56 protein-coding genes, 1 pseudogene, 1 riboswitch and 1 other annotated feature (2 of these 59 running past the window's edge) are annotated in these 57,671 nt (G+C 45.6%); of the genes and pseudogenes, 41 read left to right on the top strand and 16 right to left on the bottom strand.

Features of this window, described 5'->3' with window-relative positions; translation table 11 throughout:
* Positions 1 to 459, bottom strand: partial view of an L-fucose/L-arabinose isomerase family protein gene (locus tag ACH59B_RS20630; protein WP_016819960.1) — the 5' end (the start) only. Its footprint begins 1,002 nt before the window's first position; 459 of the gene's 1,461 nt are visible here — the first part of the coding sequence; it begins with the start codon at positions 457 to 459; the stop codon falls past the left edge of the window.
* Positions 460 to 886: 427 nt separating this feature from the next.
* Between ACH59B_RS20630 and ACH59B_RS20625 the strand changes: the two genes are divergently transcribed.
* The 16 genes from ACH59B_RS20625 to yunB all read left to right on the top strand — a co-directional run bounded on the left by ACH59B_RS20625 (position 887) and on the right by yunB (position 19,518).
* On the top strand, positions 887 to 2,326 hold the full coding sequence (locus ACH59B_RS20625) for a 6-phospho-beta-glucosidase (RefSeq protein WP_016819961.1): 1,440 nt from the start codon (positions 887 to 889) through the stop codon (positions 2,324 to 2,326).
* Between the two features lie 275 nt (positions 2,327 to 2,601).
* Positions 2,602 to 3,432 carry a BglG family transcription antiterminator LicT gene (gene licT, locus ACH59B_RS20620; RefSeq protein ID WP_016819962.1) on the top strand — a complete coding sequence of 277 codons (831 nt, stop codon included), beginning with the start codon at positions 2,602 to 2,604 and terminating at the stop codon, positions 3,430 to 3,432.
* 252 nt (positions 3,433 to 3,684) lie between these two features.
* Positions 3,685 to 5,574 carry a beta-glucoside-specific PTS transporter subunit IIABC gene (locus ACH59B_RS20615; RefSeq protein ID WP_016819963.1) on the top strand — a complete coding sequence of 630 codons (1,890 nt, stop codon included), beginning with the start codon at positions 3,685 to 3,687 and terminating at the stop codon, positions 5,572 to 5,574.
* 219 nt (positions 5,575 to 5,793) lie between these two features.
* Positions 5,794 to 7,284: a sodium:alanine symporter family protein gene (locus tag ACH59B_RS20610; protein ID WP_025365789.1), complete on the top strand. Its 1,491-nt coding sequence runs from the start codon at positions 5,794 to 5,796 to the stop codon at positions 7,282 to 7,284.
* A gap of 151 nt (positions 7,285 to 7,435) precedes the next feature.
* On the top strand, positions 7,436 to 8,041 hold the full coding sequence (locus tag ACH59B_RS20605) for a bifunctional transcriptional activator/DNA repair enzyme AdaA (protein WP_016819965.1): 606 nt from the start codon (positions 7,436 to 7,438) through the stop codon (positions 8,039 to 8,041).
* On the top strand, positions 8,022 to 8,558 hold the full coding sequence (locus ACH59B_RS20600; RefSeq protein ID WP_031462198.1) for a methylated-DNA--[protein]-cysteine S-methyltransferase: 537 nt from the start codon (positions 8,022 to 8,024) through the stop codon (positions 8,556 to 8,558). The genes ACH59B_RS20605 and ACH59B_RS20600 overlap by 20 nt, the downstream gene beginning before the upstream one ends.
* An 11-nt stretch (positions 8,559 to 8,569) precedes the next feature.
* Positions 8,570 to 9,385, top strand: coding sequence for a radical SAM protein (locus ACH59B_RS20595; protein ID WP_330708044.1), 816 nt, complete (start codon positions 8,570 to 8,572; stop codon positions 9,383 to 9,385).
* A gap of 61 nt (positions 9,386 to 9,446) precedes the next feature.
* A complete protein-coding gene (locus ACH59B_RS20590) occupies positions 9,447 to 10,064 on the top strand; it encodes a DNA-3-methyladenine glycosylase (protein ID WP_031462196.1) in 618 nt (205 codons plus the stop codon).
* 19 nt (positions 10,065 to 10,083) lie between these two features.
* The gene (locus ACH59B_RS20585) at positions 10,084 to 10,773 is read left to right on the top strand and encodes a DNA alkylation repair protein (RefSeq protein ID WP_019688551.1); all 690 of its coding nucleotides are present in this window, start codon (positions 10,084 to 10,086) and stop codon (positions 10,771 to 10,773) included.
* A gap of 69 nt (positions 10,774 to 10,842) precedes the next feature.
* Positions 10,843 to 12,438 (top strand): response regulator, encoded by a 1,596-nt coding sequence (locus ACH59B_RS20580; protein ID WP_404302531.1) that lies wholly within the window; start codon positions 10,843 to 10,845, stop codon positions 12,436 to 12,438.
* A 23-nt stretch (positions 12,439 to 12,461) separates the two neighbouring features.
* Positions 12,462 to 14,318, top strand: coding sequence for a sensor histidine kinase (locus ACH59B_RS20575; protein ID WP_019688549.1), 1,857 nt, complete (start codon positions 12,462 to 12,464; stop codon positions 14,316 to 14,318).
* Positions 14,319 to 14,416: 98 nt separating this feature from the next.
* On the top strand, positions 14,417 to 15,781 hold the full coding sequence (locus ACH59B_RS20570; RefSeq protein WP_017427258.1) for a sugar ABC transporter substrate-binding protein: 1,365 nt from the start codon (positions 14,417 to 14,419) through the stop codon (positions 15,779 to 15,781).
* Positions 15,782 to 15,813: 32 nt separating this feature from the next.
* Positions 15,814 to 16,716 carry a carbohydrate ABC transporter permease gene (locus ACH59B_RS20565; RefSeq protein ID WP_019688548.1) on the top strand — a complete coding sequence of 301 codons (903 nt, stop codon included), beginning with the start codon at positions 15,814 to 15,816 and terminating at the stop codon, positions 16,714 to 16,716.
* Between the two features lie 2 nt (positions 16,717 to 16,718).
* A complete protein-coding gene (locus ACH59B_RS20560; protein WP_019688547.1) occupies positions 16,719 to 17,555 on the top strand; it encodes a carbohydrate ABC transporter permease in 837 nt (278 codons plus the stop codon).
* An 83-nt stretch (positions 17,556 to 17,638) separates the two neighbouring features.
* Positions 17,639 to 18,571: an aldo/keto reductase gene (locus ACH59B_RS20555; RefSeq protein ID WP_016819975.1), complete on the top strand. Its 933-nt coding sequence runs from the start codon at positions 17,639 to 17,641 to the stop codon at positions 18,569 to 18,571.
* A 197-nt stretch (positions 18,572 to 18,768) separates the two neighbouring features.
* The gene (gene yunB / locus ACH59B_RS20550) at positions 18,769 to 19,518 is read left to right on the top strand and encodes a sporulation protein YunB (RefSeq protein WP_404304007.1); all 750 of its coding nucleotides are present in this window, start codon (positions 18,769 to 18,771) and stop codon (positions 19,516 to 19,518) included.
* Positions 19,519 to 19,561: 43 nt separating this feature from the next.
* Here the strand turns inward: yunB and ACH59B_RS20545 are convergent, their stop codons facing one another.
* The gene (locus ACH59B_RS20545; RefSeq protein WP_404302527.1) at positions 19,562 to 20,668 is read right to left on the bottom strand and encodes a M23 family metallopeptidase; all 1,107 of its coding nucleotides are present in this window, start codon (positions 20,666 to 20,668) and stop codon (positions 19,562 to 19,564) included.
* Between the two features lie 243 nt (positions 20,669 to 20,911).
* Between ACH59B_RS20545 and lipA the strand changes: the two genes are divergently transcribed.
* Positions 20,912 to 21,814, top strand: a complete 903-nt coding sequence (lipA, locus tag ACH59B_RS20540; RefSeq protein WP_016819978.1) for a lipoyl synthase — start codon at positions 20,912 to 20,914, stop codon at positions 21,812 to 21,814.
* Positions 21,815 to 21,838: 24 nt separating this feature from the next.
* A complete protein-coding gene (locus ACH59B_RS20535; protein ID WP_290405089.1) occupies positions 21,839 to 22,702 on the top strand; it encodes a YutD-like domain-containing protein in 864 nt (287 codons plus the stop codon).
* Between the two features lie 138 nt (positions 22,703 to 22,840).
* Here the strand turns inward: ACH59B_RS20535 and ACH59B_RS20530 are convergent, their stop codons facing one another.
* Both ACH59B_RS20530 and ylbJ read right to left on the bottom strand, forming a co-directional pair.
* Complete coding sequence (locus ACH59B_RS20530; RefSeq protein WP_013372943.1) at positions 22,841 to 23,644, bottom strand: NAD kinase; 804 nt, start codon at positions 23,642 to 23,644, stop codon at positions 22,841 to 22,843.
* 66 nt (positions 23,645 to 23,710) lie between these two features.
* Positions 23,711 to 25,009 carry a sporulation integral membrane protein YlbJ gene (ylbJ, locus tag ACH59B_RS20525; RefSeq protein ID WP_404302524.1) on the bottom strand — a complete coding sequence of 433 codons (1,299 nt, stop codon included), beginning with the start codon at positions 25,007 to 25,009 and terminating at the stop codon, positions 23,711 to 23,713.
* 411 nt (positions 25,010 to 25,420) lie between these two features.
* Here ylbJ and ACH59B_RS20520 point away from each other — a divergent pair, with 411 nt between their 5' ends.
* Complete coding sequence (locus ACH59B_RS20520) at positions 25,421 to 25,798, top strand: globin (protein ID WP_013372940.1); 378 nt, start codon at positions 25,421 to 25,423, stop codon at positions 25,796 to 25,798.
* A gap of 21 nt (positions 25,799 to 25,819) precedes the next feature.
* A complete protein-coding gene (locus ACH59B_RS20515; RefSeq protein WP_013372939.1) occupies positions 25,820 to 26,551 on the top strand; it encodes a DUF2225 domain-containing protein in 732 nt (243 codons plus the stop codon).
* 87 nt (positions 26,552 to 26,638) lie between these two features.
* On the opposite strand, the gene ACH59B_RS20510 is transcribed toward ACH59B_RS20515, so the two are convergent.
* Positions 26,639 to 26,875, bottom strand: coding sequence for a hypothetical protein (locus ACH59B_RS20510; RefSeq protein ID WP_013372938.1), 237 nt, complete (start codon positions 26,873 to 26,875; stop codon positions 26,639 to 26,641).
* Positions 26,872 to 27,042: a YycC family protein gene (locus tag ACH59B_RS20505; RefSeq protein ID WP_016819983.1), complete on the bottom strand. Its 171-nt coding sequence runs from the start codon at positions 27,040 to 27,042 to the stop codon at positions 26,872 to 26,874. The genes ACH59B_RS20510 and ACH59B_RS20505 overlap by 4 nt, the downstream gene beginning before the upstream one ends.
* Before the next feature lie 98 nt (positions 27,043 to 27,140).
* On the opposite strand from ACH59B_RS20505, the gene ACH59B_RS20500 reads away from it, so the two are divergent.
* Both ACH59B_RS20500 and ACH59B_RS20495 read left to right on the top strand, forming a co-directional pair.
* Complete coding sequence (locus tag ACH59B_RS20500; protein ID WP_404302521.1) at positions 27,141 to 28,928, top strand: M3 family oligoendopeptidase; 1,788 nt, start codon at positions 27,141 to 27,143, stop codon at positions 28,926 to 28,928.
* Positions 28,929 to 29,186: 258 nt separating this feature from the next.
* Positions 29,187 to 29,588 (top strand): hypothetical protein, encoded by a 402-nt coding sequence (locus tag ACH59B_RS20495; RefSeq protein ID WP_017427267.1) that lies wholly within the window; start codon positions 29,187 to 29,189, stop codon positions 29,586 to 29,588.
* Between the two features lie 123 nt (positions 29,589 to 29,711).
* Here the strand turns inward: ACH59B_RS20495 and ACH59B_RS20490 are convergent, their stop codons facing one another.
* On the bottom strand, positions 29,712 to 29,948 hold the full coding sequence (locus ACH59B_RS20490; RefSeq protein WP_013372934.1) for an alpha/beta-type small acid-soluble spore protein: 237 nt from the start codon (positions 29,946 to 29,948) through the stop codon (positions 29,712 to 29,714).
* A 90-nt stretch (positions 29,949 to 30,038) separates the two neighbouring features.
* Positions 30,039 to 31,004 carry an aldose 1-epimerase gene (locus ACH59B_RS20485; RefSeq protein ID WP_017427268.1) on the bottom strand — a complete coding sequence of 322 codons (966 nt, stop codon included), beginning with the start codon at positions 31,002 to 31,004 and terminating at the stop codon, positions 30,039 to 30,041.
* Between the two features lie 141 nt (positions 31,005 to 31,145).
* Positions 31,146 to 31,403, top strand: a binding site (T-box leader).
* Between the two features lie 55 nt (positions 31,404 to 31,458).
* Between ACH59B_RS20485 and trpS the strand changes: the two genes are divergently transcribed.
* On the top strand, positions 31,459 to 32,448 hold the full coding sequence (gene trpS / locus ACH59B_RS20480) for a tryptophan--tRNA ligase (RefSeq protein ID WP_016819987.1): 990 nt from the start codon (positions 31,459 to 31,461) through the stop codon (positions 32,446 to 32,448).
* Between the two features lie 42 nt (positions 32,449 to 32,490).
* Here the strand turns inward: trpS and ACH59B_RS20475 are convergent, their stop codons facing one another.
* Positions 32,491 to 32,658 carry a hypothetical protein gene (locus ACH59B_RS20475; protein WP_016324694.1) on the bottom strand — a complete coding sequence of 56 codons (168 nt, stop codon included), beginning with the start codon at positions 32,656 to 32,658 and terminating at the stop codon, positions 32,491 to 32,493.
* A gap of 120 nt (positions 32,659 to 32,778) precedes the next feature.
* Between ACH59B_RS20475 and ACH59B_RS20470 the strand changes: the two genes are divergently transcribed.
* The gene (locus tag ACH59B_RS20470) at positions 32,779 to 33,000 is read left to right on the top strand and encodes an alpha/beta-type small acid-soluble spore protein (protein WP_013311857.1); all 222 of its coding nucleotides are present in this window, start codon (positions 32,779 to 32,781) and stop codon (positions 32,998 to 33,000) included.
* Between the two features lie 250 nt (positions 33,001 to 33,250).
* On the opposite strand, the gene ACH59B_RS20465 is transcribed toward ACH59B_RS20470, so the two are convergent.
* Positions 33,251 to 34,234 carry a metal-dependent hydrolase gene (locus ACH59B_RS20465; protein WP_290410119.1) on the bottom strand — a complete coding sequence of 328 codons (984 nt, stop codon included), beginning with the start codon at positions 34,232 to 34,234 and terminating at the stop codon, positions 33,251 to 33,253.
* Positions 34,235 to 34,437: 203 nt separating this feature from the next.
* On the opposite strand from ACH59B_RS20465, the gene cyoE reads away from it, so the two are divergent.
* Positions 34,438 to 35,382 carry a heme o synthase gene (gene cyoE / locus ACH59B_RS20460; protein ID WP_102998167.1) on the top strand — a complete coding sequence of 315 codons (945 nt, stop codon included), beginning with the start codon at positions 34,438 to 34,440 and terminating at the stop codon, positions 35,380 to 35,382.
* Positions 35,383 to 35,466: 84 nt separating this feature from the next.
* Here cyoE and ACH59B_RS20455 read toward each other — a convergent pair whose 3' ends face one another.
* The 3 genes and pseudogenes from ACH59B_RS20455 to ACH59B_RS20445 all read right to left on the bottom strand — a co-directional run bounded on the left by ACH59B_RS20455 (position 35,467) and on the right by ACH59B_RS20445 (position 37,393).
* Entirely contained in the window at positions 35,467 to 35,808 is a 342-nt protein-coding gene (locus tag ACH59B_RS20455; protein ID WP_017427271.1) for a toprim domain-containing protein, read from the bottom strand.
* A gap of 166 nt (positions 35,809 to 35,974) precedes the next feature.
* Positions 35,975 to 36,043 (bottom strand): annotated as a pseudogene (locus ACH59B_RS20450) (YjcZ family sporulation protein); the annotation flags it as partial.
* A 180-nt stretch (positions 36,044 to 36,223) separates the two neighbouring features.
* Positions 36,224 to 37,393 (bottom strand): MFS transporter, encoded by a 1,170-nt coding sequence (locus ACH59B_RS20445; RefSeq protein WP_016819992.1) that lies wholly within the window; start codon positions 37,391 to 37,393, stop codon positions 36,224 to 36,226.
* A 222-nt stretch (positions 37,394 to 37,615) separates the two neighbouring features.
* Between ACH59B_RS20445 and ACH59B_RS20440 the strand changes: the two genes are divergently transcribed.
* The 7 genes from ACH59B_RS20440 (at position 37,616) to ACH59B_RS20410 (ending at position 46,760) form a co-directional block, all read left to right on the top strand.
* On the top strand, positions 37,616 to 38,098 hold the full coding sequence (locus tag ACH59B_RS20440; protein ID WP_016819993.1) for a hypothetical protein: 483 nt from the start codon (positions 37,616 to 37,618) through the stop codon (positions 38,096 to 38,098).
* A 16-nt stretch (positions 38,099 to 38,114) separates the two neighbouring features.
* Positions 38,115 to 39,266: a transglutaminase domain-containing protein gene (locus tag ACH59B_RS20435; RefSeq protein WP_102998168.1), complete on the top strand. Its 1,152-nt coding sequence runs from the start codon at positions 38,115 to 38,117 to the stop codon at positions 39,264 to 39,266.
* A 20-nt stretch (positions 39,267 to 39,286) separates the two neighbouring features.
* Complete coding sequence (locus ACH59B_RS20430) at positions 39,287 to 41,371, top strand: peptidoglycan D,D-transpeptidase FtsI family protein (protein ID WP_404302515.1); 2,085 nt, start codon at positions 39,287 to 39,289, stop codon at positions 41,369 to 41,371.
* Positions 41,372 to 41,553: 182 nt separating this feature from the next.
* A complete protein-coding gene (locus ACH59B_RS20425) occupies positions 41,554 to 43,632 on the top strand; it encodes a peptidoglycan D,D-transpeptidase FtsI family protein (protein WP_404302513.1) in 2,079 nt (692 codons plus the stop codon).
* An 81-nt stretch (positions 43,633 to 43,713) separates the two neighbouring features.
* A complete protein-coding gene (locus tag ACH59B_RS20420) occupies positions 43,714 to 44,463 on the top strand; it encodes a Cof-type HAD-IIB family hydrolase (RefSeq protein ID WP_016819997.1) in 750 nt (249 codons plus the stop codon).
* A gap of 49 nt (positions 44,464 to 44,512) precedes the next feature.
* The gene (locus ACH59B_RS20415; protein WP_016819998.1) at positions 44,513 to 44,992 is read left to right on the top strand and encodes a DUF456 domain-containing protein; all 480 of its coding nucleotides are present in this window, start codon (positions 44,513 to 44,515) and stop codon (positions 44,990 to 44,992) included.
* Between the two features lie 133 nt (positions 44,993 to 45,125).
* Complete coding sequence (locus ACH59B_RS20410) at positions 45,126 to 46,760, top strand: polysaccharide biosynthesis protein (protein WP_016819999.1); 1,635 nt, start codon at positions 45,126 to 45,128, stop codon at positions 46,758 to 46,760.
* Between the two features lie 17 nt (positions 46,761 to 46,777).
* Here the strand turns inward: ACH59B_RS20410 and ACH59B_RS20405 are convergent, their stop codons facing one another.
* Entirely contained in the window at positions 46,778 to 48,067 is a 1,290-nt protein-coding gene (locus ACH59B_RS20405) for a DUF2515 family protein (RefSeq protein WP_016820000.1), read from the bottom strand.
* 235 nt (positions 48,068 to 48,302) lie between these two features.
* On the opposite strand from ACH59B_RS20405, the gene ACH59B_RS20400 reads away from it, so the two are divergent.
* The 8 genes from ACH59B_RS20400 to ACH59B_RS20365 all read left to right on the top strand — a co-directional run bounded on the left by ACH59B_RS20400 (position 48,303) and on the right by ACH59B_RS20365 (position 56,384).
* Positions 48,303 to 48,647, top strand: coding sequence for a thioredoxin family protein (locus tag ACH59B_RS20400; RefSeq protein WP_016820001.1), 345 nt, complete (start codon positions 48,303 to 48,305; stop codon positions 48,645 to 48,647).
* Positions 48,648 to 48,862: 215 nt separating this feature from the next.
* Complete coding sequence (locus ACH59B_RS20395) at positions 48,863 to 49,795, top strand: heme A synthase (RefSeq protein ID WP_016820002.1); 933 nt, start codon at positions 48,863 to 48,865, stop codon at positions 49,793 to 49,795.
* Between the two features lie 129 nt (positions 49,796 to 49,924).
* Positions 49,925 to 51,691 (top strand): UbiD family decarboxylase, encoded by a 1,767-nt coding sequence (locus tag ACH59B_RS20390; protein WP_016820003.1) that lies wholly within the window; start codon positions 49,925 to 49,927, stop codon positions 51,689 to 51,691.
* Between the two features lie 55 nt (positions 51,692 to 51,746).
* Positions 51,747 to 52,466, top strand: a complete 720-nt coding sequence (locus ACH59B_RS20385; RefSeq protein ID WP_016820004.1) for a Cthe_2314 family HEPN domain-containing protein — start codon at positions 51,747 to 51,749, stop codon at positions 52,464 to 52,466.
* 130 nt (positions 52,467 to 52,596) lie between these two features.
* A riboswitch (SAM riboswitch) is annotated at positions 52,597 to 52,735 on the top strand.
* A 136-nt stretch (positions 52,736 to 52,871) separates the two neighbouring features.
* Positions 52,872 to 53,894: a methionine ABC transporter ATP-binding protein gene (locus tag ACH59B_RS20380; protein WP_016820006.1), complete on the top strand. Its 1,023-nt coding sequence runs from the start codon at positions 52,872 to 52,874 to the stop codon at positions 53,892 to 53,894.
* Entirely contained in the window at positions 53,891 to 54,559 is a 669-nt protein-coding gene (locus ACH59B_RS20375) for a methionine ABC transporter permease (RefSeq protein ID WP_016820007.1), read from the top strand. Before ACH59B_RS20380 ends, ACH59B_RS20375 begins: the two co-directional genes overlap by 4 nt.
* 74 nt (positions 54,560 to 54,633) lie before the next feature.
* Entirely contained in the window at positions 54,634 to 55,476 is an 843-nt protein-coding gene (locus tag ACH59B_RS20370; RefSeq protein ID WP_016820008.1) for a MetQ/NlpA family ABC transporter substrate-binding protein, read from the top strand.
* Between the two features lie 143 nt (positions 55,477 to 55,619).
* Positions 55,620 to 56,384, top strand: a complete 765-nt coding sequence (locus tag ACH59B_RS20365) for an SDR family oxidoreductase (RefSeq protein ID WP_016820009.1) — start codon at positions 55,620 to 55,622, stop codon at positions 56,382 to 56,384.
* A gap of 91 nt (positions 56,385 to 56,475) precedes the next feature.
* On the opposite strand, the gene ACH59B_RS20360 is transcribed toward ACH59B_RS20365, so the two are convergent.
* Positions 56,476 to 56,721: a NifU family protein gene (locus ACH59B_RS20360; RefSeq protein WP_013372910.1), complete on the bottom strand. Its 246-nt coding sequence runs from the start codon at positions 56,719 to 56,721 to the stop codon at positions 56,476 to 56,478.
* Between the two features lie 88 nt (positions 56,722 to 56,809).
* On the opposite strand from ACH59B_RS20360, the gene ACH59B_RS20355 reads away from it, so the two are divergent.
* Positions 56,810 to 57,067, top strand: a complete 258-nt coding sequence (locus ACH59B_RS20355; protein WP_016820010.1) for a YuzB family protein — start codon at positions 56,810 to 56,812, stop codon at positions 57,065 to 57,067.
* A gap of 116 nt (positions 57,068 to 57,183) precedes the next feature.
* Here ACH59B_RS20355 and ACH59B_RS20350 read toward each other — a convergent pair whose 3' ends face one another.
* A protein-coding gene (locus ACH59B_RS20350; RefSeq protein ID WP_016820011.1) for an NAD(P)/FAD-dependent oxidoreductase crosses the window boundary here: on the bottom strand, positions 57,184 to 57,671 show its final stretch. Its footprint extends 580 nt past the window's final position; only the last 488 of its 1,068 coding nucleotides appear in the window; its start codon lies off the right edge, out of view — the gene reads right to left on this strand; its stop codon occupies positions 57,184 to 57,186.

Here is a 57,671-nt window from a genome sequence, read left to right as displayed (position 1 = left end):
GCCTCGTTCAAATACCGGATCGGCTACACGACTGTTTGTGATATAGGTAAAAGGGACATTAAAGCGGCGAAGCACCTTTCCGCTAGCGAACAATCCACACTGGGTGTCCCGTAATCTCATGCCGTCGGCCAACGGAGCCTCATCACGTGGACCCCACAATAGAACCGGCTTGCCAAGTGCCTTGCCCACACGGGCAACCGTATCCTCGGTACCAAAATTACAGTGGGGGAAGAAAACGGCGTCCACTTCCTCTTCCTTGAAACGTTTGATAATCAAGTCCGCATTAATATGGTCGTCATACAGCAAACCTTCCTCATTAAGCCCTTCCAAATCCACGATATCAATGTTCATTCCGAAGCTCTCGATTTGTTGGCGAATGGCAACTTTGTAGCGGAATGCATCTTCAGCACTGAAGGTGAATCGTCGAGTAGGCGCATAACCCAGTTTCAGCTTTTTCATGAATAACTCTCCTTGTACTAGAAGTAAACAAATTAAAATTTCACTAAACAAAACTAAATTGTAGTGGATAAATTATATAAATTTTTATTTTCAAAGTCATCGTATCACCTCTGTAAACCGCTGTCAATTAGCTTGTTTATAAAAAATTAGTTGTTTAGTTTAGTTATTTTGCGAAAATAAACTAAAAATTCGTATTTTGTTTAGAGTGAATAGCGTATGTATCATATCTATTAAATTTGACAGGCTCCTAAATCTTTGTTAGAGTTTCAATCAAATATGAATAACCTTTTCATGGGATGTTACCGTTAGGGCATAACCTGAATCGGCTTGTTTACACCGCAAGTGTAACCAGGCTGGTTTGGGTTTTTTTATTATTCATCTCCCTTTCTGTACACCCTTTTATCACACATTTGGAAGGAGAACGTTTATGTCCAGTTATATTTTTCCTAAAGACTTTTTATGGGGCGGTGCTCTTGCAGCCAACCAGGCCGAGGGGGCTTATTTGGAAGACGGTAAAGGATTGAGCCTGGTGGATCTGCTGCCTACCGGAGAGAAGAGAAGAAGCATAATGAAAGGGAATGTTCCTTCGCTAACCCCACTTGAAAGCGAATTCTATCCTTCCCATGAAGCCATTGACTTCTATCACCAATATCGCGAGGATATTGCACTATTTGCAGAAATGGGTTTCAAAGCACTGCGTGTTTCCATTGCCTGGGCTCGTATTTTTCCAACTGGAGAAGACGCTACTCCCAATGAGGCGGGGCTGCAATTTTACGATGATTTGTTCGATGAATTGCATAAACATGGCATTCAGCCGGTTGTGACCCTTGCTCATTTTGACGTGCCGGTAGCTCTGATCGAGAAGTACGGAAGCTGGCGCAACCGGAAACTGGTTGGTCTGTTTGAAACCTATGCCAATACCGTATTCACTCGTTACAAGGATAAAGTGAAATACTGGATGACGTTTAATGAAATCAACATGCTGCTCCACTTGCCGTTTCTCGGTGCAGGGCTTGTATTCCAAGAAGGCGAAAACGTTAAACAAATTCAGTACCAGGCTGCGCATCATCAGCTTGTTGCAAGCGCGCTGGCTGTAAAAGCATGTCACGAGATCATTCCAGATGCGAAAATTGGCTGTATGCTTGCTGCTGGAAGCTTCTATCCGTATACATGTAATCCCGAAGATGTGTATCAGGGGATGGAAAAAGACCGCGAGTCCTACTTCTTCATTGATGTACAGTCACGCGGCGAATATCCTGGTTATGCCAAACGCTTCTTCAAGGATCATGGACTAAACATCGAGATGGAATCCGGCGACGCAGCCATTTTGAAAGACCATACCGTCGACTACATCGGATTTAGCTATTATTCGAGCCGGACAACCAGCACAGACCCGGAAGTTGTCAAAAATATGACCAGTGGTAATGTATTCGGTTCCGTGGCTAATCCATATTTGGACAAATCCGAATGGGGCTGGACGATCGATCCAAAAGGATTCCGCATTACAGCCAACCAATTGCATGACCGTTACCAAAAGCCTCTTTTCGTAGTGGAAAATGGCTTTGGTGCCAATGACGTGGTTTCACCTGAAGGAGAAGTGAATGACGATTACCGAATCGACTATCTCAAGCGACATATTGCTGAAATGGGTGAGGCTCTTCAAGACGGCGTCGAAATTATCGGTTACACCAGCTGGGGACCTATTGATATTGTCAGCGCATCCTCTGGAGAAATGAAAAAACGCTATGGTTACATTTATGTAGACCGTGACAATGAAGGCAACGGTACGTTGAAACGTATTAAAAAGAAAAGCTTTGACTGGTATAAAAACGTAATTCATTCCGATGGTGAAAATCTCGGCGAATAGTCGTACGACAAGAAAATAGGATCGGACGTCCTGAATCAACGGGAATTTCCGATCCTCGTTTCTCAATTGAAAGCGTTGACAATCGTTCCTTTTCGGGCTATACTTGACGCAATTCCATCATTTTTAGGATTGTTACTGCAGAGCAGGCAAAACCTAAGCAACGAATAAGCGGATTTTACAGTCTTGTTTATTTGGCGTGCTTCGGTTTTTTTTGTTTGCAATAAAGTGGATGGAGCATGAGTGGCTCTTGCTGGCATATGGAACGGGGGATCGAGATGAATATAGCAAAGGTCATCAACAACAATGTAATTAGTGTTTACCAGACAGACGGTACTGAACTCGTAGTCATGGGTCGGGGGATTGCTTTTAAGAAAAAGCCTGGAGACACAGTAGATGAAACCAGAATTCAGAAGGTATTTGCGCTGAAAAACAAGCAGACATCCGATAACTTCAAAATGCTGCTGCGTGAGGTACCGCTGGATTTGATTGTGATTGTGGAGGAAGTCATTAATGACGCCAAGCATAATCTGAACAGAAAGCTGAACGAAAATATTTATGTTTCTCTGACCGACCATATCAATTTCGCTATTGAAAGGTACCGGGAAGGACTAGAAATCAAAAACGCGTTATTGTGGGAAATCAAGCAGCTGTACAAGGAAGAATTCGCGATTGGTCTAAGAACGCTGGAACAAATCAAACAAAAGCTCGCTATTGAACTGCCTGTGGATGAAGCGGCTTATATTGCCCTTCACATTGTGAATGCTGAAATGAATGAGGAAGTCATTACGACCATGAGCATTACGAAGTTTATCCAGCAAATTATCAATATCGCAAAATACCACTTTAAGGTTGATTTTGACGAGGATTCTCTAAGTTATTTCCGCTTTATTACGCATCTGAAATTTTTCGCTCAGCGCGTATTTAAAGGAAATCACTATGAAAATAACTATGATCATTTATATGACTTGATTAAGGAAAAGCACAAGGATGCAGCCGCTTGTACGGAGAAAATCGGAACTTTCGTTAAAAAAGAATACAATCATGAATTAACGAACGAAGAAAAGCTGTATTTGACTGTGCATATTGAACGAGTGGTGAACAGATAAGCTCTAAACTTTTTATTCGAAAAAGAATCGAAAGTATATGTTTAAATGTTTTTGTTGACAAATATGGTAGATTAAATGTATTATGTGAGTAACAGGAATTTAATAAGTTTTAACTGGGATTGTTACTGGTTATGCAGGCAAAACCTAAGTCATGAAAAATCGCGGGACTCAAGTGCCCACCATTTTTCAAGGCTTAGGTTTTTTGTGTGCCTAAATATGTAAAAAGCCCCTTAGAACATGGAGGTGTCCATCATGAGTTATGAAAAACTGGCTAAAGAAATTGTGCACCTGGTAGGCGGGGAAAAAAATGTAGTATCGCTCGTACACTGCGCCACGCGCCTGCGTTTTGTGCTAAAAGATGAGGCGAAAGCAGATAAGGCAAAGCTGGAGAAAACCGATGGAATTATTACGGTCAAGCAGAGCGGTGGCCAGTTCCAGGTTGTGGTCGGCAACAAAGTACCAGAAGTATACAATGCCATCGGCCAAGTATCCAACATTTTGAATGAAACTGGAAAAGAAGAGAACTCAACTAAAGGCAAAAAAGGATTTGGCGCTGTAATTGACGTAATTTCCAGCATTTTTGCACCATTGCTCGGAGTTATGGCGGGGTCCGGTATTTTGAAAGGTCTGCTGCTGATTGCGAGCAACCTCGGCTGGTTGGTTCCGAAAGACACTACTTATATGATTTTGTATGCTGCGGCCGACAGCTTGTTTTATTTCCTGCCGCTCTTGTTAGCGGTTACAACGGCACGGAAATTCGGAGGTAATATCTTCGTTGCTTTGACCATTGCCGGAGGGCTGCTTTACCCGACGATTGTCACGCTGAAAACAGAAGGTACAGCAACAGACTTTTTCGGTATTCCTATTGTGATGATGAGTTATTCATCAACCGTTATCCCGATTATTTTAGCCGTTATCGTCATGAGTAAGCTGGAAAAATGGTGCAATCGACTGATCCATGAGAGCGTCAAAAACTTTATTACACCTTTGATTCTACTTGTAATTATGCTTCCTCTGACTCTGATGGTTTTTGGTCCAGTTGGGGTGTATGTGGGCAATGCAATCGCTACCGCGCTCGTTGCTGCGTTCAGCTTTAGTCCGCTGCTGGCTGGAGCAATTCTTGGTGCTTGCTGGCAGTTGCTCGTTATTTTCGGTGTTCACTGGGGTCTTGTACCTGTATTTATTAATAACATTGCTGTTAACGGCAGAGACGGTATTAAGCCTGCTGCTTCGGCTTCCATCTTTGCTCAAACCGGTGCAGCGTTTGGTGTCATGCTGAAAACGAAAAATAAAAAGCTGAAAACGCTGGCAGGTTCTGCTACACTTACCGCTTTGTTCGGTATTACAGAGCCAGCGGTCTATGGGGTTACGCTGCCACTGAAGCGCCCGTTTATTGCTGGTGTTATCGGCGGTGCTGTCGGTGGTGCCATTATCGGCCAAGCGGGGACGCAAGCATTTGCCTCCGGCGCACCTGGGTTGCTGACTTTGCCGATCTTTTACGGTCCTGGCGGACAAGGCTTCCCAGGATTGATTCTAGGGATTACTGTTTCATTCTTGGTTTCGGCTATCTTGACTTATATTTTAGGCTTCGAAGATCCAGTTGAAGAGGAAGAAACCACTGACAACTCGGCTAAAGAATCGACTTCTACAGTTACCGTTTCTAACGAAGAGGTGCTAAGCCCGATTGAAGGAACGGTGGTCGCTCTGTCGGAGGTTCCCGATCCTGCGTTTGCTTCGGAAGCTATGGGTAAAGGTATCGCCATCCAGCCGACAACAGGCAGAGTCGTAGCTCCGTTCGACGGAACTATTACTGTAGCGTTCAAGAAAAAACATGCGCTTGCAGTGGTCTCGCATCACGGCGCAGAAGTTCTAATTCACGTCGGAGTAGATACGGTTAAGCTGGATGGTAAACATTTTACTTCCTATATCAAAGAAGGCGATCAAGTAAAAGCAGGAGATTTGCTACTCGAATTTGATGTTGAGCAAATCAAGGCAGAGGGTTATCCTACGATTACGCCAGTTATCATTACAAATTCTTCTGAATATACGGAAATCCTCCCCATCCCTCAAGGGCAGGTAACGGAGCAGGCACCGTTATTGAAACTTTCTAGCGCTCATAATGAGCAAGAAGGCATCGCCTGATTGCCTTAAGTAAGGACCAAGCTCTGATAATCCACATTCTCGGATCATCAGAGCTTTTTTGTCGTCCTATGATGCCGAATAAGGCTATTTGTAATTGACAATATGTCAATTAAATTAGCTTGTACGGTTGTAAAAACTAATCTATAATTTTTTGTAATTATGCAAATTTTCTGAAAACATAGACTAGATGAATTGATGGATCAGGGGGAAATGCAAGGAATGTTAGAGAAGTGGGCAGAGGCAGTAAATGGCGTCATTTGGAGCAATCCTGTGGTATATGTCTGTTTGGGCGTGGGGCTATTATTTTCAATCATGACTCGATTTTTACAAATTAGGCATTTCAAAGAGATGATTCGCCTTGTCTTTAAAGGAAAAAGCTCAGAGGCAGGCGTTTCTTCTTTTCAAGCCTTTACGATGGCGCTATCGGGACGTGTAGGGACGGGAAACATTGCTGGGATTGCATTGGCAGTCGGTATGGGGGGGCCTGGAGCGATATTTTGGATGTGGGTCATGGCCTTTATCGGGTCGGCTACTGCGTTTGTTGAGTCTACACTGGCTCAGGTATATAAGGTAAAGCGTGATGGTCAGTACCGAGGCGGCCCGGCTTTTTATATTGAAAAAGGAACAGGCTTAAAATGGTTTGCCGTTATTTTTGCGGTAGTAGCGTTGGTCGCTATGTGTTTGTTGATGCCAGGAACTCAATCGAACTCCATCGCCGTAGCCTTTCATAGTTCGTTTGGTATGGATATGAAGGTTTCTGGGATATTAGTAGTCGTGTTGCTGGCGCTTATCATTTTTGGCGGTGTCAAAAGAATTGCCAATGTGGCTCAGGTTGTCATACCGTTTATGGCACTGGGCTACATCCTTGTCTCTTTCTACATTATGATGACGAACATTACTGCGCTTCCCGAGGTATTTGCCCTGATCTTTCGCAGTGCTTTTGGTGTAGATTCAGTGTTCGGCGGTATAGCAGGTACAGCCATTGCTTGGGGTGTTAAACGAGGCATTTATTCTAATGAAGCGGGACAAGGCTCTGGTGCGCATCCGGCAGCCGCAGCAGAAGTGTCCCATCCGGCAAAACAGGGGCTGGTTCAAGCCTTTTCCGTATATGTAGATACTTTTTTAGTCTGTACGTCTACGGCTTTCATGGTTTTGTTTACAGGTATGTACAATGTGAAGGGACCAGGTGGGGGGTATATTGTGCAGCATCTCCCGGGTGTTGAAGAAGGAACCCAATATACACAGGCTGCTATTGAATCGGTATTCCCGGGTTTTGGCTCAAGTCTCTTGTCCATAACCTTGTTCTTTTTCGCATTTACCACCATTATTGCGTATTATTACATCGCTGAAACGAATATGGCTTACCTGGTTGCCGACCGTAAAGCCAAATGGCCTATGTTCCTGTTAAAGTTGGTAATTCTGGGTTCGACGTTTTATGGAACGGTCGTCAAAGAATCGGCCTTGGCGTGGACACTAGGGGATATGGGCGTCGGTATTATGCTTTGGGTCAATCTGATTGCTATGATTCTCCTGGCCAAGCCTGCGTTTCTCGTGCTTAAGGATTACGAGCAGCAGCGAAGGCAAGGTCTAGACCCGGTATTTGATCCGAAGCAGGCGGGAATTTCAAATGCAGATTATTGGTCACGGGAATATCAGCTTCCTTCAGATGAGTTGACGATCACAGTTGAACCGGGTAAGATTCAAGCCTAAATAAGATAGATTACTACATTTAAAGATGGCTCCTTGTGGGTCATCTTTTTTCATTATCTTGCCTTTACATTCCAAAAGGGGTACATATGTTCACTGTTTAGTTTATAATTTAGATATGAGACAGGGTACATTGCACAGAGGGGTGATTGAAATGAGAACATCCGATTTATCCATAACAGACGAGAAGTGGAGAGCTATTATAGAAAATGACAAGTCTTATGACGGGGTATTTTTGTATGCTGTGAAGACAACGAAAATATTTTGTCGCCCCTCCTGCAAATCCCGACCTCCTAAAAGAGAGAACATCCGTTTATTTATATCAGCAGAGCAGGCTTTGGCTGAGCATTTTCGTCCATGCAAAAGATGTAAACCGACAGGACAACGATTGCCTGATCACGACTGGATCGCAGGAGTTACAGAATACGTAGATTCGAATTATATGAAGGACTTAACATTGCACGTCCTGGCAGAGATCAGTCATGGAAGTCCGTACCATTTACATCGTACCTTCAAGCGAATCATGCATGTAACTCCGATGGAATATATACAGCGTACTAGGTTGGAACAAGCGAAGAAGCTGCTTATTTGCTCACAACAATCTGTTGCGGAAGTGGGGGAGAACGTAGGTCTGTCCAATACCCCTTACTTTATTACGTTGTTTAAAAAGAATATAGGTTACACTCCATTGCAATATCGCCAACTCGAATCCATAGCAACTCAAAAAGGAGATACACAGCATGGTATATCAAATGAATAAAACGATCTATTGGTCATTATTGGCACATGAGGATTGGAATTTATACATTGCAGCTACATCGGAAGGATTATGTTATGTTGGTTCGCTTAATCAAACTGTTGAGGAATTGATTGCATGGGCAGGAAGTCGATTTCCCGGCAGTCCTTTAGTTGAAGAGGATACCATTTTACAGCTCTATGCCAAGGAGTTGATTGAATATTTCCAAGGGGAGCGTACACATTTTACATTCCCTTTTGACTTTCATGGAACTGCATTTCAAATGGCTGTGTGGAACGCGCTGTGTAATATTCCGTATGGGGAGACACAATCCTATTCAGACATTGCCAACGCGATTCAAAAGCCGAACTCTGTTCGTGCGGTTGGTACCGCTATCGGTGCTAATCCGATTTTGGTCACCATCCCTTGTCATCGGGTCATTGGTAAGAATGGAGCTTTGACCGGATATCGTGGGGGGCTGGACATGAAGGTGAAGCTTTTGCAGCTTGAAAAGAATCACACACACAAACCAATACAGTAGTGAGGTCAGGTATGAAAAATGAGTATTACAAATCCCCCAAGACTCTTTTGAATAAAGGGACTGGCTTCTTGTCAGGGTATACACACTCGTTGAACCCGTATACCGGCTGTACCTTTGGTTGCTCGTATTGTTATGTACGCCAATTGCCAGTCTCTACGTTTCGGAAGGAAGCTTGGGGAACATGGGTTGATATTAAAAAAGAGGCGGCTGATATTCTTCGTAAGGAGCTTCGTAGGGCCAAATCCAAAGGTAAAGTCACAATTTTTATGTCGTCAAGCACAGATCCTTATCAGCCGGCCGAGTACAAACAAGAGGTGACCCGATCTCTGCTGGAAGTGATGGTGGAAAATCCACCGGATTTTCTCTTTGTACAGACGCGTAGTCCGCTTGTACGACGGGATATTGATTTATTGCTCCAATTGAAGGAACGTGTACGTGTGAGTATCACTGTAGAAACAGACCGCGAGGATATACGCAAACATTTCACCCCGGAGGCTCCTCCCATCCAGGCTCGTCTCCAAACACTGCAACTTTTAAAAGAGGCAGGTGTACCGACGCAAGCTACCATTGCTCCGATGCTGCCAAGCAGTGAGCATTTTGCAAACAAGCTCGTGTCTCTGGTCAACCGTGTCTGTATAGATGATTATTTTATGGGAGACGGCAGCGGGGGAAGGCGGACGCGTAGCTTGAACATTGGTGCGCTGTACGAGTCATTGGGGCTGGAGGAATGGTATCACCCTGCTGCGTATAAGGCGGTTTATGAGCGTTTTCTTCAGGTTTTTCCGAAAGAACAGCTCTATGTGAGCAAAGAAGGATTCGAACCCTGATATGAAAGCAACCTATGTCATTAAATGAAGAGTGCACCTTACAAGGGGAGCGGGAGAACCAATGGAAACGGTAATGACCAAGAACTTTGACTATGGTGAAAAGGAAATCAACTACCTGAAGACGGTAGATACCGTACTTGGTACAGCTATAACGCAAATGGGCAAGGTAGAACGCGTAATCATTCCTGACCTGTTTGCAGCGCTTGTTCATGCGATTGTGGGGCAGCTTATTTCCGCCAAGGCGGTTCAGACCATATGGACAAGGATGCAGGAAAAATTAGGAGCGATCACTCCGCAAAATATAGCTGTTCAGACGGCTCAAGATATTCAAAGCTGTGGCATCACCATGAAAAAGGCAGCATGTATCCTGAATATAGCCCAAACGATCGAGCAGGGATTGTTGGATTTACAGGAATTATATGAGTTTTCCGATACACAGGTGATCCAGAAATTATCCTCGCTGCAAGGGATAGGCCCTTGGACGGCTGAAATGATGCTGATTAATTGCATGGAACGTCCAGACGTCGTCAGTTGGGGCGATATGGCTATTCGGCGGGGAATGATGAAGTTGTACCATTTAGATACACTGACCAAGCAGCAATTTGAGGAGTATCGCCGAGTCTATTCGCCTTATGGTTCAGTGGCCTCCATTTATTTGTGGAGCATTTCATTTCGTTAACAAACAGGGAGTGGAAAATATGGAGAAGACCATCAGAGAACAGATATTGTCACATGTGGATACAGATTTTCAGAAATTTACGGCTGCATTGCTTCCGACGATTAATAATGTGCTCGGTGTGCGTCTGCCAGTGCTACGTAAGCTGGCTCAAGATATTGCCAAGGGAGATTGGCGTCTCTATCTGGAGACCGCTGAAAGTGAACACTTTGAAGAAGTGATGCTGCAAGGTATGGTGATTGGTTCTGTTAAAACAGATATTGAGGAAGTCTTGAGTTATACCGCCAAGTTTGTTCCTAAAATTGATAATTGGTCCGTATGTGACAGTTTCTGTGCCGGATTGAAAATTACGAAGCAACATAAAGAAAGAGTATGGGATTTTATTCAGCCCTATCTGTTTTCTAAGAAAGAATATGAGATTCGGTTTGGGGTGGTTATGCTTCTGAATTTTTTTATTGAGGAACAGTATATTAACCGGGTGCTTACTTTGCTAGATCAGACCCATCGGGAAGATTATTATGTACAAATGGCGGTAGCATGGGCGATATCTATCTGTTATATCAAGCTGCCAGAGGTAACGACGGCGTATTTAAGTCATAATACATTAGATGATTTTACTTTCAATAAAGCTTTGCAAAAAATCACAGAATCATACCGGGTGGATCAGGCCACAAAAACGACCATTCGTAGTATGAAGCGAAAAAGAAATTAGGATGGGTCCCCGCCTGTAAGTGTTATACTGAAAAAACATACGTGTATAAGACCGACAGGAGGGGAGTCTGTGAATTCGATCCCGCTGGGAGTGCTTGTTGTAGATGATGAAACTAGGCAGCGTCGTGGGTTGGCTGCCATGATCCGGGATTTACGTCCAGAATACGAGGTATGGGAAGCCAAGAATGGGAAAGATGCTTTGACCATTTCATTATCCCAGCCGATCCAGATCGTTTTTACAGATATTCAAATGCCGATTATGAATGGGATTGAATATCTACAACAATTGAGAACATCGGGTCAGCATGAGACCAAAGTTATTTTAGTGACAGTCTATCAGGAATTTAGCTATGCACAGCAGGCGGTACGGTACGGAGCGAATGATTATTTGGTGAAACCGGTGCAATCACAGCAGCTTATTGAAGTGATTCAACAAATGGAGAAGATCATTGTAGAAGAGCAGGGAGCACTCGGTGAAAATCGAACAGCGTTGAATCAGATCGAGCAAAGCATGCCTGCCTTTGTGGAGCATTTGTTTAGTAGATGCGTGACAGACAAGTTACAGCCTAACGAGAAAAGCTTATTAAAGAGTTACTTTGGATGGCAGGGGGTAGGAGAAGTTCTCGCATTGGGAGCATCTGCATCCCGCCCAGAGGATATATATACGTGGGATTCTAAGCTGCGAAACACGGTTGTTGAAATATTGCGGCCTTGGGCGTCTTCTGTCGTGTTCCCACTTGAAGTCCATAAAGACCATATGGTCGCCGTGGTGAATTGGAGAGACAGGACTGAAGGCAAGAAGGCCAAAGGTGCACTTCAAGCTGGTCTGAAAAAGGTGGAGCAACAGCAAGCTATCTCTATTTGGTTTGCTTGGGGTCAGCCTTTTGAATTTGATGAAATGCAAATAAGCCCATCTCACGAAAGGGCTGTTCGCCTGATCTCCATGCGCTTTTATACACCTCACATCAGATGTTTGAACCTTGTCGCTTCAGATGATGACCAGCCGGTACAGGAATTGAGCACTCATGAACAAATAGCCTTTCTAAAATTCGTTGAAAGCGCTATCTCCAATGGAAAGCCCGATCAGCTATTGGAATGGGTACAACATTTCATTGGACGAATGACGCAAGGGTACCCTCCACCTGATGCGCTTAAAGCTAAATTAATACACCTTCTCCTAGTTAGTTTACCACGGTTAAATATAGGGTGGAGTGAGGAAGCCTACACACGTTACTCGGAACAGTTGAACCGAGCTGTCGAAGAGGCCACATGTCTTCAGAATCTTGAGGATCGTATTGCAGCATGGTTAAAAGAGCTGATTCTTGAGCTTGACGGCAGCTCCAAAGGTGAACCTATCATGAAAAAATGCAAGGAATTTCTGGATACACATCTACATGAAGACCTAAGTCTGGAGATTGTGGCCCGGCGCTTTCACTATAATGCGTCCTATTTTAGCATTCTGTTCAAAAACTATTTTGGGCTCTCGTTCACGGAATATATGGTGAAGCTCAGAATGCAAAAGGCTCAGCACTTACTGCTGCATACAGACGCCAAGGTCGCAGAAATTAGTAGACAGGTTGGTTATAAAGATACCAAGTACTTCTTTAAAGTGTTCAAAAAAAACGTTAAGCACACACCCGAGGAGTTTCGTAGGAAATTCATTTAATCGTTAGGTGAAAGGAAGATACAATGCGCCAAGTCAAATATATATATCAAAAATTTTTGGACAGTAGCTTTCGTACGAAGTTGATGCTGTCCTATTTTTTGTTGTCTGGTTTCATCGTTTTGATCCTGGGCTTTGTCTACTTCGAAACCAGTGCGCGGAATATTACTGCAAACGTAACAGATAGCGTTACAAGTGTATTGCGTAGCAATAACCAGTTGCTGGATAACAAGCTGACAGCTATTCAAAAAACTGTGGATATGATTCCAATTGATCATGATCTTTTACAGACTATCACAGACGTGGATACTACGGATTCTTCATCGCTTTTACGAGCTGATCGCAGCATTACGAAAATTTTGTACAGATACTTTGGCAATATAGAGGAAGTATACGCTTCTCAGATTATGACGCAAAAGTATGCATACGGAAGTACAGAGCGGATGTATATTCCCGTTCTGCCGTTCTATTCTTCTCCCTTGGCGACAACGGCGGTACAAGCAGAGGGGGCTACCAGGTGGATTCCTGCCTATTCGTATGCCGACACCTTTCATCAGCAGGATTTAAAACAAGGTTCCTATGATTTTAGCTCTTTATTTGCTGTGGTTAAGCAGCTTCATTTGACTGCATTAGATGATGCTGGAACCTTCCATACGCTTCCTGAAGGAAAGGAAAAGCCTATACTTATATTGAATTTCCGGCCTGATTTGTTAAAGGATGGTTTTGAAGATTATGCAGCCCGCAGCGGATTTGCACATCTATCCTACGGTATGATTCACGATAACAACGGGATAGTCATGAGCTCAGATCGACAGCAACAAGCGGGGGAGCCCGTGGCGGATTGGCTGAAGAATGCCATTACTTCGGAACAAGGGACAAAAATGGTAAACGTGAAGGGTCGAAGTATACTACTGGTTTACGAAGCGATGAAGACGACGGGCTGGGTATCATATATAGCCATTCCCATGGAAGATGTACTGGGGCATTTGTCAACGATTCGTACCTACACCTTGTTCTTTTTAGGCTTTATGATGCTCATTGCTGTCATCCTTGCTTATTTGCTGTCGGTATACATCAGTAAGCCCATCACGGATATGAAACAGGCGATGAAGGTAATGGAAAAGGGACATTTTGATATTCGAATTCCTGAACGCGGCTATGATGAATTGGGGGATCTGGTGATCCGATTTAATCAAATGAATGAGAAAATTAAAGATTTGATCGAAGAAAATTACAAATCACGTCTTCGAGCCAAAGAATCGGAGTTAATGGCACTTAATTTACAGCTTAATCCCCATTTTTTGTATAACACCTTAACGACAATGTATTGGATCGCATTAGAACATAAACAACAGGAACTGGGCCGATTGATCATTAGTCTGGCGGAAATGCTGCAAATTACGACTCGAAACAAAAACGAGACCTGGAGCCTGGAAACCGATCTGAATTGGCTGGAAAAATACATTTATATTATGCAAAATCGCTTTGAGAACAAGTTCACAGTGGAGTATGATATTGATCCCATTTTACTTCAGATGGAGGTTCCCAAACTCTTCTTGCAGCCTTTTGTGGAGAATTCAATTATTCACGGCTTCGCTGAAATGGAATCAGGTGGTCGGATTAAGATCACAGCCTGGATCGAAAAGCAATTGGTGTGTTTTAAAGTCGAGGATAATGGATTAGGAATTCAAAAAGATCATATACGCCGCATTCAAGCTGGAGAAATCCGGTCAACGGGCATTAAAAATGTAGACAGAAGAGTACGGCTGTTATATGGGATGGAATATGGGGTTGCGCTCCACTCACCAGAAGATAAAGGGACATTTGTCCTGATCCGAATCGGAGAAACACATAGATCTAATCAAATGACACCAATCCAATGAGAGTGCGACTTTCAAAAATGTAAGCGTTTGCTAGAATAAATTTAGTGACGAAGCAACAAACGAAAAGATAAAAAATAAACGGTTTGGGGGCGTTACTCATGTTAAAACGAAAGTTATGGATCGTCTGCATGTGCTTGGTCGTTGGACTGATGTCAGCCTGTAGTTCAAATGAGAGCAGCAGTAAGCCAGTAGATTTGCAGGGGCACGAGCAAGTGACACTGACCTATGCCAGTTGGGGGAGCACCAATGAGAAGAAGGTTCAACAGGAGATCGCCAAAAAATTCACAGACAAATATCCGTGGATCAAAATCAACTATATGCACATCCCCGGGGATTACGTCACCAAATTAACGACGATGTTTGCCGCCAATCAGGCACCAGATGTATTTCCTATTTATAAAGCACAGGCTCTGCAATGGGCTGAACAAGGCAAACTATATAATTTAAATGAATTTTTGAAGGAGGATAAGGAGCTAACGAAGGAGAGTCTCATTCCTAATTCAGTCATCTATTGGGATAAGGATAAAGTGGCAGGGGTCAAGGTGACGGAGGAAGCCTTTGCGCTCTATTACAACAAGGATTTGTTTGATGAGGCTGGTGTTGCCTTGCCGCCAATCAAAGCTGAAGAGGCTTGGACATGGGAACAGTTCTTAGAGACAGCGCAAAAGCTCACCATTGATAAAGCGGGAAATAATGCGCTTAGCCCCAATTTCGATGCAAGTAACATCAAACAGTATGGAGTTCGGTTTGACACATGGATGTGGCATCTGCTAGTACCTTCCAACAACGCAAGCGTTATTTCAGATAAAGGGGACTCGCTTAATCTTGAAAACCCTGATGTGATTGAAGCCGTGCAAAAGATGGCGGACCTGATCAACGTGTATCATGTGGCACCGTCGCCTACGCAGTCCAAAAATATCCCTTCCCCGGCCGTAGCATTGCAAAGCAAACGTGTAGCGATGGATCTGGATGGGCAGTGGGTCCAATTGGATCTCGGAGAATCGAAGGTGAATTTTGGTGTAGGCGTGTTACCCAAACTGAAAAGCAGCAAAACGATCCTGTTTGGCGAACCGGAAGTGATTTCTGCCAAAACCAAACATCCGAAAGAAGCATGGATGTTTTATAAATTCTTGCTGGATGCTGAAAGCGGGCTTGACATGCATTCCAGCGGATTGTGGATGCCTGTCATGAAAAAGTGGTACACCGAACCAGACTTGATTAGCAAATGGGCAGATGTCAAGCCAGGCCATGCGGATGGATATCGTGATGCAGTCATGAACCAAACGCTGCATAACGGTGTCAATTCTTACGACTATTATTTGAAGAATTCGGAAAAAATCAATGCGATTATTAACCCGGCGCTGGATCAGGTATGGCTGGGCAAGAAAACGGTGGAGCAAGCATTTAAGGAGGTTTCCGCCAAGGCCAACGCTGAATTTAAGGGGACATATCCGAAAGAATAAGGTGAGGGTTTTGACAGAAAGAGAGGGATAGAATGCAATCATTATCTTCTATTCGTAAGAAGGAAAATGGGTTGGGGTGGCTTTTTGCCGCCCCTGCTATTCTCGGCTTTGTCATTTTTGTTCTGGGACCGATGATCGCTAGTCTCTGGTTCAGTCTTACCGATTATAAGGTTGCTTCACAGGCCCATTTTATTGGTCTGGATAATTACGTTCACTTATTTGACGGTACGGACCAATTTTTTTATAAATCCCTTGGGGTTACGTTTTATTATGTGTTTTTGAGTGTGCCCCTGCAAATTATAGTAGCCTTCTTTTTAGCGATATTACTTAATCAAAAGGTAAAAGGTCTGGCTTTTTTCAGAACCGTTTTTTACTTGCCTACGATTGTGCCACTCATCGCATCGTCTATGATCTGGATGTGGCTGTTTGATCCCGATCTTGGTTTACTGAATGTGGTGCTGCGTGCGCTACATTTGCCGGAAAGTCAATGGATTTATAGTGAAGGGTCGGTAGTTCCTACACTGGTTTTAATGAGTTTATGGACCGTTGGAGGAACCATGATTATTTTTCTGGCTGGCTTGCAAGATATACCTAGGCATTATTATGAAGCCATTGAAATTGACGGTGGGAACGCTCTTCATAAGCTTGTTTATATTACGATTCCGTTGACATCGCCCACAATTTTCTTTAATACGATTATGGGCTTCATCGGTGGATTTCAGGTGTTTGTCCAGCCTTACGTCATGACTCAGGGCGGACCTAACAATTCCAGCTTGTTCTACACATTTTATTTATTCCGCGAGGCATTTACTTTTTCGAATATGGGTTATGCCTGTGCGATTGCATGGGTGCTCTTTATTGTAGTTTTGATCTTCACTGCCTTTCTATTCAAGACAGCCCGCAAATGGGTGTACTACGAAGGTGGGGGGGCATGAGGATGAAAAACCGTGGTTTGAGTTGGGGCAGGATTTTACTCTATACGGTGCTGATTGTGGGGTCACTTTTTTGCATGTTTCCTTTTTACTGGCTGGTGAGAAGCTCCATGATGGATTTAAGTCAGATTTTTTTAATCCCGCCGAAATGGATTCCGGAGCCATTTGTACTTGAAAATTTTTTGCAGCCGTTTGAAGAGCTCTCGTTTGGTCGTTATTTTGTGAACACATTTATCGTCGTAGCAGGTACTTTAGCCGGTGTACTTCTGTCGAGTACTATTTCTGCCTATAGCTTTGCGCGAATGAGATGGAATGGAAGAGATAAGGTATTTGCTGTATTGTTAAGCAGCATGATGTTGCCGTTTGCGGTCACGCTAATTCCGTCTTTTATTGGTTGGCAGGCGTTAGGCATGGTTAATTCGTATGTTCCATTGGTATTACCTTCGTTTTTTGGTGGAGGCGTTTTTAATATCTTTTTGCTCAGACAATTTTATATGACTCTTCCGCGAGAACTGGATGAAGCTGTATTTGTGGATGGAGGCAACCATTTTACGATCTTTACTCGCATTATTTTACCTTTGTCCCGGTCAGCGATTTTGGTCATCGGATTGTTTACATTTTTGAACACATGGAATGATTTTATGGGGCCGCTCGTTTATCTTAATGATGAAAGCAAATTTACGTTGGCGATTGGGCTACAGCAGTTTCAGGGAATATATTCAGCGCAATGGGGTGTTCTGATGGCCGCTTCTTTAATTGTCGTGTTGCCAGCTATCATTCTTTTCGCCATAGGACAGAAGTATTTTATGGAAGGTATTGCCTTAACGGGGATTAAGGGATAAGAGCAGCAGCCAGGTACGCACTTTGCTTTTTTTGGAATTTAATAATAAAATGGAAGTAACTTTCGAAAAGGAGATGACGTGAATTGGCAGAGCAAGTGCGTATTGGCAAAACAGATTTATATGTAAAACCAATCGGTTTGGGTGCGAATAAGGTAGGAGGACATAATCTTTTTTCCGGTTTGAACAATGAAACGGGCAAAGAAGTCGTTCGCACAGCTTTGGATAACGGCATCAATTTTCTGGATACAGCTTTTATTTATGGGCCTGAGCACTCAGAGCGGTTGATCGGTGAGGTACTTAAAGAGCGCGGCAAACGTGAGGAAGCTGTCATAGCGACCAAGGGAGCGCATAAATTTGTGAACGGAGAGGTTGTTTTTGACAACTCGCCTGCTTTTTTACGTGAATCCGTCGAATCCAGTCTGAAAAGATTACAAACGGATTATATTGATCTGTTCTATATCCATTTCCCAGATGAAGCTACGCCAAAGGCAGAAGCAGTCGGAGAACTGAAGAAGCTTAAGGACGAAGGCAAAATTAAAGCTATTGGTGTATCTAACTTTACCATTGAACAACTTAAGGATGCGAATAGTGACGGCTATGTAGATGTGCTTCAATCCCATTATAATTTGTTGCAACGGGAAGCTGAGAAGGATCTGCTGCCTTATACTAAGGAAAATGGCATTTCGTTTGTGCCGTATTTCCCGCTAGCTTCTGGACTACTAGGTGGTAAGTATACGAAAGACATGACTTTCACGGACATCAGAGCGAAAGATCCATTGTTTCAGGGAGAGGCATTTGCTCGTAATTTGGACAAAGTGGAGCAGGTACGCGAGATCGCTAATGCGTTGAATGCAGAGGTTGCTCATGTGGTGCTTGCATGGTATTTGACCCGTGATTCGATTGATGCCCTCATTCCAGGCGCGAAGGGACCGGAGCAGGTTCTGGCGAATCTGAAAACGCTGAATGTCCAATTGAGTCAAGCGGATATCGAAAAGATTGACCACATTTTCAAATAATGAGTTGAGCTTGGAATGAATCGTATTTGAAATCATATATGTTTACCACCAGGAGGAGCTGCCGGACGGGCAGCTTCTTTTTCGTTTATTTGCGGCATATCCTTCTAAAGTAAGCTCATCGCTGCGGGGGGATCAGAATGAATAGAAAACCGCAATGGCACAGCAGACCAAACAGAAGGCGACGTGGCAGACGCAGGATGTGGCTCATTGTGGCATTGGCGCTGCTGGTAGGAATCGTACAGGTGGCCGCCTATGTGGAACAGCATTTGAAGCCACCCATGATGCATCTGGCTAAAGTGCGGGTCAAACAAATGGCGACAGAGGCTATTAATTCAGCAATTACTGCGCAGGTAGAGCAGGGGAAGACTGCTGATAATTTGATCGAATGGAGAACGGATACGCAAGGGAGAACCTCTGGATTTGTTCTAAATTATGCGGAGCATATGAGAATTACGTCAGACACGCTCAAAGCAGTCAAGGCAACGATGGACAGTATGAGTCATTTTGATGAAAGTGTTCCGATTGGTCAGGCATTGGGGAGTCCGCTACTGGCAGCTTATGGACCCAAGGTTCCCCTAAAAGTGGAGCCGCATGGAGCAATCAAGGTGGATTTAAATACACGTCAGCAGGATGCGGGCATAAACATGATCTTGGTGGAAGTGTACATTCGAATTACGACGGAAGTGTCTGTGGTTATACCGTTTGAAATGCAACCTCAGATTGTGGAGACGGAAATCCCGGTTTCTTATTTGCTGGTAGTGGGCAACGTCCCGATGTACTACTATGACAATCAGGGGAAACCAGTCGGCAAAAATGGTGCAACCGCTCCGCAGTTGGCACTGCCTTCCCATTCTATAGAGAGTAGCGGCGTTGTAGATTCCAGCATAGAAAGTGTTCCAGAGATACAGGAAGACCCCAATTCCCTCAATCAGTCCCCAACGCCATAAACAAGAGGGGATGAGTGTGAGTTACTCAAAAAACCAAAGGGACCTATGAGGAGGTCCCTTTGGTTTTTCCTGATTTGAGCGCTTTACGTTCACTCTGCTCCCACTGTCTTAATAGCGGATATGGATCAAAGGACCAGTCTGTCCAGCCATTGTCCCGGTATATACCATAGTGTAGATGTGGTGGGAACTTGCCTTGGGTACCCGGTTTCCCATAGCCCGAGCTTCCGACCCAACCCACCGTCTGACCAGGCGTGACGATGTCTCCGTTATGAACGGTTTTATCAAAGCCGGAAAGGTGTGCATAGTAGTGATAGCGGTTGTTGAGATCACGAATACCGATTCGCCAGCCTCCGAAGGGATTCCAGCCCTTCATTTCAACTACACCGTAGCAGGTGCTGCGAACCGGAACTCCGTAGCCAGCAAACAGGTCAGTCCCCTCGTGTATACGGTAGCCCCCCCAGCTGCGTCGGCTTCCCCAAGTGCTGCGGTAGCTATAAATGCTGCCTAGAGGCAGCGGAAAAGCTTGACTGACCAGATCAAGTTTGCCATACCTCTGATACAGCTTGGCAAACTGCTGAACTCTTTGAACCGAGCGGCTGTTATGGTAATATTCCCACACGGCAATACCAAATTCATCCTCGTTATTTCCATACTTTCCGAGATAAGAAGCGATGCTGAACAGCAAATCCTTGTCATTATTGCGGTCAGCAATTCCATCGCCTGAGCCGTCTTGTCCCAGCCCGGAAAATAGTTCAATGGAACGTGGATTTTGATCCTCGGCATCAGGGTTCAACAGACCGGACCATACCGATCCCGTCACAAAAATACCTATGATCCGTTCCGCATGCTTGCGATCCTTGGGATGGGCCACCGTGAGTGTGCGTTCGTACTGGTCGATGGCAGCCAGTCTGTACCAAGGGACTCCTGTCAGGGCTTCAATGGAGTGATATAAGGCAAGTCTGGACGTATACGATGAAGACGAAGCATGTGAAGCATCCATATTTGTTGTCAGGTTATTTCCGGCTGACGAGGACTTTGTGTCCTCGGTAAAGGCGTGAGCAGGAAGCGGACAAGCCGTTGTCAGTGTAGTAGCGCACAACAGCAGCGATAACAGACGAACAGCGCGGACTGCCCGCGTAGGGTAAGACACGTGAACCGACCTCCTATAAAAGGGCTTAAGCGCCCGGTAAATTCTTGGCCCGTATTTGCGTAATTAGGGCGCTTTTGATTAGATTGAGCCATATCCGCCGCTTTTATCCATCTCAAGAGTTTACTTTTTCCGGCATCAATGTCATATCAAAAAGGGAACAATGAATGGAGGTTTTTCCATGGCTTTCATGCTATAATGTATGGCAATGACAGCTTAAGCTTATCAGAAAGAAGGTCTATGCCATTGTCTAAAAAAGTGAAGGAAGCTAAACCCGATTGGATTCGTATTAAACTTACGACAGGCGATAACTATCAGGAAATCAAGAGCATGATGCGTTCCAAGACATTACATACCGTATGTGAGGAGGCACGATGCCCTAATATATATGAATGCTGGGCCAACAGGACAGCTACATTTATGATTTTGGGTGATATTTGTACGCGTGCGTGTCGTTTTTGCGCAGTAAATACGGGAATGCCTACGGAACTGGACTTGCAGGAGCCTGAACGCGTCGCAGAAGCGGCTGAGAACATGAATTTAAAACACTGTGTCGTAACCAGTGTGGCCCGCGATGATTTGAAAGACGGGGGCGCTACAATATTTGCAGAAACGGTTCGTGCGATTCGCCGCCGATTACCTTTTTGCAGTGTAGAAGTATTGATTCCCGACTTTATGGGCGACATTGAGTCGCTGCGAATCGTCATGGATGCCAAGCCAGATATTTTGAATCATAATATTGAAACGGTGGAACGCATGTCCGACAAGGTTCGGGCTAAAGCGAAATATCACCGCTCTCTGGAATTGCTTCAACGTGCAAAACAATTAAATCCGGATATCCCAACGAAATCAAGCATCATGTTAGGTGTCGGAGAAGAGTGGGACGAGATCTTACAAACCATGGATGATCTGCGCAAAGTCGATTGTGACATTATGACAATTGGTCAATACTTGCAGCCATCCGAGAAACATTTATACGTGCAAAAATATTATCCACCGGAAGATTTTGCGAAGTTAAAGGAAGAGGGATTACAGCGAGGATTCAGCCACGTCGAATCCGGTCCGATGGTCCGCAGCTCCTACCAAGCGCATGAGCAGGTGAAGTCGGCCGCTCAGCATAAGGAAGAAAGCGCCCTTTCGCAGGTTTGATCCGGGAAAGGCGGTCAGAATAGCTTGTTTCAAATCGGTGGTAAAAACTATGAAGTGTTGCAGGATCACAAGAACGGGTGGAATCCCGAAGCCTTTCGTGATCGATATAGTGAAGTGTTGGATCGCTATGATTATATTATTGGCGATTGGGGTTACAATCAGCTTCGTCTGAAGGGGTTTTATCGAGAAGGGCACCCCAAAGCCAATAAAGATACATCCATTGTGGTATTGGACGATTATATTAATGAATACTGCAATTTTGGCTGTGCCTATTTTGTGCTGCAAAAAAGCCGTGAAGTTGAAAATAAGAACGGTACCAGTGATGACTTCGTTCCTCCCGACATCCAGCAGTTGGTAGATGCTCAAAGGGAACAAGCGGAAATGTCAGAAACTGAAGAGCGTCAAGAAGGTTCACAACCTTCAGCTGGACAAACGGAATGGCCGCAACCACAGCAGGATTCCGCAGCTACAGAGGAGTCGAGAGTGGAACAGCCTTCAGAAGCCCGCCAACCACGAGAGTTGCAACGTAGGGAACCGAAGGATGCGCAGGAAGTACGTGAACGACAGCCGCGTGAAGCTCGCGAAAGTCGCCCATCCAGAGAAGGACGTGAAGGAAATCGGCAGCGTGAAGCACGTGATTCGCGCCAGTCAAGGGAACCGCGTGAAGCAAAGGATGGGCGAAGTTCGGGGGAAGGGCAGCAAGCCCGGGAACCACGTAGGCAGCGCAATCCACAAGGAAACTTCGATAAAAAGGAATCGCGTGGGCCACGCTATGATCGCCAGCCAAAGGAAAATCGGGAGGGACGGCAAGTTCGTGTTTCGCGTGAACCCGAGGGCCAGCGTCAAAAAAATAAAACATTCACATCTCCACAACAAAACGGTTCCTGAATTTTCAGGAGCCGTTTTGTTTGTAAGTCGTCCACAACTGCCAATGTTATGACCAACTTTTTGCAAATATTAAAATGGGGCTAACGCTTCCTCCTGACTAATTAAAAAAAGAGCCAGGATTTGGCTCTTTTACAGATTCTAATTGAGGAAAGCGTTGCGTACCCGATCCCAAAATGGGAAAGGACGGTAACGAGCGAAGCTGATCTTCTGACTTGCCACCTGACATCGAACAGAGATCAAGTCATCCACAGGAAAGTTCAAGTGATCTACAGTCAGTAAAAGACGCTGATCTTTCCGTGAAAAAATATCACAATGATGATGTTTTGGCAGTAGCAGGGGGGATCCCAATGTCCGGTACACACGGTTATTAATGGAAGCGATCTCAGTCAACTGTAATGCTTCAATGGTAGGGTGAACCATAGCTCCGCCAAGTGCTTTATTATAGGCGGTTGTTCCTGAAGGTGTAGAAACACATATACCATCACCACGGAACATCTCAAAGGTGATATCGTTAATATCTACTTGGGCAACGACCGTGCCATCTACCCCTTTTAATGTAAACTCATTTAAGGCAATAAAAGAAGCATTGCCTGACTTCTTGTGAATTTCCAACTCAATCAGTGGATACTTAACGATTCTCGGGTTAAGCGGTCCCTCAGATCCGCTTTGGCTCATCAGGTGGATTAGCTCCTCCAGCTCGTCCGCACGCCAATCCGCGTAAAAGCCCAGATGACCGGTATGTACACCAACAAAGGCAATATCCGGAATGCGGTCAATGAAGGTATGAAACGCATGAAGCATCGTACCATCGCCTCCAATAGACACGACGATTTCCGGCGATTCGGCATCCAGCTTGAAATTCTTTTCTTGGGCAAGACGGTGAAATTGCTGACTCAAGTCCATGGAGTGCTGATCCCCGCGATCCAGAACATAATATCTCAAGATGAAAAGCTCCTTTGTCATGGGTATATATCGATCATAATCAATTATGAGCAAGAACACAATCGTTCATTGCCGGTGTGTTCCTTTCAATCGTATGAATAAGCGACTTGTACCCACGCTTAACCAGGAGAGAGCAAGCATTCCAGCCAGTATGCAGGCAAGAAGCAGCAGACTTTGCAGCAGCATAGCGGACGAGAAGCCAGGGGACCATGCGATATCGTGGACCGGAGAAAAGACTGGAGAGCTTCCCTGCCCCATTAATGGGCGCCATAACACGAGAGCTAGCAGTGCAGAGATGATCCCGTGCGCAGCCCGGGCCAGCAAAAATGGCATATAGCGGAGATTTGTCATATTTAAAATACTTGCAACCTGTGCATGGACGGATAGCCCGCCCCAGGAGAGAACAAAAGCTGCTGCGGCTACCTTGAACGGTAATGCCGCTATTGCAGCTTCACCTGCAGCTTGCGCACCTAAAGTGACTTCAAAAATACCACCTACTATGGACTCTGTTAATGTAGGAGGAAGACCACAGGCAGACAATAGGCTAGCCGTAAGCAGATGAAGCCCGCTCATTAAGCCGGAGTTCGTCAAAGCTTCTAAAATGACGCAGAAGAATACAACCAGCCCTCCTACGACAATAATAAGGCGTAGGGAGGAAGCAATCGCCTGACGAAGCAACTCACCCAATGGACGGCCATCTTCCAAACGTGCTGTATGCATGGCATATAACGCTTGGCGCAGTGGCCCAGGCTGTTTATTGCGAGCTGTTGTTAATGTGTTAGCAGACTTCGACCAGGCTTTTTGAGGAGGTTGAGAGCGTTTGCTGCGAATATCGTTTTTTTCTGAACGGGAACCATGGAAGCGCATGAGTAGTCCGATGATGAGAACGCCACCGTAATGGGCCGCTCCCAGGACGAGTGCAATTTCGGGTTGATGGAAGAAGCCAACAGAAACTGCACCAATCAGAAATATCGGATCAGAGGAAGTCGTAAACGCGACCAAACGTTCACCTTCAATGCGAGTGATCCATTTTTGTTCCCACAGCTTAGCGGTTAATTTGGCCCCTATAGGGTAGCCGGATGCACAACTGACCGCCGCGACAAACCCCCCGCACCCAGGTACACGGAATAGAGGCTGCATCAGTGGGTCCAGTAGCGCACCTATGAAATGGACAATTCCAAAGCCGAGAAGAAGCTCGGAAATAACGAAAAATGGGAATAGGGACGGGAACAGCACATCCCACCAGATGGCAAGACCGCGAAGCCCAGCATTCAAAGAAGATTGCGGATACGCGGCCATCAGTATGAATAGGAATAACAGCATAAGGATGAGCAAAGGAAGCGAGAAACGGCGGTACAGCGACATAGAGGCCCCTCCTTTGGAGTTGTACTATTATACCTATGTCGAGGATGGACAAAGAGTACAAAAAAGTAAAGAAAACGATTACATGGAATGCTGTTTTTTTGTAAAGAGTATGTTAAAATAAGAAAACAACGATTCCATAACCTTAAGGATGGAGTGATCAGGATGAGTATCGTTGCCGGTCTGTTTGTATGTGCTTTTGTGTATGTCATTCGTGCCTCTCTCGTCCATCCCGGTGAAGAGGATTGGCGGAGTTATTAGTGGTATTCATGGAATGACGAAGCGATGTGCAGTGAAGCAAACCTCTTCATATGTTAAATTGATAAAATGACGCTTATTTTTAGCGTCATTTTTTGTTTTTTGTTATAATACGAGTGTATATTTATTACCATAGCACAGAAAGTTGGAGGAAAAGTGAATCCTAGCCTGAGCATTTATGACAACCTTGGGGGTGCGGAAGGTATTCGTGCTATTATTGAGGCCTTCTACCCGAGAGTTTATAAAGATCCGTTGTTAAGTCCCCTGTTTCCTAAAGACATGGAGCCGGTAAAGGAAAAGCAGTTTATGTTCCTGAGCCAGTTTTTTGGAGGGCCGTCCCTCTTTTCTGATGCATATGGTCATCCGATGTTACGTGCCAGACATATGAAGTTCCCCGTGACGGAGGAGCGAGCAGAGGCATGGTTGTCTTGTATGGCAGATGCGTTAACGGATACGGGAATTGAGGAGCCGCTTCGTTCCATCATACTTAGTCGTTTGTCCGGTCCTGCGCATCATTTTGTAAATACCCCGTAAGCTTTCGGGGATTGCCGAATTTTGGAGAGGGTTGTAAAAACATTGGAACTTGAACCGTTATATCAGATCAAAATCGTCTGTCCGCAATGCGAACAAGAATTTCAGACATCCCGTGTCAGACCAAGCCTAAAGAAGGCTATTCGTACCGATTCAGATTTTTGCGCTTATTATAAGAACGAAAATCCCGATTTTTATGTCGTACGGGTCTGTCCTCATTGTGGATTTACTTCGACAGAGCACTCTACCGTTCAGTTAAGCGATCAGCAAACCAAGCTATTTAAGGATAAAATCGGTAATCGCTGGCAGCCTCGCGAATATGGTGGGCATCGTAGCTGGGAAGAGGCGTTAGAAACGTACAAGTTGGGTTTACTCTGTGCACAGGTCATCGGAGAAAAGGAACGCGTAGTAGCCAGTCTATTGCAGCATATTGCATGGATGTACAGATACCAGGGGAATGAGGAGCAGGAGCTTCGCTTTCTCAAATTTAGTTTGGATTCCTATGTTCGAGTCTATGAGCTGGAGGGCGTTGGTGCGAATAATGCCAAACTGCTTTATCTGATTGGTGAACTGCATCGACGTACGGGTAACTTTAACGAAGCAGTGCGCTGGTTTTCGCGTGTCATTAATGATAAGAAAATTATGGATGCAGCGATGATTAGAGCTTCTCGTGAACAGTGGTCTGTCCTGCGTGAACAAATGCTGGCAAAAAACTTCCAGCTACCTGAGGAAATGCAGAACGCAAGCTCCTCTTGAAGAAATAAAGGTGTGCACTATGACCAATTTAGGCTCATGGTTCACACCTTGTTTGTAAAACGAGTTATCTTGCAACTGCCTCATGAATTAATGATGGCGCAACGTGGTATCTGACAGCAAATAATCGTCGTCACAATCCACCAAAGTAACCTTGTTATGGCAGCATGGAAACACAAGCAGCTTTTTCATGCCTTCATGAATGAGCTTAAGCTCTTTGGGCTTCAGGGGCAGCAAGACGTTATCATGGTTGCAAAACGGACAAGACTGTACATAAACATCTCCCATGACAATGTCATAAGGCCAGGTTTTATCAAAAGGAATCATGATTTGTCCGATTCTCCGCCGTTCGAGCCAGCGGCTTCTTCTTTAGCTAGTTCGGCCAGCTTTTGCATCAAAATGTGCTGGGGTGTATGCATAAGGTGTTCCAGCGGAATGCCGAGTTTTTCGGATAATTTCACAGCCGTTTCCGGCGAAATTTGTAAGGGTCTCATCCTGTTTTCCTCCTAATTGTAGTGATTGTACCATCACGATGTAGCTTTATTGTATATGAAACCACATGAATTCGCCAAAAAAGAAAGGTGGAACTATTATGAAAACACCGTTAAAGCAAACATGGGATCTGGAATCTATTTTTAGCGGAGGCTCTTCCTCTGCCTCATTTCATGCATTTTTGGAAGAACTGGAGAGTAAGGTCCAACAGCTGCAATCCCAGCTTAAAGTAGCCAAAGTGCCACAAACGGTGTTGGATACCGAGCGTCTGGATAGTGTTCTGAATAGCATACAGGAGCTGTTTAATGGAGCATCGCAGGCAGGTTCTTTTGTATCTTGTTTAACTGCTCAAAATCAGCATGACAAGCTGGCTGTTCAACTGGGGGCGCGTGTCAATTCGTTGTATGCCCAAGGAAAAAGTGCTTTAGTCGCTTTCCAGAACTTGCTGGCACAAACCAGTGAAGACATTTGGCAGAAGTGGATGGAGCGCGAAGCGATCAAGCCGATTTCCTTTGTCCTAACTGAATACCGGAACGAAGCGCGCGAAAAAATGGCTCCTGAGCTGGAGAGCCTTGCATTGGATTTGGCAGTGGATGGCTACCATGGCTGGGGTGACTTTTATGATACCATTGTCAAAAATATGACGATCCCGGTGCCTGAAAATGGTGAAATTGTACACCTGTCTGTAGGTCAGGCAGCGAATAAACTGGATGAAGCAGATCGCAGCGTACGTAAAGACGTATTTGCACGTTGGGAAGAGGCATGGACTCAGGTTGAGGACTATTGCGCCGATACACTGAATCATCTGGCAGGCTTCCGCCTCAAGCTATATGAAAACCGAGGCTGGACTGACGTGGTTAAGGAACCGCTGGAAATCAGTCGTATGTCAGCCCAAACGTTGGATACGATGTGGCAGGTGATTAATGAAACAAAGCCTATTGTAGTCAAGTACCTGGAGCGGAAAGCCAAGCTGCTAGGCTTAGAAAAACTGTCCTGGCATGACATTGAAGCTCCGCTGGGAACATCGACCACTAAAATCCCTTACGACGATGCAGCCGCAACGATTGTTGAGCAATTTGGTAAATTTAGTTCGAGAATGGCTGACTTTGCCCAGATGGCTTTTGAGAAAAGCTGGATCGAAGCAGAGGATCGTCCAGGCAAACGTCCAGGCGGGTTTTGTACATCTCTGCGTCTAAGCAAAGAAACCCGTATTTTTATGACCTATGCCGGATCACCATCCAACGTTTCGACACTGGCCCATGAGCTAGGACACGGTTATCATCAACATGTGATGAATGAATTGCATCCATTGAATCAAAATTATGCTATGAACGTGGCTGAGACAGCATCGACGCTGGCAGAACTGATTGTATCAGATGCTCTGCTGGAAGCTGCTGAGGGTCAGGAGAAGGTAGCTTTGCTGGAGGATAAAATTCAGCGTGGTGTAGCCTTTTTTATGAACATTCATGCCCGTTTCCTGTTTGAAACCCGTTTTTACGAGCTGCGGAAAAAAGGTGTTGTAGGAGCACAGCAATTAAGCGAGTTGATGGAAGAAGTGCAGCGTGAAGCGTTTTGTGGGGTTCTGGATGAGGCTCATCCTCATTTTTGGGCTTCCAAGCTGCACTTCTATATTACGGAAACTCCTTTCTACAACTTCCCATACACATTCGGGTATATGTTCAGTGCAGGGATTTACGCTTTTGCGAAGGAAAATCCGGATGGCTTTGCGGACCAATATGATGCTTTGCTGCGTGATACAGGTCGCATGACAGTAGAAGAACTGGCCTCCAAGCACTTGGGGACCGATTTAACACAGGCTGACTTCTGGCGTAACGCAGCACAAGTTACTGTTCAGGATATTGAGCAATTTTTGCAAATGACAAAATAACCGAGTTACATTTTAGAAGGTCTCCCGTAAGGGGGGCCTTTTTTGTAATTTTTGCAGAGGATGATGAATAAAGTCGCAAAATGTCGAAGTGCAATTGATGCTACCTGTTAGCGAAATTTAAAATGATGGATATACTTAGAAAATAGTTATAAATACCCAATTATGTTGAATTTGATTGTAAGCTTAAAAACCTTCGCATATAATTGAGCCGTAAGACCTATTAAATATTTTCATATAAGGTATATAGGAGGGTTTTTGATGGATGAAGTAGGTCAATTGTCGTTGGCGAGGCAGATGGATATTGTTTTTAAAGAATTGGATAATGAATTGGCGGGTTTATCGTCAGGGATCGTATTTGTACAAATACGGAACAATGTGGTTGGTAAATTTGGGATTCGGCATAATCCAATTGCAGGCAAAGGTGGCACATTTGCAGCAGTAGACCCAGGCTTATCTGTAGAGCATCGGGACCATTTTCGGCGTATGGCCCTAGAAACGCTAAATCACAAGCGTAGCTGGACTCATGGTGAGATTGCTTTCGATTTTGCCATCAGACAAGGAACAATCTTGGTAGATGCAACATTAGAGTCTAACTACAACATGGCGAATCTCATGATCCGCTATAACAAGCCTACATATCGCGCGGCTAAATCTGAATAACCATCGACATTAAAAAGAGCAAAGAAAAGCGGCCTTCCGAAGGAAGACCGCCTTTGTTATATACCCGTTATAACGCATTTTGGTAAATTACGATAACGGAATGCTCATGTGGAATAATGACGCTTATTGACCTGAACGACCTGATAATTGCTGTTCGGCCAGCTGTACTAAGCGTTTAGTGATATAGCCTCCCAGAGACCCAGCTTCACGGGACGGCATATCACCATAGTAACCGTCTGCCGGAATGGTGATGCCCAGTTCTTGCGCAGCTTCATATTTCAATTGTTGCAATGCGTTGTTGGCTTGAGGAACGACCAGAGTATTGCTACGACGTCCTCTGCCTTGATTGGCTTCATACATGTGTAGTCACCTCCTTCGGCTGTGATGAGGTTAGTATGCGACAGAGTTATGAAAATATGCGCCGAAGGAAGAAAAGCGACTATAGGGAAATTAAGGATATATGATATGAATCTGAGTTTTGAGGTCGATGGATTGTTGAGGCTCCAGACGAATCAGCCCACCATCTCCGACTGGGTCAGGAAAATTGGGAGCATCAGATAGCCAGGTATAAGGCTCAATGCAAAGATACTGATCGCATTCCCCTTTGGTATATAGTACCCAATACTTAAAGTATTGCTCATCTGCGGTGTAGCGGATTTGATAGCCATCATCACGAGTCAAAACAGCTTCAGCAGGGCCTTCCGCTGCTCGCAGCACAGTATCCAAATTTGTTCCTTTCAAAGATAAACCTGAGGAGAGCTGTTCCAAATGATCTAAAGAAGTAATGACACCTGTAGGCAACTGCTCAGCATCCTGTTCATATACTCCATTCACCGGCAGCTTCAGGCGCCAGCGCTGAGGTTCTCCATCCACCATAAACCAAGTGTGGTATCCCAAGCCGAATGGGGCTGTTTTTTCACCTAGATTAGTGACGCGCAGCGTTTGGCTTAATACAGTTCCCTGCAAACGATATGTCATTTCCAGCCGCAAAGGAATGGGGTATTGTTCCATCCAGTGCGGATCACTTTCTGTCAGAAACTCGGTTGTTACGCTGCAACCTTCTTCATCCTCTTCAATATCGCTGCAACGCCAGGATTGATTACGGTGCAGACCGTGTATATGATTGTCGTTGGCTGTATTACGGTCAAACTGATATGGGACGCCGTCAAACTCAAATTGTCCTTTGCGAATTCGGCCAGGAGGAATCAAAATAGGTAAGCCAAAATGATATGGCTTTTGTAAATAAAATGCCAATTCTTCCTCGCCAGGTCGACGTACGATATCCCGGTTCAGCTTCAGATCACGCACGGAGATAATATTATTCCCCAGACGAGGGATCATTGTAACTTCCAATTCACCACTATGTAAAACATACGTGTCGTAACCGTTCCAGTGTTCTTTGGTCACTTGTTTCATATTCATGCTCCTTTGTCCACTATAATCGGTTGAAGCTTCGTGTCATTATGATAACAGATTTTTGGTCATATGGCACAATCGTCATTTGACAATAACAGTAAGCAGAATTATCATTAATGTAGCTTAGAAAGAAATGACATGGATAACACGATGATGAGGACAAGTAAGCTTTTGCATAAGCTCTTCAGAAAGCCGGTGGTGGATGAGAATCGGCGAGCCTGCACTGCTGAATGGACCTTGGAGTGCCGCACAGAACAGGATTTTACTTTCCTCAGTATGACGGCCGATTGCTCCTCGTTAACGGAGCTTCAAGATTGCAGCGGCCACGGAGGATAGCTCCGACAACTCATAGGCTGACAGCAATGAATAAGGGTGGTACCACGGTCTCGCGTCCCTTGAGGATGCGAGGCCTTTTTGCGTTCTAAAATATTGAAATAATCGGAGGAGGAAGAATATGAAAACCGTACTTTCAGGTATTCAGCCTAGTGGACAACTTACTTTGGGTAATTACATCGGCGCAATGAAAAACTTTGTCAAATTGCAAGAGGATCATCAATGTTACTTTATGGTCGTAGACCTTCATGCGATTACTGTACCGCAGGAACCAGCTCAATTACGTGAGCAGTCGGAGGCGGTAGCGGCATTATTTATCGCAGCGGGTATTAACCCAGAGAAATCCAATGTCTTTTTACAATCCCATGTTCCTCAGCACGCTGAGCTGGGATGGTTGATGACAACACTGACGAATATGGGCGAGCTGGAGCGTATGACTCAGTTTAAGGACAAAGCCGCTGGCAAGGATTCCGTAGGAGCAGGGCTGTTCGTATATCCGTCATTGATGGCAGCTGACATTTTGCTCTACAACGCGGACCTTGTCCCAGTAGGCGACGACCAAAAACAGCATCTGGAGCTGACACGTGATTTAGCGGGCCGCTTTAATCACCGTTATGGAGATTATTTTACTGTTCCGGAGCCGTATATCCCTGAAGTAGGGGCGAGAATTATGTCCCTGGATGATGCATCCAAGAAAATGAGTAAGAGTAATCCGAATGCAGGCAGTTTTATTGCACTGCTTGACGATCCAAAAGTCATACGCAAAAAAATCAGCCGCGCTACTACCGATTCGGGCAGTGAGGTTAGATATGATCCAGCCAATAAACCGGAAATTAGTAATCTGATGGGCATTTACAGCCAGTGTTCCGGTTTGTCGCTCCAAGAAGTGCAGGATCGCTATGAAGGTCAAATGTACGGAACATTTAAAAAAGAACTGGCAGAGACGGTTGTAGCTATGCTTGAACCGATTCAGCAGCGCTATCGCGATATCCGGGAATCCGGTGAAATTGGGCATATTTTGGCCCAATCCGCAGAGCGTGCTCAAGAAGCTGCTGAAGTCACGCTGTCTGCGGTCAAAGAGCGCATGGGCTTTTTGCCACGTCTACGCTAGAGCCAATTGAAGACAGACAGATGGGGTCTTCTACAAATTAACTTAAGAGCGGCGTTGTCGGGCCTTGATTACGAAGCCCCAGCCGATATTACCGACAGATAAAAGTCCCAGTAATATAGCAAGCCATGCAGAATAGCTGATGGATATAGCGGCTGCTGTCAGCAGGACAATGGATGAAACGGCGAACCATAGGGATAGACCTTTGCTCATGGTAAAAACCTCCAGCCTTCGAATGTTGAATTTCAGGAATAAGTAGATGTAAGTGAGCCATAATAATCTTGCAAGCTTGCAATGAACCTCACTCACAAAGAACTGAAAGGAGATTCAAATATGAGCAGACGTCGTTCAAACAACCTGCAAGTACCGCAGGCCAACGCCGCTTTACAACAATTAAAATATGAGGCAGCTCAAGAACTTGGCATCACCATCCCTCAGGACGGTTACTTCGGTAATGTCGTTTCCCGCGAAACAGGTTCTCTTGGGGGATACATCACGAAAAAGCTGGTCCAACAAGCAGAACAATCCTTGTCGGGCAGCAGCCGCTTGCAGTAATACACATAAACACTCCCATCTTGGAAGCTGTATTATGAGCAGCTGTGATGAAGAAAATCCGGAGCAAACATGCTCCGGATTTTTTTGCGCATGTTTATGACCATTGTGAATCACGTTAGTCTGCTTCGTCAAGAGGGCGCTTTCATGAAATGCTTTTTTTACGGGAATAGTCAAAAAAACAGCAAGCCCCCGTTTAAGGGAGACTTGCTGTCTGTAATACACTCGGCCTATTGTTAGCTTGGAAATATTTTTAATTCGTATGCAAGGAAAGACGTTTTTGCATCTTTTCGTCACTGAGCCATCCAATATAACTGTTGATCAGTCCGAATTGCTTATCCATCGCGACCACCGCCACAAATGGATATTGCCTCCGGTGTCGATACCTGACGTCTCCCCATCGCACAATATAGCCCCACTCCAGTTCTTCCACCTCGGCAACGGCAAAGGAGGAAAAATAGCGAAATGCTTGCACATCGCGATAGGATTTGGAGGCCTCTACGGCTGGATGTGTGGATGGAGTTGCGTGTTTCGTCCAAAATAAATGCTTGCCATTTAATCCGCCAATGTCATAGCTTCCATTCTGATGAGCTTTTACCACATGCCACCGGTTCCATGATACCGTGGGAATGATATAATAGGTGTCGCCTTGCTGACGCTTGTTGTCCATATCACGTACCGCTTTTCTGGTAATAAAATGACTCCAGGTTCGCCAAATGTAATACAGGCCAATAATGACGTACAGCGTAATAAATAAAGGGGCGGGCGGAACCAATCCGGTGATCCACAGCATGATCGCAGCAACATGGGTGCCGAAAATAAAGGGATCAAAAATATGGATGATATTCCAAGATATCCACTTATTCGTAAACGGCCGAAATGCCTGGGTTCCGTACGTATTGAATAAATCTGTGAATACATGCAGGCAGACGGCAATCGTTACCCATAATGCTACATGACCTGGGGGCACATCCCTGAAGATCAGGCAAATCAGTCCCGTTATGGACAAGATCCATATCAACCAGAAGGGGATAGAATGCGACAGTCCACGGTGATTGCGAATATACGCTGCATTATTTTTCAACCGAAGCAAGGTGTCAAAATCCGGAGCTTGTGACCCTACGACTGTAGCGAGCAGTATGACCGCTGCTAGCTTGGGATCTCCGGCGACGACAGGATCAGTATAGGCCAGCCCGGCCAACCCGACTCCCATGACAAAGTGTGTGGCTGTATCCATATCTGTCGCTCCTTTTGTATTGTTTCCTGTACTTATTACTACCCAAATTTACTGTAAACGATCAGCAGGGGTGATTTGCCATCTGAATTGTGAACGTTTTGTGCGTTTTCTGTCAAACTTTTTGGGGTAGGTATATGATAAAATTTATATCGGAGTTCAACTTACTCCCGAATTCATACATCTCTAAGGGGGAGTTACTCACAATGGATAATATTAGTTATAAGACTTCTTCGGATGCGGCTACCTATTCTGTAAAATCTAAACCACCCGGTAAGGCGGGAACTTGGAAAGATTTTATTACAGTTACCAAGCCAGGCATCCTTCGTACTAATCTGGTTGCAGCCTTCGGTGGTTTTTGGTTGGCATCGCAATGGGACGTTGACTATATAAAGTTAATTCTTACACTCTTAGGTACAATGCTGGTTATGGCGTCTTCTTGTGTCTTTAACAACTACTTTGACCGTGAGTTGGATTTGAAGATGGAGCGCACACGTAATCGCTCACTGCCAACAGGACGTCTGACCCCTACAACGGTGTTGTCATACGCTATTATTTTGGGTATTGTCGGATTGGCTGTTTTATTCTTCTTCTCTGGTGTGAAGGCAGGACTACTGGGCATATTGGGTATGTTTGTCTACGTTGGCATCTATACACTCTGGTTGAAACGTTCATCTACATGGAGTACATCCATTGGCGGTATTTCTGGGGCTATGCCTCCGGTAATTGGTTATGTGGCCGCATCGGGCCGTATTGACATGGGTGCTTGGCTCTTATTCGCACTACTGTTCTTATGGCAACCGCCTCACTTCTGGGCACTTGCCATTCGCAGAGTTGAGGAATATCGCGCAGCAGGATTTCCATTGCTGCCAGTCGTGAAAGGCATTCATCGGACTAAGATTCAGATGATTCCTTATATTGTGCTGCTGATCCCGGTACCCATCCTTATGTATGCTTATGGATATGCCGGTATTATTTTTATGATCGTGTCCGTGTTATTGTCCGTGCTTTGGGCGTTTTATGCCTTTAAAGGCTTTACGATTAAGGAAGAAGAAACGGATTCGTGGGCAAAAAAAGTATTTTTCTTTTCCATTAACCATTTGACACTCAGCTTCTTGCTGATGATCGTTGATACGGTTCATAAGTTCTAATACCAATCTTAGAAGCTGTACTATATAGAGCTGTCCAACAGGCATGAAATTGACCTGAGGACAGCTTTTTTGTTATTTGCAGGACTAAAGAACAGGAGGGTATACAATGTATTCCTCAAGCCCTGCTTTTTCCAGCTGGGCAATTACATATTCATCTGGAGTACCTTCTACGCCTGCATAGCCTTTGCGTGTATACATATGAAGGGCATCCGGAAAAGCGTCTGCAAGCACACCTCTTATTTTTTTCCCTGAGCTGTCGTTGTCCATAAATAAAAATATTTCGTCATGCTTGGTCCGCTGGCGGAGGGATTCTAATTTTATTGAGTTTAGTGTGCCGAAGGTGCATAAAATGTTGACCTCCGGATCGAGTAATCGGCGGAGTTTACTGCGGTCATTTTTTCCTTCGACAATCACGGTTATCGCCATTTTGCTCACCCCTTGCTTGATGCCTGTGCTCGAAATTCCCCGGGAAATGAAAGAATATGTGTATAGTTTAGCTCTAAAAGGGGTTCTCATGCAAAAAACAACAAAACAGCCTGCCGTAAGTGGCAGGCATGGGTTACAAAGCCGGATGTTAGGGCTAATTAGAACATTAGAACCAGCAAGTACGAAGAATGATGACGAGCAGAATATAAAGAACAAGAATGGTACCAGTTGAAGTTCCAAAAACAGGGCAAGGGCTTACAGGATGACAGTGGCTCATGGGCTGCACCTCCCTTTGTATTGAATTGTTCAGTCAAATTAGTCTATGAGGAGCAGGGTATTAGGTACTGTGCGTAAGCCCTCTAGAACGTATTTTGGGCTTTAAAGGTAGCATTTCAGCATGGCCCCTTAGTTATAATTAGGAATGATAAGGACCCGAGGCAGATAATGGTGGTGTAGGAGATAATCGCTGAACAGGAACGAATAGTAGACCAGTCATCAAAATTAGAAATGCGATAAAAAAAGGAGATATGTGATCCGGAAGCTGACCCGCCAGTACAGGCCCGGCAAAGGAGCCGATAGACGTTGCAATGGATTGTAGGGCAAAGGTTTTGCCCAATCGTGCCCCTCCGATTCGTATGAAAAGAGAGGCCAGCGCTGGAAAAATGATGCCTTTGGCTGTTCCCAAAATAAACAGGATGATGCCTATGGTCGCTTCGGGCGTGGTGGCGAGTGCGTAGAAGCTTAAAGACATCAGAATAATGCCGCAAATTAACCTTACCATCGGTGAATATTTGTTCAGAAAAAGCAAACTGAGCGTACAGAGTGCTCCCAAACTGATGATGGAAAAGAGCAATCCGGTGGACATCATGGACGCAGAACCGTTATTTCGTAATGGGATCTCGTAAAATAAAATGCCTTGTGCGCACGCCAAAACAAAAGGTAGAAGCAGATAACGCCAATTGAAGGGTAACCGCGTCTGTGCTGCTGACTGTGGAGCAGGTGTCGTATGACCATCAGATAATTGGGCCTGTGGAGCGGGTGCTTTTTTGGGTAAGGTGAAATAAGCCATAAGCCCCGTGATTACGAGAATGATACCAAGGGAGCTAAATGTCTCGCTAAAGCCAAAGCTGGCTACGATAAATGCGCCTGCAGCTGGAGATAGAACTGAGGCCAACGTATGGACAACACCATGTCCCGACATATATTTGCCCTGCGTAACCGGATGATCGGACAGTTGCGCCAGCATGGCCAGACAGGCTGGAGATAAAAAGGCCAACACATAACCACTAATCGCACGCAGAAAAAGCAATTCCCACGGTGTATGGATGTACGATTGAATGATCAGGATCAGGCCTGCAGCTGTCAGGCTGAACATAATATATCGGCGACTGCCGTGTTTGTCGACTTTGGGACCTGCCATCAAATTCCCAGGCAGGTGAGTAAGAGAGTAAATTCCCATCATCCAACCGATAAAGGTAGGAGCTGCCCCCAGAGAGATGGCGAATGGTGTCAAAATAGGATATTGTGCATGCAGATCAAAAAAGGCAATGAACAAGAAGAGATACAGCCAGAGGGCTGTTTTCATGTGATTGACCCCCTTTCCTAAATGTAAACTTTCATGTTACTTCGTATTGGCCCTTCCTAAGTTGTACGCCAGATTGGACGAACATAGACCACTTTGTGTGGACAAGAATTGAAAGACAAGGTATGTATAAGACCTAAGCTGACAGGACATTGCGTAATCATGTATAATTACAGAGACAATTTTGCAATTTGAATCATGTAGTTGGAAACGGGAGTGTAGCGAATGGATAAGAACGTCTGGTCAGAGTTTTTGGAACATAATTGGCAGATCGTTCAGGATAACTGGCTGTATATAGTGATTGGGCTTGTCCTATTGTTAGTCATATTGAAGATTGTAAGAACTCTCGTAAAATGGCTGATCGTCATTATTGTGATTGCAGGCTTGCTAGTCTACAGTGGTATTTCCTTTGAACAGGTTGGTAAGGTCGTGACTCAGGCAAAGGATGATGCAATTAACAAGGTTCAGAGCGAGGCTTTGAACATGATGATAAAAGAGGGGCAAAATGCCAAATACACCTCCAACGGAGATGGTACATTTACAGTGACCAGTTCCAACCTGGAAGTAAAAGGTCCGTTTGAGGGGGACAAGGTCAAGGTATGGTTTCAGGGAATGTCGTTGGGCGAATGGAGTATGAGTGACACAGTCAAGAAATATATCGAAAGTGCGAAAGACTTGGCTGCTGCACAGCCGCCACAGTCGCCGTAAAGACAGGAGGAACACAATGAACCCATCCTGGCTGGAGTCTATTCTTCATTGGAATGGCGTGACGGTGTTTCTGATCGCCATCGTAGTATTGTCGTTGATACAGGGGTGGAGGCGAGGAGCCTCCAGATCTGTAGGTGCGCTGTTTAGTCTCATTGTGGATGGCATACTCACTGTGGCGGGTATTTTGTGCTCGCTCGGGTTAGCGATGTGGCTTTCACCAAAGGTGCAGCAATGGCTGGCAGCTTACATGGAGCATTTGCCACAGCGAAAACTAAGTGGGATTGAGCAATTTTATTATACGCTTGTGGCGGGGATAGAGGGTTTTCCACTGCTGCGGTTCGCCGTATTGTTCATGCTCAGTTATGCTATCGCCCAGTTTATACTGCGTGCCATTTATGTGCTGATGGTAGGTGGCAAATCAGATTCCTCTCTCCATGAGCATCCCCAAAAATCGGGCTTTTTCAGCAGGGTGGCAGGGGCCGGAATAGGTACTCTTATTGGTGGTGCTCGCGCCATGATGATCATAGCCCTGCTGTTCATAGGCGTAAGTCTGTACCCAGACAGCGGGTTTAGCAGCTACGTACAAGCTTCGCCGATTTATAAGCAAGGTGCGCAATCGGTCATTGAGCCGTTGTCCGGGACTCTGATTAAGGATAAGCTCCCTGTATTTACGCAAGCTGTTACCAAGGAATTGAATGGTATCATGCAGCGCAAATACGAAATAATTGACCGGGACATTCCAAGCGATATCGTTCAGGCAGCGGCCAAGATTACAGAAGGGGCTAGCGGTGACGAGCAAAAAGCTAGAGCGTTGTATGAATGGGTAGGCACCCGTATTAGCTATGATTACAGTAAGGTGGAAGCCTATGAGCAACGTGGTGACTGGCATGAACAGACGCCCAGAGATACGTTTGATACACGTAAAGGAGTGTGCATTGATTATGCCCGCCTTTACTCAATGATGGCCCGATCTCAGGGGCTTCAGGTCAAGGTAGTGACCGGGCTGGGATACAACGGACAGGGGGGATACGGGTCCCATGCCTGGAATGAGGTATATTTGAGCGGACAGAATCAGTGGGTACCGCTAGACCCGACCTGGGCACAAAGTGGGGACTGGTTTAATCCGCCTGGTTTTGCCCAAACACATATCAAGGATAAAGTGATTTAATAAGGAGTGGAAAAGGGCACATGAGAAAGATAGACAACGAGCAGGGAACAGACAATGGGACGTCTGATCGAAAAAGATTCAGCTTTCGGATCAATCTGTTCTTTTTCAGCTCGTTCATTATATTTACAGTCATCATTGTAAGATTGGCGATACTTCAATTTGTAGATGGACCTCAGCTTAAGCAGCAGGAGGCCAGTAATGTTACCAAAAATGTACCACTTACGCCGATTCGCGGAACGATTTATGATTCCACCGGGCAAAATAGACTGGCGTATTCTACACCTGTACAATCGCTGTATATCACGCTCTCCAAGAACTATAGTGACAGCGTGGAAGAAAAGCGTAATCCAGATAAAAAATTGTTGCCTGAGTTGGAAAATATGACGCAAAAGCTGGCTAATCGGTTTGCTGAATATGGCGATAAAAACGAGCCGAAAATGACAGCAGAACAAATTATGGATGCTATGGACCGGAACTATCAACGGCTTAGCGGCTTTACGCCTCGTCTGATTAAAACGAATCTCAGCAAAGAAGAAGTCGCCTATTTTATGCAGCATAAGAGCGAGTTTCCCGGAATAGATGTCGTAGAGGAAACGGTACGTCATTACGATCCTGATACGGTAGCTGTTCAAGCGGTCGGTTATATTAAAAGCTACAAAAGTGCGCGTGAAACGTTGGATAAATATAAGAATATTCAAAAATCCATGTCAGCTGAAAATGATCCGGGCCTCATTTATATGGATAATGAATCTGTTGGCTTTGATGGACTGGAATATCAATATCAGGAACAATTACGAGGGAAAAATGGCTATAAAACGGTTCCGATTGATCCTCGAAACATGCCGGAGGGTGTAGATTCTGTTACTCCTCCGCAAAAAGGGAACAACATTTATTCCACGATTAATAAAGAGATTCAGATTAAAACAGAAGAAGCCATTACGGATCAATTGAGATGGCTCCATTCACACGCTGTGTCTGGCAAGACTCATCCTTATGCCAAAACAGGCTTCGCTGTAGCGATGGAAGTAGATACAGGAAATGTGGTAGCTATGGCTAGTATGCCGGATTACGATGCAAATTATTGGCAAACTGGAAATATATCCAATGATAACTATAAAAAAATTCAAAATGTATATTTAAATGGTACTATCCGCTCCTTTGGATCAGGTCAACCGGGCCAGCATCCAGAGTCAGTTGTCCTGCTCGGTTCCACCATTAAACCACTTTCAGTGTTAATAGGTCTGGAGGAAGGTTTATTCAGTACTTCATCTTACTACCAGGATACAGGAGCAGCCTATTTTGGGCGTAACAATTCTTCACGAGTACGGAACTCTTCTGGCCACGTGTATGGAGGGTTGGACCCGGCTTCTGCCATACGGCATTCCTCAAATGCATTTATGGTCGATATGGTAGGTAAGAGATTGTATAACAAATACATTAATAATGCCAAGGAAGATCAGGGTGTGAATGTATGGGACCGCTATATGAAGGAGTTTGGGCTAGGTGTGTCTACGGGTGTGGATTTACCAAGTGAATGGTCTGGTCGCAGAGAGTATGCTCATAATTCGAAAGAGTCCTCATTATCTAAACTGGCATATGCTTCTTTTGGTCAGCAGGGTAAATATACAACGCTTCAGCTTGCACAATATACAGCAGTATTGGCTACCAAGGGCAAACGGATGGAGCCCCATTTGGTCAGCCAAATTAAAGATACCAACGGCAATGTAGTTCAAACAATTAAACCGAAGGTGCTAAATGAAGTGAAATTTCCGGATGCCTACTGGAATGAAGTCATACGCGGGATGGCAACAGATGTCAGCGCATTTAAAGGTTTTCCGTATGACTTTGCTCGCAAAACGGGGACATCTCAGCAGAGTGTAGGCAGGGAACTGAAAGATAACGGGGTATTTATCGCCTTTGCACCGCGTCAGAATCCTAAACTTGCAGTAGCAGTTGTCATTCCTGAAGGAGGCTTCGGAGCTTGGAGCGCCGGACCTGTGGCACGTAAAATATTTGATGCTTACGACGAAGTGTACGGTTTGGACGGTGTTCCAAAGAAAAAGGACGCAGCGACAGCCGATCCTAATACAGCCAAACAGCCATAATCATTTTTATACAGATATTATTTCAGGTAAGCTTTCCTTAGCCATTGAGCTGAGGAAAGCTTTTTTGTGTTTTTTTATACGTTTTCTTACAAAATTGTCATCTTGGATTTCCTTGTTTCTTGTTTCAAATATGGTAGGATCAGGAATATGAGACCTATTGGAAGGAGTAATGATCAGCTAATATGGACAGAGGAAGTTTGGATAAAAAATTTTCATTCAAAAAGAAAATTGGTGAAGAGGACGAAGAAACGCGAAAACAGCGGACGGTTTTACGAACCAACCTACTGTTTTTTAGTGTTTTTGTGCTGTTTGCCCTGATCATTACCAGACTAGCTGTATGGCAGTTTATACAATCAGAGGAGCTGAAGGGCCAGCAGCAATCCATAAATACAAAAAATGTTCCGCTAACCCCGAGTCGCGGTACGATTTATGACTCCACGGGTAAGGTTAGACTGGCATATTCGACTCCAATGCAGTCCCTGTATGTGACTTTGCCTAAGGATTATAGCAAGCGTACGGAGAAAGGTCGCAAGCCGGGGGATAAGCTGCTCCCTGAGCTTAATGCTTTTGCTGGCAAACTTGCTAGCAAATTAAACGAGCTGGGGCATAGCGAAGGAGAGCGACTTGATGCAAAGGAAATTATACAACGACTCGACCCGGATTATATTCAATATAGGGGATTTACCCCGCGTTTGGTCAAATCCGACCTGAGTCAGAAGGAAATTGCTTATTTTCTGGAGCATCGAACAGAGTTTCCAGGTGTAGAGGTTATAGAAGAAAGTGTACGCCATTATGACCCGGATCGGGTGGCAGTACAAACGATTGGATATATGTACAAATTCAAAGGAGCCCGAGCGAACCGACCCAAATATAAAGAGTTGTATGAAGCCAATTCGGAGGTTCTAAGACCGGAACAAGTGTATTCGGAAAGCGAAATTGTCGGATATGATGGCTTGGAGCTTCAGTATCAAGACGAGTTAAGAGGGAAAAACGGCTATAAAACGGTAGAGGTTAACCCTCGAAGCATGCCGGAGGGTATTAGATCCATTACACCTCCAGCGAAAGGTCATCATCTGTACTCTACCATCAACAAGGAAATTCAACAAAAAACTGAACAGGCGATTATGGATCAACTCCGCTGGCTTCGTACCCATGCCGTATCGGGTAAACTTCATCAGGATGCAACTACTGGCTTCGCTGTAGCAATGGAGGTAGAGACCGGACATATCGTAGCAATGGCCAGCATGCCGGACTATGACTCGAATGTATGGAAAACGGGAAGTGCGTCGCCTTCAGTGTATGACGATATTCAGCATAAAATGGGGAACGGAACGATTAAATCTGTACCTAGTGGAAAAGGGGGTCCGCACCCGGAATCCTCGGTTCTGCTGGGTTCAACCATTAAGCCGCTGACTGTGCTGATCGGGTTGAAGGAAAATCTGTTTTCGCCTGGACAAACATATCAGGATACAGGAAGTGCGTACTATGGCAAAAATCGCTCCAGCCGAGTCGGTAATTCAGGCGGACATGTGTATGGTTCACTAACACCTAGTAGGGCTATTGAGGTCTCGTCAAATACGTTCATGGTCGATATGATCGGCAAGCCGCTGTATGCCAAATACGGAAGTAATGCAGGAATGCATCAGGGAATTGATGTATGGGACAAGTATATGAAGCAATTTGGACTGGGTGTACCGACGGAAGTCGATCTGCCCGGTGAGTGGGCAGGCAGACTGGAATACACCAGTAAGCATGAAAGTGCACTGACACGTTTGGTACAGGCATCCTTTGGTCAGCAGGGGAAATATACAGCGATGCAGCTGGCCCAGTATACGACTGTACTGGCAACCAAGGGCAAGCGAATGCAGCCTCATCTAGTCAGTAAAATTGTGGATGACCAGGGGAATCTCGTACGTGAGTTTAAGCCGAAGGTGCTGAATGAGGTCGCTTTTTCAGATACGTACTGGAATACTGTGATTCGCGGCATGGCTACCGATGTTAAAGCCTTTAACGGATTTCCCTATGACTATGCCCGCAAAACGGGGACTTCTCAGCAGGTGGTGGGACGTACGGTTAAAGATAATGGGGTATTTATCGCTTTTGCTCCGCGTCAAAATCCGAAGCTGGCTGTAGCCGTGATCATCCCGGAGGGGGGCTTTGGTGCGACGAGCGCGGGACCCGTTGCGCGTAAAATATTTGATGCGTATGACGAAGTATACGGGCTTGATGGTATTCCCAAAAAGCCTCTGGCAGCGAATTAAGGACTTGAATACTTTTGTGGGCTTCTCTTTTTCATGGTAAAATGTCGTTGGACATAAGGGACAACAGGAGGAAGAGAGACCATGGGAGAAAACCAATATAAATACAAACTGCTTGCGCTCGACATGGATGGAACTTTACTGAACGATAATCATGAAATAAGCCTGGAAACGATTAATTGGATTAATAAGGCGATTCAGGAAGGGATTCATGTATGCTTGTCTACTGGACGTGCAGCGATGCATGCTTTACCTTACGGTCAGCAACTCGGCCTGGAGACGCCAATGGTAACTGTAAACGGCAGTGAAGTATGGAAATCACCTCACGAATTGTGGCGCCGCTATTTACTTGATAAGGAGCTTGTTCGCAAGATGCACCAGATTGCCGTAGAAACAGGCTCCTGGTTCTGGGCTTACTCAACCGAGGAGTTATACAACAGAGATCGTTGGCCGGACACATTGGACACACAGGAATGGCTCAAATTCGGTTATAATACGGAAAATGACGAAATTCGCCATCAAATTTTGCTCAAGCTTCAGGATATGGGGGGACTTGAAATTTCCAATTCTTCGATGACGAATCTGGAAATTAATCCGGCTGGTATATCCAAAGCCAGTGGCATCGCTGAAGTGTGCGACCTGCTCGGCATTACCATGGAGCAGGTGGTTGCCGTAGGTGATAGTTTGAATGACCTGGCTGTGATTCAAGCGGCTGGACTGGGTGTAGCGATGGGAAATGCTCAGGATACGGTAAAAGAAGCCGCTAATGTGGTTGTGGCTTCGAATAATGAGGACGGCATTGTAGAAGTGATTCGAGATTATGTGCTTGTGTAATAAAATGATGGTGCACAAGCAAGATGAATAGACGAGAAGGAGGAGGCCCATGGACGTTGTAGGTTGGATTGTTGTCATTGTACTGTTCATTGTGGGCATGGCGGGAGCGGTGTATCCCGTATTGCCGGGGGCGCTCGCCATTTATTTTGCATTTTTTGTATACGGCTGGTTTTTCTCGTTTGCTCAATACAATGCATTGTTTTGGATTATACAAACACTTATCGTCGTTGCCCTTTTTGTTGCGGATTATGCTGTGAATGCGTGGGGAGTTAAGCGATTTGGCGGCTCGCGTCTGTCAGCGATCCTTAGTACTGTGGGAATCATTATTGGCCCCTTTGTTATTCCAGCATTCGGTTTGATTTTGGGACCATTTATCGGTGCTGTGCTGGGTGAGCTGATTGGTAAAGCCCCGCTGGATCGAGCTATAAAAGTGGGCTTTGGCTCCGTCTTGGGCCTATTTACTAGCACCGTGATGAAAGTAATTTTGCAGCTTGCCATGATTATTGTATTCTTAATTTGGGTGTTTTAACCTGAGATTCGTTTATTATGATTTACAGAGACAGAATCGACATGCGGCTCCGCACCGGTGATGGCTCAGGCCATGACTGTTTTTCGCGGAGCTTTTGCATGCATGTGAACAGCAAGAAAGAAGGGAACGCATTTTGTCCAATAAAGAAACATTCCTTAAAGGTACGCTTATTTTAGCCGCTGCCGCTTTGGTGGCCAGAGTGCTTGGTCTGGTACAGCGCGTTCCATTGGAGCATTTGCTCGGCTCCGTGGGGAACGCCTCGTTTACCATTGCGAACAACGCTTATTTGATGCTGCTCACGGTTGCTACGGCCGGTATTCCTAGCACACTGAGTAAAATGGTTTCGGAACGCTACGCACTGGATCGGCCTGCGGAAGCGCGACGTGTGTATCGTGCGGCTTTGATATTCGCGGCCGTGGCGGGTATTATCATTACGGCGCTGCTGTATTTTGGAGCGCCTTATTTTGCCGAGCATGTAGCAGGGGTTCCGCAGTCTGCTTTGGCTATTCAGGCTTTGGCACCCGCTTTGCTGTTGTTTCCTGCTATTGCCATGATGCGTGGATACTTCCAAGGACGTGGTAATATGACCGCAGGCGGTATTTCACAAATTGTGGAGCAGGTCGCACGGGTAGCAACCGCAATTCTGCTCGCCTTTATTATTTTGAAGCTTGGCTATGGAGATCGTGAGGTTGCGGCGGGTGCCTCCTTTGGGGGTGTCATGGGAAGCCTCGGCGCTCTGGCGGTCATGTTGTATTACACGGTGAAACTGCGTCGTCAGGATCGCCAAGATCGTCAAGAGCAATTCCAAGAGGAAAGCTCCGCGTTACCGATGATGCGGATTTACAAAGATATTTTTAAGCTCTCTATTCCCATCGTATTGTCGTCTCTGACGGTTCCGGCGGTTAATTTTATTGATACGTCGATTGTAGTTAGACTGCTGTCTGGACAAGTGGGATTGGATCAGGCGACTACTCAGTTGGGTTATCTAGGCTCTAGGGCACAGAGTGTGGCAGGTATTCCTCCAATTTTGGCCATTGCACTCAGTCAATCGCTCATTCCGATCATTTCGGCGGCTTTTGCCCGTAAGGATGAACAGCATTTACAAAATCAGATGACGCTTGCCTTGCGTATCTCTATTCTGACCGGAATGCCGATTGTGCTGGCTTTATGTGTAACTGCATATTCTATTAATGGTCTGTTGTTCAGCTCGCTTGGAGGCAGCGGAATTATCGCTGTTTTGACACTCGGAACGATCTTCCAGATTACGATGATGACTTCTAATTCGATATTGATCGGTATGGGCAAGCCGCGTATTTCAATGGTCAATGTGATGGTTGGTATCGTCGTGAAGTTGGCAGCGAGCTGGCTGCTGGCTGGTTGGCTTGGAATTTACGGAATTATTGCCGCAACCGGATTATGTTTTCTCGTCATTACGTTGCTGAATTTGCGTGTGCTGAAAGGTATTGTTACTTTCTCAATCATGGGCCGTCGCTGGGCAGGCTTCCTAACCGCTGTCGTAGTCTCGGGAGCTATCGGGTACGGAGTAAATGAAGCCTGCATTTTGCTGGTACACCTGATGCCTGCGCGTGTAGCTTTCTTGATCGCGTGCTGTATTGCCGGAGCGGTTGTACTGGTATGCTACTTGGTATTGCTGGTTGTATTGCGCGTATTGCGCAGGGACGAGCTGGGCAACTATCCGCGTATGTTGCAGAAGGTATTGCGTCCGTTAATGCGCCTACAGCGTGAGTCCACTGGACAACGAAGCTAAAAGAATCCTTCCTCTGTTCAATGAAAGGACCTAAAGCTGTTATGAGCATCATGGGCCATTGCTGTTTTTTGAATGCCGTGGCGATGCTCATGGCGCATAGCAAATAACAGAGGCCGTCTTGGTTCACTGATATGCCCAAGTGTAGAACCGTCCTGAAACCAGTCATAACGGGGAATCGGATCATAGGCTGTATCTGACCAAACGGCGTTCAGTTCCGGGCTGTACAGACGTTGACTTGGCGGGAGCCATTCATGTGCTAAAAGCGTTGCACTCTCTTCTGGAGAGCGCAGCGCTTTTTGTTCATTCGGAGTGAACAGTCCCGGCCAATAGTCGCTGCGAGAACCGGTATGCGGCACGCTGGCAGCAAATGCGGATGCCTGATCCAGTACCTGCTGATGGCCAAATAACATAGCGTAGAGACTTTTGCCAAAGCCGATCCGCTCGTCCAGATGGCCGAAACGCTCCATGACAAGTCCGGCAAGGCCTCCGTTTAGTCCAAGCGGAAATATAACTTGATTGAGCTGAAGCCAGTCATGCAAATAAAAGCCCGGCTTGTGTGTCACAAATTTTTGAAAATACGGATCTTTCACGACACGTCCTTCAATATAGTTTTGTTCATTAATAATGAGCGCCACCGTCAAAAGAGAACTATCCCGCCAAGCCCAGAAACGTTCCCAAAAGGGCTTCATGAATGGCGAAACGTGAAAATAGGGCAACAAATGGAAGCAACTTCGTCCCAAATGACGGCTGTGCATGTAAAGCTGCAACTGTGGATAAGCGTCCTGAAAAATAAGGGCGTTACAGCGCTCAAGTAGTCGATACAGCCACTCCTTTTCCTGTTCGCCGAACAGGTCGCCAATGAGCTCTCCTTTCAGATCAGTCATATTATAGCCGCCATTACGAGAAACCAGATGGGCCAGTAATGCCCAGTGTAATTCCGGGTAGCCACGATAGCATTCAAGGTAAGCGGCAGTGCGCGTGATGTTGCTGCGATTCTCCTGTGCTGTATCGTTCTTGATCCGCTCCAGCAGCTCACAGTCTGTTTCGCATAAGGGCATATTAAGAGAAGAGGGACGCGTAGCGGGTCCGTTCACCAGCATTAATGCTTCAGCTTCATTCATGGCGGCTTGTGCCGAATGATAATCCCACGGCAGTTCACGTAAGGGATAGCGTAATTTACGGGATTCGGTCCAGGCCGCACGTTTGCCCTCCCATGCCTCCTCCGCAACACGCGGAACGGAGCTCAGTAGCTTGAGCCCTCCCTGAAGCTGTCGAGATGCCACATGGAGCCATTCGGTGAGAGACATGTTTAAATAACCTCCTTTCAAGTGCAGGCATCCCCGTATTCCACTAAGTATGTTGGGTATGCTGTTAGAATGTCGTCGCTTATGTGGATTCTTAAGTATATCTTTAGTATGCCTCAATGAGAGGGCTTCCAATCGGCATGTGAGCATAATAGGGGTGTGTGCAAAAGCTTCACTTGGCGTTACAATAGAAACTACAGGATTTCCTGCATAAAAGAAGTTCAAGGAGGAATTATGTATGCAAAAAATCGTCTCTCATGAAGACTTTAATAAGGCAATATCCACTTCAGGTGTAACGGTAGCTGTGTTTAAGGCGGACTGGTGCGGGGATTGTCATTTTATTGATCCGTTCATGCCTGATGTGGAACAACAATATGCAGACAAGCTTACATTAATTGAGATTGATGTAGAGCAGGCCGAAAGTGTCAGTCAAGAGCAAAATGTTCTAGGGATTCCCAGCTTTATCGCTTACAGTGAAGGGCGAGAACTGGTACGTCTGGTGAACAGGCTGCGTAAATCCCGCGAGGAAATCGAGCAGTTTTTGGACCGGGCTGTAGAAGTCCATGCTAACTTGGCAAAATAAATGATAAAGGTATGTATGAGGGCTCCGAAGGGAAACCTAATCATCACGATATACAGAAAGCCGCTTCCTTCCGAAGGAGGCGGCTTTCTTACGGACACGTTCACATTTTGTCAACAAAGCTCGTATGTCAAGGAACGATATATCAGTTATAATTACTTTAAGTGATCATTTCACAACATCTAAAGTGAATAAATATTATATTTGGAAGGATACGGGTGAATTCATTGAATAACAAAATCAGAATACTAAAATGGCTGGCACTCGTAACATGCATTGTCATGTTTTTGGCTACCTTCGGTGGAGGTGTCGTGACGCGAACGGATTCGGGTCTCGGCTGTGGACGAGAATTCCCGCTTTGTAATGGTAAGCTGGTTCCGGCACATACCATCGCATCCCTTATTGAGTTCTCTCATCGCTCCGTCAGTGCCATGGCTGGAATTCTTTCTATTGCCTCGTTTGTCGGCTTTTTGCTGTTTATGAAGCATCGGAAGGATTTACAGCTATTCTCGTTGCTCACGTTATTGTTTGTTATCATACAAGGTGCGATGGGGGCGTTGGCTGTCATCTTCTCCCAATCGGCTGCAGTCATGGGACTGCATTTTGGCTTTGCGCTTATCGCTTTTGCCAGTGCGACTATGATGACGCTGGGAGCCTGGCAGGAGCATGCGGATTCACGCTACACTCCACGTCTGATTCCTGGGCGTGTCAGTCGGGGCTATCGTAACTTTATATGGCTATCAACGATCTATACCTATATTGCTGTTTATTCAGGAGCGTTGCTTAGTCATTCGGTCATCCAGAAGGTTGTAAATATTGGGGGCTTCATATCTCCACTGCTGCTTCATCAGATTTCAGCCGGACTGCTGTTCGTCATTATTTTGGCTGTGGGTCACTACTCGTACCGTTATCACCCGAATCACCGGGATATTCGTACCCTAGGTGTCGTATCGGTCGTATTGATCATTCTTCAAGTAGTGATTGGCATTATCTTGCTGTACGTCAACAGACCTGAAATTTACATGTTTATCGTGCTGGGACATATGCTGGTGATTGCATCGTTGTTCTCCGTTTTGGCTTATCTGAGCTATCGTGTATGGCAATTGTCACCGGACCGCAAGCTTGTTCCGACCCAAGCACAGCGTACCTAAGCGTTTCGTAGATCATTATAAAACGTATTTTGCCCAAGAGGTGTTGAAACACGTATAATAACATCATAAGAAACAAACCAGGCCCACGAGTTTCTCGAGGGCTTGATTTGCTTAGGAGGAATCATCCAGTTGATCTACCAGAATTTGCGCCAATTTATTGAAGCGCTGCGAAAAGAAAATGATCTTAAAATTATAGAAGCACCTGTCGATCCTTATTTGGAGTTGGCTGAGATCCACCGAAGAGTCATTGAGGAAGAGGGCCCGGCACTGCTGTTTACCAATGTCAAAGGAACCCCGTTTCCTGTAGCCAGTAATTTGTTCGGCACGAATCGCCGTGTGGACATGGCTTTTGGCCCTCGTCCAGAGCAACTGATGGATGCAATTGTAGGTGCGACCAAGACGCTGCTTCCACCTACACCCAAAGCGTTGTGGAATGAACGTGGCCTGATTAAGGACATGCTAAAAGTAGGACTAAAAACAGTATCTCATAACGAAGCTCCTGTATTGGGCGTTCGCCGTACGGATGCTCCGCTGGCTCCGCTGCCTAGAGTAACCAGTTGGCACGAGGATGGAGGACCGTTCATTACGCTTCCGCTCGTGTATACCGAAAAGCCAGGCCATTCCAAGGACCATAATTTGGGGATGTATCGCATCCAGATTTATGATGATCAGACGACAGGGATTCATTGGCAAATCCATAAAGGCGGCGGCTTCCATTATCATGAGGCAGAGCTGCGTAATGAGCCGTTGCCTACGACGATCATCATCGGTGGCCCGCCTGCTCTGATTGCGTCTGCCATTGCTCCTGCCCCGGAAAACTTGCCAGAGCTGTTGCTGGCTTCTCTGATTATGGGGGGCAAGCTGCCCATGACAGAAGACCCGCTTGGAGGCCATCGCATTCCGGCAGAAGCCGAGTTTGCGATCAGCGGCTATGTGCCGCCTCATGAACGTCGCCCGGAAGGGCCGTTTGGCGATCATTTTGGCTATTACTCATTACAACATGATTTCCCTGTGTTTCATGTCAAACATATGCATCACCGCAAAGATGCCATTTATCCGGCAACCATTGTAGGTAAGCCACGGCAGGAAGACTACTATCTCGGCGAATTTTTGCAACGTCTGTTGTCGCCCGCCTATCCGCTTGTGATGCCTTCTGTCAAGTCGTTATGGGCATATGCAGAAACAGGTGTACATGCGCTGGCAGCGGCAGTCGTACGTGAAAGCTACTCCCGTGAAGCGCTGGTATCCGGCTTTACCATTCTGGGTCAAGGTCAATTGTCGTTGACCAAATTCCTGATGCTGACGGATCGGGTGATCGATTTATCCGACTTTAACCTGTTGCTAGAAACCATTTTGGAGCGATTTAATCCAGCCAGAGATTTGTTTATTTTTAACCATACGTCTCACGATACACTCGATTACACGGGCCGCAAGCTGAATCACGGCAGCAAGGCGATTCTGATGGGGGTAGGCGAGCCTGTGCGTGAATTGCCTCGCGTTTATGAAGGCGGCGATCTGCCGGGAATTCGTGAAATCGAACCCTATTGCGGAGGTTGCCTCGTTATATCCGGCTCGTCCTTTGAGCAGGAGCCTGAACTCGCTGCGCGTGTATTGGAGCGATTAGCTGCGGGTGAGCAAGAGTGGCCGCTTGTCTTTATCGTGGACGATGCCAAAGAAGTTGTTCGCTCCCAAGCCTCGTTCCTGTGGACGGTATTCACACGCTTTAACCCGGCTACAGATATGTACGCCGACAGCGAAGTACGTTTGCATCACCTGAACTATAAGCTGCCGATTATAGTGGATGCACGTATGAAGCCAGGCTACCCTGATGAGGTGCTACCGCGTGAGGATATAGTTAAGCTTGTAGATCAACGGTGGACGAGTTATTTCGCTTGACGCCTATTCAAGCATCTAACAGCCGGATTTTACAGATATGAAGGAGGCGTGAAGCATGATACGCAAGCTGTTGGGCGAGCCCCCACGTGAAAATCATGGCGTCCTGCTGGATGCCATGAATAGCATGTCAGACATGTTACATTTGCTGGAACGGCAAATTCAGGCCAGTGGTGATCCTACCCATGACTTTCGGAAGGCGGATATTTTAACACGTGGTCTGATGTCGTCTTTGGATGAACTGGAGCAGAGCCATCATGCTGCCGCCTTTTTCCGTATGAAAGTGAAAGCCGGATACGCTGAAGATATGAGCAAGGATGAAAAATCCGATTATGCTTTGTATGTTTTCTTTTATAAGGATGGGTTTGTGCGGGTATTCTCTATTTTGGATAAGCTTGGTAATTGGATGAATGATTTGTATGATTTAAAAACAGGGCAGTATAAGGCGCATTATTCGTATTTTACCGTGTTGAGACAGCTCAAGTATCTCAAAATGCATCCTGTATTGACTGATAATTTAAATGATATCAAGGACACATACAACGATGCCATCAATCGCCTGCGTAAGCGTCGAAATACGGAAATACACTATATGAACACGGAAATGCAGGATGATCTCTGGCAACGTCACCGTGCTTTATATGGCAAAATCCAACTGGAGGACCTTGATCACCATCTGGAAGATTTGCAGCAGGGCTTGGAAATGGTATGCCAGTCGCTATCAAACGCATTTTCTTATACTGCGAAACAATGGGAGAACCGGGCAGTGCGCCCATAATTATGACAGAAAATATCCTTTGACAAAGCAATGTAAACTATCTATACTGAAACCTAGTTTCAGAAAAATGCTTGAATTATTTTTTTTATATAAACTTAACGGACAGCTAAAGCTGGAGTTTAACATATTTTTCTTATCCAGAGAGGTGGAGGGACTGGCCCGATGAAGCCCGGCAACCCGTTCTTTCCCGGTGTAATGCACCGGGAGGGAACATATGGTGCTAATTCCTACAAAACCGCTAGAGTTATAGCGATTTTGGCAGATGAGAAAAGGTTCGCAAGGTGGGGCCCTTTTCATTCTGTGAAAGGGGCTCTTTTTTGTATAAATAAATAGTGATTTTATACAATCCCGAGAGATGACAACTGGTTAACAGGGTAAGAAAGAAGTGAAGGAGGTCGCAGCACGTTGATAGAGCTTAAGCAATTAACCAAGCATTATGGTAAAGGTAACCGACGCGTTAATGCGTTGTCCGGGTTGAACCTTTCTATAAAGCGTGGAGAAATATTCGGGGTGATTGGTCATTCCGGGGCGGGCAAAAGTACGTTGATCCGCTGTATTAATTTATTGGAACGCCCTACTTCAGGCGAAGTATGGGTAGATGGGGTTAACCTTGTGACTGTGAGTCAAGCCCAGTTACAGAAGCAACGCCGAAAAATCGGAATGATTTTTCAACATTTTAATTTGTTGTCTTCGGCGACAGTGTATGACAACATTGCATTTCCATTGCGGCTGGTAAATACCCCAAAGCAGGAGCTAGACAAGAAAGTTCGCGAGCTGCTGGAATTGGTGGGACTGAAAGAACACAGTGGAAAATATCCGTCACAGCTCTCAGGTGGACAGAAGCAGCGGGTAGGGATTGCACGGGCACTGGCTAGTGATCCGCATGTGCTGCTGTGTGACGAAGCGACGTCTGCGCTTGATCCGCAGACGACAGGGTCTATCCTGAAATTGCTGTTGGATATTAACCAGCGCTTTAATTTGACTATCGTATTGATTACTCATGAGATGCATGTCATTCAAAGTATATGTGATCGAGTTGGCGTCATTCATGAGGGCGATATCGTGGAGCAAGGTCCGGTGGCGGAAGTGTTTTTGAAGCCACAGCATCAGGTGACTAAGGATTTTATCCAGCGGGAGGCAGAACATCCTGAGGAATTACAAGCAGCGATTGCAGCAGCAGGTAGCGGCGAATCGGCACAGGTGGTACGTATCTCCTTCTTGGGCAGTAAAACTTATGATGCAATTCTATCGCGTACGGCTCGAAGTACAGGTGTTGATTTTGCAATCTTACAGGGCACCATCTCTACGATTAAAAACGTACCGTATGGACAGCTGATCGTTCGTTTTGAAGGAAACCATTCAGATATAGAACATACGCTGCGCGAAGTGTCAGGGCAAGGACTCGATGTGGAGGTGATCGGACAATGAGCGAACTTGATTTTTCGCAAGTGAGTTGGGAAGAGCTAGGGAATTCTACTCTGGAAACCCTTCAGATGCTCGGGGCATCTGCATTGTTCACCCTCGTTATTGGTTTGCCGCTCGGTATATTGTTGTTTCTGGCAAGCCGTTCCTCGTTGACTCTGATGAAGGTGATATACGTTGTATTATCTTTCGTCGTTAACATTTTGCGTTCCGTACCATTTATCATCTTGATCGTCGCACTTATTCCTTTTACACGATCGTTGGTAGGTACCTCGACCGGGGTGCTGGGAACCATTCCGCCATTGGTTATCGGGGCTGCTCCTTTCTTCGCACGTCTTGTCGAAACGTCACTACGTGAAGTGGACAAGGGTGTCATTGAAGCTGCACAAGCGATGGGGGCTTCGACAGGACAAATTATCCGGCGTGTGCTGTTACGTGAGGCACTGCCGGGCCTGCTCGCCGCATTAACCATTACCGTCGTTACACTCGTATCCTACACGGCAATGTCCGGTATGATCGGAGGCGGTGGACTGGGTACGCTGGCTATCAACTACGGCTATTATCGTTACGAAACGGCTGTAATGATTGTTGCGGTCGTGCTAATGGTCGTATTGGTACAACTGCTGCAAATGGCAGGAGATCGCCTCGTGCGGCATTATACTCGAAAATAGGGAAAACATATAGATATCCTTATTGATCAGGACGTCTGATCCTGAATATTACAAATTATTGGAGGGGTAACAACATGAAGAAATGGGTATTGGCTGTATTGAGCTTGACATTAATTGCGGTACTGGCTGCTTGCGGTACAAAGAGCACAACATCGGATACAAACAATGCGGCCGAAAATACAGGCGGGTCACCCCGTGAAGTCGAACTGAAAGTTGGAGCTTCTCCTGTGCCTCATGCGGAAATTTTGGAAGCAATCAAGCCTCAGTTGGAAAAAGAAGGGGTTCGTCTTCAAGTCGTTCAGTTTAACGACTATGTACAGCCGAACGTGCAATTGTTTGACAAGCAACTGGATGCTAACTTTTATCAACATGTACCTTACCTGAATGTGATGAATAAAGAGCGTAAAATGGATCTGGTTTCTGTTGGCGCGGTTCATCTGGAACCATTCGGTATCTACTCTCAAAAATATAAAAAGCTTGATGAACTTCCAGACGGTGCAACAGTAGCCATTCCGAACGATGCAACCAATGGAGGTCGTGCATTGCTGCTGTTGGAGAAACAAGGTCTGATCAAGCTGAAAGATGCTAGCAACATTGAAGCTACTGTAAAAGATATTACTGAAAATAAGAAAAACCTGAAGTTCAAGGAACTGGAAGCAGCTATGCTGCCACGTCAGTTGCCGGAAGTGGATATTGCGTTGATCAACACGAACTACGCTTTGGAAGCCAAGCTGAATCCGACCAAGGATGCATTGGCACTGGAAGACAAAGATTCACCATATGCTAACGTACTGGTAGCACGTCCTGATAATAAAGATTCCGAAGCGATCCAAAAACTGCTTAAAGCTTTGCAATCTCCAGAAACTAAAAAATTCATTGAAGACAAATATCAAGGCGCAATTATCCCTGCATTTTAAGCAGAAACTAAGAATGCGCTGAACGTAAACCCCAGCTTCTCTTGAACAAGAGGACTGGGGTTTCTTTTTGGTTGGAGTTGTAGGGATTGCTTAAATATTTTATACTTGGGGGTGACCGTTCTCTGTGAAGAGGAGGAAAACTGTTGAGAGACAAAGTCGCACTCATAACGGGTAGTGCCAAAGGTTTAGGTAAAATGACCGCTCTGCGTCTGGCTGATGAAGGTTGTGACATTGCCCTGAATTATGTCCATAGCCAGGCTGAAGCCGAAGCGCTTAAGCGGGTAATTGAGTCTAAGGGAGTACGCTGCCTGTCTTTACAAGCAGATATCTCGGTTCAGGAAGATATCACCAGGCTGATCGGTGAAGTGCAGGATCGGCTGGGCGGAGTCGATATTATGGTGAATAATGCCGGACCGTTCATCCGGGAACGCCGTCTGTTTGCGGATTACAGTGTGGCTGAGATTCATGCCATGATACAGGGGAATCTGGTCGGTACCATGTTGCTGGATCATTTGGTATTGCCGCACATGCGTAGCCAGCAATGGGGACGTATTATTCATTTTGGCTTTGGTCATGCTGGAGAAGCAAGGGCTTGGCCGCATCGCGCCGTCTACGCAGCTGCTAAGGTGGGGCTGGTGTCTTTTACGAAGTCACTGGCTGTAGAGGAAGCTCCCCATGGCATCACGGTCAATATGATCTGTCCCGGGGATATCCGAGGAGCGAACAAGGAAAAGTCGATTGCCGATGTCATCGGCATGCAGGATACAGAGACACCGCGTGGGCGTCCAGGAAGCGGAGAGGACATTGCGCGAGTGATCGCCTATTTGTGTGAGGAGCATTCGGATTTTATAACGGGTAATATTATGGATGTGTCCGGAGGATTGGACCCCATTCGGCCAACCATATAAGATCGAGAGATCCTTTAGACGTTGTAACACAAAAAAGAGTCTTGAGCTTCGTTACCGAAGTCAAGACTCTCTGATCATTATGCATCAAGCATTAGAATACTTGTACCACTTCTTGGACGCCTTCGACTTCTTCGAGAAGAGCGCGTTCAATCCCTGCCTTCAGCGTAATTGTAGAACTTGGGCAACTGCCGCAAGCGCCTACCAGCTTCAGCTTAACGATACCATCTTCAACGTCAACCAGCTCAACGTCACCGCCATCGCGTTGCAGGAACGGACGGAGCTTATCCAGTACGTCTGCTACTTCATCATACATTTGAACGCTTTGTGCTTCGCTCATTAGAATTCAACTCCTTTCCTATACCTTATTTATTATATTACAAAGCGGGCCAAATTAAAATGCCCGTCATCCAAAGCAGGTGAAAAAAATGTTAAGACCTATTATTGAATTTTGCACCAGTAATATGCATTTTGGTACCGATGAGATTATGTCCAAACTAGAACAGAACCCGGATTATGATGTGATTGAATACGGCTGCCTAAGCAATTGCGGTCAGTGTAACGCTGAGCCTTATGCGATGGTTAATGGTGAAATTGTATCCGCAGATTCAGCAGAGCTTCTGTACGAAGTGATTCTAAACAAAATTAAAGAAGCCGAAGCATGGGACAACCTGGATTTGGATTAAAAATAGAAGTCATCGGCAAGCAGCTTCCTCTTGTAGGAAATATGTATTATTCATAGATGTAACAACAAAGAAGACCTGCTCTGGAAGCAGGTCTTCTTTGTTTGTTGAGTATCCAATTAGCCAAAATGGCGTTTGGACTTCCAGAGCACACCGCTCTTAAGCAGACGCGGCACTCGTCCACGCAAAGAGGTACTGCCCATAAAGCCATAACCAAACCCGGCCTTCTTGCCAAGTGCACCTAATGTACCACGTAGCTTTAAAGGATGCGGGTGAGGCGTTTGTCCTTTCCACAGGTCGCGTACAATGTGGGCAATCTGCTCACCTTGCACCTCTGCCGCCTGAGCGCTTGGAGAGTAAGGAAGGCTCGCACAGTCTCCGACGACGTACACTTCAGGATGATCCGGTATTTGATAATATTCATTTAGCACGATGCGACCCTGAGGGTCTTTAGGAACTGCTAAATCCTGCACAATTTTAACGGGCTGAATCCCGGCTGTCCATACAACCGCATCGGTCATAATTTGCTCGTCACGGTTGTAAATAGCCCCTGGCTCAATGCGGGAAACCGCAACATGATTTAGTGCGTTCACATGATGCTCCTTGA

Source organism: Paenibacillus sp. DP01 (genome assembly GCF_044784315.1).
Lineage (GTDB): Bacteria > Bacillota > Bacilli > Paenibacillales > Paenibacillaceae > Paenibacillus > Paenibacillus polymyxa.
The sequence above is the reverse complement of the archived record's forward strand: the minus strand, read 5'-3'. Positions and strand labels throughout refer to the sequence as shown.

Bases quoted from the DNA above. Each gene is read 5' to 3' on its own strand.
- ACH59B_RS20445 (WP_016819992.1), bottom strand. From the start codon at position 37,393: ATGAAAACAGCCCTCTGGCTGTATCTCTTCTTGTTCATTGCCTTTTTT.
- ACH59B_RS20375 (WP_016820007.1), top strand. From the start codon at position 53,891: ATGAGCGAACTTGATTTTTCGCAAGTGAGTTGGGAAGAGCTAGGGAAT.
- ACH59B_RS20425 (WP_404302513.1), top strand. From the start codon at position 41,554: ATGGACAGAGGAAGTTTGGATAAAAAATTTTCATTCAAAAAGAAAATT.
- ACH59B_RS20435 (WP_102998168.1), top strand. From the start codon at position 38,115: ATGAACCCATCCTGGCTGGAGTCTATTCTTCATTGGAATGGCGTGACG.
- yunB (WP_404304007.1), top strand. From the start codon at position 18,769: ATGTGGCTCATTGTGGCATTGGCGCTGCTGGTAGGAATCGTACAGGTG.
- ACH59B_RS20475 (WP_016324694.1), bottom strand. From the start codon at position 32,658: ATGAGCAAAGGTCTATCCCTATGGTTCGCCGTTTCATCCATTGTCCTG.
- ACH59B_RS20565 (WP_019688548.1), top strand. From the start codon at position 15,814: ATGCAATCATTATCTTCTATTCGTAAGAAGGAAAATGGGTTGGGGTGG.
- ACH59B_RS20595 (WP_330708044.1), top strand. From the start codon at position 8,570: ATGAAAAATGAGTATTACAAATCCCCCAAGACTCTTTTGAATAAAGGG.
- ACH59B_RS20500 (WP_404302521.1), top strand. From the start codon at position 27,141: ATGAAAACACCGTTAAAGCAAACATGGGATCTGGAATCTATTTTTAGC.
- licT (WP_016819962.1), top strand. From the start codon at position 2,602: ATGAATATAGCAAAGGTCATCAACAACAATGTAATTAGTGTTTACCAG.
- ACH59B_RS20455 (WP_017427271.1), bottom strand. From the start codon at position 35,808: ATGGCGATAACCGTGATTGTCGAAGGAAAAAATGACCGCAGTAAACTC.
- ACH59B_RS20440 (WP_016819993.1), top strand. From the start codon at position 37,616: ATGGATAAGAACGTCTGGTCAGAGTTTTTGGAACATAATTGGCAGATC.
- cyoE (WP_102998167.1), top strand. From the start codon at position 34,438: ATGGATAATATTAGTTATAAGACTTCTTCGGATGCGGCTACCTATTCT.
- ACH59B_RS20360 (WP_013372910.1), bottom strand. From the start codon at position 56,721: ATGAGCGAAGCACAAAGCGTTCAAATGTATGATGAAGTAGCAGACGTA.
- ACH59B_RS20470 (WP_013311857.1), top strand. From the start codon at position 32,779: ATGAGCAGACGTCGTTCAAACAACCTGCAAGTACCGCAGGCCAACGCC.
- ACH59B_RS20370 (WP_016820008.1), top strand. From the start codon at position 54,634: ATGAAGAAATGGGTATTGGCTGTATTGAGCTTGACATTAATTGCGGTA.
- ACH59B_RS20600 (WP_031462198.1), top strand. From the start codon at position 8,022: ATGGTATATCAAATGAATAAAACGATCTATTGGTCATTATTGGCACAT.
- ACH59B_RS20465 (WP_290410119.1), bottom strand. From the start codon at position 34,234: ATGGATACAGCCACACACTTTGTCATGGGAGTCGGGTTGGCCGGGCTG.
- ACH59B_RS20610 (WP_025365789.1), top strand. From the start codon at position 5,794: ATGTTAGAGAAGTGGGCAGAGGCAGTAAATGGCGTCATTTGGAGCAAT.
- ACH59B_RS20485 (WP_017427268.1), bottom strand. From the start codon at position 31,004: ATGAAACAAGTGACCAAAGAACACTGGAACGGTTACGACACGTATGTT.
- ACH59B_RS20570 (WP_017427258.1), top strand. From the start codon at position 14,417: ATGTTAAAACGAAAGTTATGGATCGTCTGCATGTGCTTGGTCGTTGGA.
- ACH59B_RS20605 (WP_016819965.1), top strand. From the start codon at position 7,436: ATGAGAACATCCGATTTATCCATAACAGACGAGAAGTGGAGAGCTATT.
- ACH59B_RS20585 (WP_019688551.1), top strand. From the start codon at position 10,084: ATGGAGAAGACCATCAGAGAACAGATATTGTCACATGTGGATACAGAT.
- ACH59B_RS20355 (WP_016820010.1), top strand. From the start codon at position 56,810: ATGTTAAGACCTATTATTGAATTTTGCACCAGTAATATGCATTTTGGT.
- ACH59B_RS20625 (WP_016819961.1), top strand. From the start codon at position 887: ATGTCCAGTTATATTTTTCCTAAAGACTTTTTATGGGGCGGTGCTCTT.
- ylbJ (WP_404302524.1), bottom strand. From the start codon at position 25,009: ATGTCGCTGTACCGCCGTTTCTCGCTTCCTTTGCTCATCCTTATGCTG.
- ACH59B_RS20400 (WP_016820001.1), top strand. From the start codon at position 48,303: ATGCAAAAAATCGTCTCTCATGAAGACTTTAATAAGGCAATATCCACT.
- ACH59B_RS20495 (WP_017427267.1), top strand. From the start codon at position 29,187: ATGGATGAAGTAGGTCAATTGTCGTTGGCGAGGCAGATGGATATTGTT.
- ACH59B_RS20590 (WP_031462196.1), top strand. From the start codon at position 9,447: ATGGAAACGGTAATGACCAAGAACTTTGACTATGGTGAAAAGGAAATC.
- trpS (WP_016819987.1), top strand. From the start codon at position 31,459: ATGAAAACCGTACTTTCAGGTATTCAGCCTAGTGGACAACTTACTTTG.
- ACH59B_RS20430 (WP_404302515.1), top strand. From the start codon at position 39,287: ATGAGAAAGATAGACAACGAGCAGGGAACAGACAATGGGACGTCTGAT.
- ACH59B_RS20420 (WP_016819997.1), top strand. From the start codon at position 43,714: ATGGGAGAAAACCAATATAAATACAAACTGCTTGCGCTCGACATGGAT.
- ACH59B_RS20575 (WP_019688549.1), top strand. From the start codon at position 12,462: ATGCGCCAAGTCAAATATATATATCAAAAATTTTTGGACAGTAGCTTT.
- ACH59B_RS20560 (WP_019688547.1), top strand. From the start codon at position 16,719: ATGAAAAACCGTGGTTTGAGTTGGGGCAGGATTTTACTCTATACGGTG.
- ACH59B_RS20405 (WP_016820000.1), bottom strand. From the start codon at position 48,067: ATGTCTCTCACCGAATGGCTCCATGTGGCATCTCGACAGCTTCAGGGA.
- ACH59B_RS20510 (WP_013372938.1), bottom strand. From the start codon at position 26,875: ATGATTCCTTTTGATAAAACCTGGCCTTATGACATTGTCATGGGAGAT.
- ACH59B_RS20385 (WP_016820004.1), top strand. From the start codon at position 51,747: ATGATACGCAAGCTGTTGGGCGAGCCCCCACGTGAAAATCATGGCGTC.
- ACH59B_RS20415 (WP_016819998.1), top strand. From the start codon at position 44,513: ATGGACGTTGTAGGTTGGATTGTTGTCATTGTACTGTTCATTGTGGGC.
- ACH59B_RS20505 (WP_016819983.1), bottom strand. From the start codon at position 27,042: ATGAGACCCTTACAAATTTCGCCGGAAACGGCTGTGAAATTATCCGAA.
- ACH59B_RS20615 (WP_016819963.1), top strand. From the start codon at position 3,685: ATGAGTTATGAAAAACTGGCTAAAGAAATTGTGCACCTGGTAGGCGGG.
- ACH59B_RS20490 (WP_013372934.1), bottom strand. From the start codon at position 29,948: ATGTATGAAGCCAATCAAGGCAGAGGACGTCGTAGCAATACTCTGGTC.